The following is a 56688-nucleotide window of genomic DNA, read 5'->3' as shown; positions in this document are numbered from 1 at the left end:
CGGTGATTGAAAGCGGCTCGCCGCGCGCAGCTGCCGCCAGCCGGCCACCGACAATCAATAGCCGATGCTCATTACCGCGAATGAAGCGTTCGACAATCACGCTGCTGCCTTCTTGCAATGCGAGCTCGTAAGCGGTTTCGATTTCGGTGCGTGTATTCAGATCGGTGAATACGCCGCGGCCGTGATTAGCGTCAGAAGGCTTGACGACCACCGGCAAACCGATATCTTCGGCCGCTTCCCAGGCTTCGGCGGCGCTTTCCACGACCTGTCCTTCAGGGACCGGTACACCGCAGGCTTGCAGCAAGGTTTTGGTCAAGTCTTTGTCGCTCGAGATACTTTCGGCGATCGCGCTGGTTTGATCGGTTTCTGCGGTCCAGATACGACGTTGGCGTACGCCATGGCCGAGCTGGACCAGATTGCCTTCAGTCAGGCGGAATGAGGGAATGCGTCGTTCGTCCGCGGCTTCGACGATGCAGGCCGTGCTTGGCCCCAGGCAGCGCGAATCAACCATGCTGCGCAGTTCAGTGATGCTAGCGTGGACGTCGAATGGTTTGTCTTCAATTGCGGCCATCACCAGGTCGCGGGCCGCGTGCAGGGCGGCGCGGGTTACTTGCTCATGGCGCGCGCGGACCGCCACTTTATAGACGCCGCGCACCGAGGTGCTGCGCGCCTTGCCGAAACCGCCCGGCATGCCAGCCAGGTTTTGCAGTTCCAACGTGACGTGTTCCAGGATGTGGCCGGGCCAGGTGCCGTCCTGCAGCCGCTGGACAAAACCACCGCGTTCGCCATAGCTGCAGCGATGCTCGATCAGGGATGGCAGCCAGCTGGTCAGGCGCTGGTTAAAACCGGGCAGGGTATTGGACGGGAAATCTTCCAGTTCGCCAATGTCGATCCACGCCTCTAGGGTTGATCGATACGTCCAGATGTTTGGTCCGCGCAGCGACATGATACGGAGGATTTCAATGTTTTTCATGAGTGAGCAATGAGGCTATGCAATAAGGCTTATGAGGCGTGAGTGCTGAATTTTTGAGTGTGCCAGTTTTAATATTTTTTTGTTTTCAACACCCTGTAGTTCGGAACCTGTCGGACTTAGGTGATCGGCTCCAAAAATAGCTGGACGGTCCATATTTCACCGGCCTCTTGGTCAATAGCCAGGCTATTGACGCTGCGAACCCGGCAAAATCTGTTCTCGCCCAGCTATTTTTTCGCTTCGATCCCCTAAGTCAGACAGGCTCCTTGCTGTAACGCGCTAAACCGTGAATTGGTTTACAGAGAGTTACCAAATATAGAAAAGATATGTTTAATTGGTAACGAAAAGTAACATTTCTGAAAAACACGATAGGATATAATACTTGCGGCAGACGATGTGCGCCAATTAAGGCGATTTCACACAAAATTCCATCCGGTCCGTGTAAAAATATACGGGCCACACCATGCCGTTTAGATGAAAAGCAACCCTTTATCCCCTGTGCCTACCACCGGTATTTATTTGTCCCATATTTTGACCGCTTCCCTGCGTGCCGAAGTGACAACTTTGCTCGCGCCTGCCGAGGAAGTGCTGGCGTCGCTGGAAGTCGACCTCAATGCGTCACTGCATTTTGCACACGGCGTTTTGTTAATCACCAATCGCCGCGTACTGGCAAAAATGGACGGCGACAGCAGCTGGAGCGAATGGGTCTACCGGCGGGGCTTAACGCTGGGGCATCATGACCATGCCGGCGTCGGTAGCCTGGAGTTGCACGATGAACAACAGCAGCTGGCTTGCTGGCGCTACACGCTCGGTCTCAACCTGGAAGCACTGCGCCTGATTAAAGTCTTCGAGCAGCAGCGCGACGATCATCTGGCGGGACGCGCTGCGTTACGCGAGGAGCAGGCTACCTGTCCGCAGTGCAAAGCGCCGTTGCCGCCTGACAGCGATGAATGCCTGATTTGTCCGGAAAAAGGCGAAGCGCCATCGTCGACCTGGGCTTTGTTCCGGCTCGCGCGGTTTGCCAAGCCATACAAAGGCATGCTGGCGCTGGGGTTTATCCTGATGCTGATTTCTACCGCTGCCACGCTGGTGCCGCCTTATCTGATGGGGCCGTTGATGGACAACGTGCTGATTCCTTATCAGAACGGCAAGCCGATCAATCACGACCTGGTCAAGCTTTACCTGTCCGGTTTGCTGGCTTCGGCCCTGGTGGCCTGGAGTCTGGGCTGGGCCCGTACCTATATTTTGGCTTTGGTCAGCGAGCGTATCGGCGCCAATTTGCGCACAACTACATATGAGCATCTGCTGCGTCTGTCGCAAGAATATTTCGGCGGCAAACGTACTGGCGACCTGATGGCCCGAATCGGTTCCGAAAGCGATCGTATTTGCGTCTTCCTGTCCTTGCATCTGCTGGACTTTGCGATTGACGTGCTGATGATCGTCATGACCGCCGTGATCCTGTTCTCGATCAATCCCTGGCTGGCGCTGGTGACCCTGGTGCCGTTGCCGTTCATTGCCTGGATGATCCATCTGGTACGGGACCGGTTGAAGCACGGTTTTGAAAAGATCGACCGCATCTGGGCCGAGGTAACCAATGTCCTGGCCGATACCATTCCGGGGATTCGCGTGGTCAAGGCGTTTGCCCAGGAAAAGCGTGAAGCTACGCGTTTCCGCGACGCCAACCAGCACAACCTGCTGGTCAACGACCGGGTCAATAAAATCTGGTCATTGTTCTCGCCGACGGTGACTTTGCTGACTGAAGTGGGGCTGCTCGTGGTCTGGATCTTCGGTATCTGGCAAGTCTCGAAAAATGAAATCACGGTCGGTGTGCTGGCCTCGTTCCTGGCTTACATCAGCCGTTTCTATACCCGTCTCGATTCGATGAGCCGGATCGTCTCGGTAACGCAAAAAGCTGCAGTCGGCGCCAAGCGCATCTTTGAAATCCTGGATCATGTATCGAGTGTGCCAGAGCCGGCCAACCCGGTTCACCTGGAACATGTGAAGGGCGCCATCGAATTGCGCAACATCGGTTTCCGTTACGGTAACCGGGCTGTGATGCGCGACGTCAACTTGACGATTGCGCCGGGCGAGATGATTGGTCTGGTAGGACATAGCGGTTCTGGCAAGAGCACGCTGGTCAATCTGATTTGCCGTTTTTATGATGTATCGGAAGGATCGATACGGATTGACGGCGTCGATATCCGCTCGATGCCGATCTCGGAATATCGCCGCAATATCGGCCTGGTGCTGCAAGAGCCGTTCCTGTTTTTCGGTACGATCGCGGAAAATATCTGCTACGGCAAGCCGGAAGCCACACGCGAAGAAATCGTTGCCGCAGCACGTGCCGCCCATGCCCACGAATTCATTTTGCGCTTGCCGCAAGGTTACGATTCGCTGGTCGGCGAACGCGGCCAGGCGTTGTCCGGCGGCGAACGCCAGCGTATTTCGATTGCCCGTGCCTTGCTGATCGATCCGCGCATCCTGATCATGGATGAAGCCACCTCATCGGTCGATACCACCACAGAAAAAGAGATCCAGAAAGCGCTCGACAACCTGGTGCAAGGCCGTACCACGATTGCGATCGCCCATCGTTTATCGACCTTGCGCAAGGCCGACCGGCTGGTGGTGCTGGATCGCGGCCAGATTGTCGAAGTCGGCAGCCATGATGAGCTGATGCTGCGCGAAGGTGCCTATTATCGTCTCTATCAGGCGCAGTTGCGCAATGTCGACGCCGAGCCGACCTTGGTCGATGAAGACAGTGCAGACAGTGATGAAAGCGTCGCATGACAACACATGATTTCAAACTAAGCCGCAACACTTTTGGTCGCCTGGTATTCACCAGCGTGGATGGTGACGTGCACGAAGGCGTGGTGCCGGTACGTGCTTTTCCTATCGGCGCGCCGGATGACGGTATTTCCCTGGTGAGTGCCGACGGCCAGGAGCTCGCCTGGATTTCACGCCTGACGGATTTGCCGGATGCAACCCGGGTCATCGTCGAACAGGAATTGGCGAGCCGCGAATTCATGCCCGAAATCCGGCGGATTCAACGGGTCTCGAGTTTTACTACGCCCAGCACCTGGTACGTAGAAACCAATCGCGGCGATGCTTCTTTTACGCTGAAAGGCGAAGAGGATATCCGCCGTATAGTGGCGACCAGTTTATTGATCGCCGATAGCCATGGTGTGCAGTTTTTGATACGCGACACGCAAGCTTTGGACAAAGCCAGTCGCAAAATCCTGGACCGGTTTTTGTAGGGTGGGCACTTATGCCCACGCGGATGGTTGCGCTTCAGCGTGGGCAAAAAACCTTGCCCACCCTACAGTTCAAAACTGCTCGTCCGCACCCAGATAACGCCATTGCCCTTCCGGCAGATTGCCCAATTTCACACCACCAATCCGCACCCGTTTCAACCCCAGCACCTTAAGCCCAACCATATCGCACATGCGGCGAATCTGGCGCTTTTTGCCTTCGCGCAAAGTAAAACTCAGCTGGTCTTCATTTTGCCATTTGACGATGGCCGGCTTGAGTTTCTTGCCGTCCAGCGTCAGGCCGTGATTGAGACGGCGCAACTCAGCGTCGGGCAGTTTATCGCCTTTGGTATAGCGCACCCGCACCAGGTATTCCTTGTCGACGCTGGTTTCTTCACCGATCAGATGCTTGGCGATGCGGCCATCCTGGGTCAGCACCAGCAAACCGACTGAATCGATGTCGAGCCGGCCGGCAGGCACCAGGCTGCGCAGCTGGGTTGGATGGAATAAAGTCGGCGAGCGGTCTTCGCCCCAGCGATTGGCTTCCTTTATCAGCGCTACCGCCGGTTGATAACCGTCTTCAGCCTGGCCGCTGACATAGCCGACAGGTTTGTTGATCAGGATGGTGACACGTTTCGATTGCTCGGCCGCGGCCTGGCGTTCTACGCTGATGCGCTGGCTCGGCAGTACTTTACTGCCGAGTTCCGATACGACGATGCCGTCAACCCGGACCCAGCCGCGAGCTATCCACTCGTCGGCCTCGCGGCGCGAGCATAGCCCGAGTTCAGACATGCGTTTGGAAAGGCGTAATGGTTCGGTCATGGAGTGCAAAAAATAAGAAAAATATAAAAAACAAAACTGCAAGGCAGACTGGATATGTAACTGGATGCGTAGTTAGATGTTATGTAACTTATTATGCAACTAGATATGCAACGCATCCAGCAAATCGGTTTCAAGCTGGATCTGCAAGCGCGCATGATTAAGCGCATTGCCGTCGACCAGGAACACGTCTTCGACCCGCTCGCCAAGCGTCATGATCTTGGCGGTGTGCAAATTGATCTTGTGCCTGGCGAGGACGCTGGCAACCGAAAACAGCAGCCCGGTGCGGTCGTTGGCCGTAATCGACAACAGGTAATACTGGCCGCGCTCGTCCGGGCGCAGATCGACCGTCGGCGTCACCGGGAAGGTACGCGACAGGCGCGACAGGCGGCCTTTGGATGGCGCGGGCAGAGGATTATCGGCTTGCAGCAACAAGGTCAGTTCATGCTCGATCAGATTGATGATGTCGCGATAATGCTTGGCAAACAGCGGTGCGCTGATCAGGAACGAGTCGAGCGCGTAGCCATGTTTGGTAGTCTGGATCTTGGCGTCGAGGATGCTGAAATTCTTGCTGTCGAAATAGCTGCAGATGCGGATGAACAGGTCGCTCCGGTCCTTGGTGTAGACCGCAACCTGCAAACCTTCGCCGATCGGCGCCAGACGGCATTTGACTATCGGTACGGCGCTGTCGGTCTGGTTGTAGAAGGAGCGGGTTTGCCAGGCAATGTCGGAGGCGTCGTGGCGCAGGAAATAGGCAACATCGAGCTGCTGCCACAAATGCTCGTGAGCATCTTGCGGCAAACCGTACAGGCGCAGGGTTTTCAACGCTTCTTCCTGGCGATTCTTCAATTCGCGATCGGCCGACGGCGTTTCGCCGCCGAGTACCCGCAACGTCATGCGGTACAAGTCTTCCAGCAACTTGCCTTTCCAGGCGTTCCACACCTTGGGGCTGGTGCCGCGTATGTCGGCCACGGTCAGCAAATACAGCGCGGTCAGGTGCCGTTCATCCTTGACAGTATTGGCAAAGTTGAGGATTACTTCGGGGTCCGATAAATCCTGCTTCTGCGCCACTTGCGACATGGTCAGGTGATGCTCGACCAGGAATACCACCAGCGCCGTATCCTCCGTCGACAAGCCATGGTGCTGGCAGAAATGCAGGGCGTCGGTCATGCCCAGTTTGGAGTGATCGCCGCCGCGGCCCTTGGCGATGTCGTGGAACAAGGCCGCCACATACAACAACCAGGGGCGCGGGAAATTGGCGATCAGCTGGCTGCAAAACGGGTATTCATGCGCATGTTCGCTCATCGTGAAGCGCCGCACGTTACGCACCACCATCATGATGTGCTGGTCCACCGTGTAGACATGGAACAGGTCGTGCTGCATCTGGCCGACGATGCGCCGGAAATTCGGCAGGTAACGGCCCAGGATACTGGTGTCATTCATGCCGCGCAGTGCGTGGGTAATCCCTTGCGGCGCCTGGATGATCTGGATGAACAGCGAGCGATTCACGGGATCGCGGCGAAAACTGTTGTCGATCTTGACGCGCGCATGCCACAGGGCACGCCGGGTGCGCGCGGTCATGTCTTTCAGCTCGCTATGCTGGGCCAGCAACAGGAACACTTCCAGCATCGCCGACGGGGCGGTTTTAAACACGTTGTCGTGAGCGATGTCGATCAGGCCGTTAAGCTGGTTGAAACGGTCGTTGATGCGTTGCGGCACCATCGGCTGCGGAAACAACTGTACTTCAATGTTCTGCAGCAGGATGGTGTTGAGCTGGGTCACTGCCTTGGCGGCCCAGTAATAGCGTTGCATCAGATATTCGCTGGCGCGGCGGGTTTCCGTGGTCTCGAAACCCAGCGATTCGGCGATCGGGGTCTGGACATCGAACACCAGGCGATCTTCGCGGCGATTGGTGTAGATGTGGAGGCGAATCCGGATATCCTTGAAAGCGCGCTCCTGGCGCGATAGCTGCCGTGCTTCGGCGGCGGTGATCAAGCCGTGCTTGGCCAGCTTCGGCCACGATTCGCCAAGGCCGGCAGCCTTCGCCACCCACAGGATTACTTGCAGGTCGCGCAGGCCGCCCGGGCTTTCCTTGCAGTTCGGTTCCAGGCTGTACGGCGTATCTTCATACTTGACGTGGCGCTGGCGCATTTCCAGGATTTTTTCCTGGAAAAAGGCGCACGGATCCATGGCCGCGCTGCAGCGCTCCTGCAGTTGCGCAAACAGCGGCGGATTACCGCTCACCAGCCGCGCTTCCAGCAAGCTGGTCTGGACTGTGATGTCGATAGCGGCTTCGCTCAGGCATTCGTCTACGGTGCGGATGCTGTGGCCGATTTCGAGGCCGATATCCCAGAACAGCTGTACCAGTTGTTCCAGTCTGGTGCGCAATTCGGCGTCAGGGCTGGCATCCAGCAATATCAGGACGTCAACGTCAGAATGCGGAAACAACTCACCGCGGCCATAACCGCCAACCGCTACCAGAGCCGCGCTAGGCGGCATTTCCAGCATTTTCCAGGCTTGCGTCAGGGCGATGTCGACACTGCGGCGTAACGCCGTTAACAACTCGCCCGGTTTACCGTCTGCCAGGAAGGTAGAGATGATTGTTTGCCGCTCGGTCCTAAGCTGATTTTTGAGAGTCGCGGCAAGGGTCGTCATGTCTTCCTGGGCTTAGGCGGCGGTTGCTTGTTGGATAAAGGCGGGCGGCGGCGGCGTACCTGCGGATTGGGTCAGTATCTCGTAGCCGGTTTCGGTGACCAGCACGGTGTGTTCCCATTGTGCCGACAGGCTGCGATCCTTGGTCCTGATGGTCCAGCCGTCGCCCATTTCGCGAATGTCGCGGCGGCCGGCGTTGATCATCGGTTCGACCGTGAAAATCATGCCGGCCTCGAGTCGTTCCAAGGTGCCGGGGCGGCCATAGTGCAATACCTGCGGCTCTTCGTGGAATACCTTGCCGATGCCGTGGCCGCAGAATTCGCGGACTACGCTGTAGCCGGCTTTTTCAGCGTGTTGCTGGATCACGTAGCCGATATCGCCCAGATGCGCGCCCGGTTTGATCTTGGCAATGCCCAGCCACATGCACTCATAGGTGATGTCGCCCAGGCGTTTGGCCATGATCGACGGTTCGCCGACGTAGAACATGCGGCTGGTGTCGCCGTGATAGCCGTTCTTGATCACAGTGATGTCGAGATTCACGACATCGCCGTTTTTCAGTACCTTGTCGCCCGGGATGCCGTGGCAGATGACGTCATTGACCGACGTGCAGATGGCTTTCGGATAAGGCGTATAGCCAGGCGGACAATAGTTCAGCGGGGCAGGGATGGTGTCTTGCACATTTGTCATGTATTCGTGGCACAGGCGATCCAGCTCGCCGGTGGTGACGCCGACTTTGACAAAGGGCGTGATGTAATCGAGCACTTCCGAAGCAAGCCTGCCGGCAATACGCATGCCGGCAATATCTTCAGCAGTTTTTATGGAGATAGAGGTCATAAGATAGGGAAATCGAGAAAATTCGGTGAATTCTTTAGCAAAAGGCGCCGCAAATGGTACTAAAAGCGCCTGGATTCAGTCAGGAGACGATTATAAACGACGCCAACAAGATGCGCTTAAAGATATGCCTCGCGGCGCTTGAAGAAGTCCTGGGTTTTAGGGTACAATCTTGGGTTAGCTCGAATTGCTATGGGCTATATCGTTGTTTGAGTAGTTAATTTATTGTTCTAAAAGCGCGAATCCGCTCGAAAAGGGTGCTGTTTTTTGCCGGTGTGTAACACGGCAACTACGGTGACTGAGCGGGTTCCAGACCTAACCCTGGAGAAAATTATGTCGTCAGTAACAATGCGTGAAATGCTGGAAGCCGGTGTCCATTTCGGTCACCAAACTCGTTTCTGGAACCCAAAGATGGCGCCGTTCATCTTCGGTCACCGCAACAAAATTCATATCGTCAACCTGGAAAAGACCCTGGGCATGTACCAGGAGGCGATGAAGTACATCCGTCAATTGTCATCCAATCGTGGCAACATCCTGTTTGTCGGCACCAAGCGTCAAGCACGCGAAATCGTTGCTGCTGAAGCAGCACGTTCGGGTTCGCCTTTCGTTGACCAACGCTGGTTGGGCGGCATGCTGACCAACTTCAAGACCATCAAGACATCGATCAAGCGCCTGAAAGAAATGGAAGCTGCGATTGAAGACGGTTCGTTCGAGAAGCTGAGCAAAAAAGAAGGCCTGATGTTCCAGCGTGAGCTGATCAAGCTGCAAAAAGCTATCGGCGGCATCAAGGACATGGGCGGCATTCCTGACGCAATTTTCGTGATCGACGTCGGCTACCACAAGGGCGCAATCACTGAAGCTGCCAAGCTGGGCATCCCGGTTATCGGCGTGGTTGATACCAACCACTCGCCAGACGGCGTGACTTACGTTATCCCTGGTAACGATGACTCGTCCAAGGCAATCGCCCTGTACGCTCGCGGCGTTGCCGATGCGATCCTGGAAGGTCGTGCCAATGCAGTGAACGACGTGGTCGAAGCTATCAAAGGCGCGGCAGGCGACGAATTCGTTGAAGTTAACGATCAGGCTTAAGCCCTGAATCTGAGGTCTTATACTTCAGAATAAAAAGGGGCCCTGGTTGCCCCTTTTTTTGTATCAGCATTATTTGCTTATTTTTTACCCGAATATATTTTGAATGATGATGCTCGGAAGCTGATGATCGGGCGCACTGCACAGCGGTGACAGGTCGGCAGGACAGCAAGAAAAGCATCAACTGAGCTAGGAGAATAGTATGGCGGCAATTACAGCAGCACTGGTAGGCGAACTGCGCGCAAAGACTGATGCGCCTATGATGGAATGCAAAAAAGCGTTGACCGAAGCTGGCGGCGACATGGACAAAGCAGAAGAAATTCTGCGCGTAAAACTGGGTGGCAAGGCTTCCAAGGCCGCTTCCCGTGTTACAGCTGAAGGCGTAGTCGCAGCTTATATCGCCGGCGGCGTTGGCGCCCTGGTGGAAGTTAACTGCGAAACCGACTTCGTCACCAAGAACGACGATTTCCTGGGTCTGGCAAATGCTTGCGCCAAGCTGGTAGCAGAAAACAATCCTGCCGACGTGGCTGCCTTGTCGGCTCTGCCACTCGACGGTAGCACTGTTGAAGCAACCCGTGCTGCCTTGATCGGCCGCATCGGCGAAAACATGTCGATTCGTCGTTTCACACGTTTTGATACAACTGCCAAGCTGGTTTCCTACCTGCACGGCACACGTATCGGCGTGATGGTTGAATTCGACGGCGCTGACGAACAAGTCGGTAAAGACGTAGCCATGCACATCGCTGCGATGAAGCCGGTATCGTTGTCTTCGGACCAGGTGCCTGCAGAGCTGATCGAAAAAGAGCGTTCGGTAGCAACGTTGAAGGCGGCTGAATCCGGCAAGCCGGCTGACATCGCGGCCAAGATGATCGAAGGTTCGGTACAGAAATTCCTGAAGGAAGTTTCCCTGCTGAACCAGACTTTCGTCAAGAACGACAAGCAAACTGTTGAACAAATGCTGAAAGCAACTAATACCAGCGTTAAATCGTTCACCATGTTTGTAGTCGGTGAAGGCATCGAGAAGAAACAAGATGACTTCGCTGCAGAAGTTGCAGCGACAGTTGCTGCGGCCAAGCAGGCGTAAGCAAGAATACGGGCCGAAAGGCCCGTTTTTTTGGTTCTGAGGAATTTTCTCCCCAGACCAAAGACTAAGGAATGCCTTGTTGAATCCTCGCCCCGCATCCAGGAGTGAGGGAAGTCGCAGGAATCGGCGCTGATCGTTCTAAATCGCGCTGATAGTGGATTTTGCTGCGGTTTGGCCTGACAATGGCGCTGCAGTCCAGGCATTGACCAATACAAATGTAAATCAATCGGAAAGCCACAAGGGGCCCAGACCATGACAAAACCAGCTTATAAGCGTGTTCTCCTGAAACTCTCCGGTGAGGCCCTGATGGGCGATGACGCCTATGGCATCAATCGTGTGACGATCGATCGTATGGTTGCCGATGTCGCCGAAGTGGCCGAATTAGGCGTTGAACTGGCGATCGTGATCGGCGGCGGTAATATTTTCCGCGGCGTAGCGCCGGGCGCCCAGGGTATGGATCGCGCCACTGCCGACTATATGGGGATGCTGGCAACGGTGATGAATTCGCTGGCGCTGGCAGATGCCATGCGGCAAAAAGGCCTCACGGCCCGTGTCATGTCGGCAATCAGCATCGAACAGGTAGTTGAGCCGTATGTGCGGCCTAAAGCCCTGCAATATCTGGAAGAAGATAAAATTGTCATCTTTGCAGCAGGTACCGGCAATCCGTTTTTTACCACTGATACCGCAGCGGCATTGCGCGGTTCGGAAATCGGCGCGGAAATCGTACTGAAGGCGACCAAGGTCGACGGCGTGTATAGCGCAGATCCAAACAAGGATCCAACTGCAACGCGTTATTCGCACATCACTTTCGATGAGGCGATCACCAAGCATCTGCAAGTCATGGATGCCACCGCGTTTGCCCTGTGTCGCGACCAGAAACTGCCGATCAAGGTATTCTCCATCGTCAAGCCGGGCGCGCTGAAGCGGGTCATCATGGGTGAAGATGAAGGTACTTTGGTGCACGTTTAAATTGTTTGTGTAATTTGCAATATTCGCGCAGATAAGTTAAGCAAGTAAGTTGCGCAAATGCGTTACACAAATAAGTAATCAATTTTCAAAGTTTCGTTTTAAAGTTTTCGAATAGGAGAGCAGCATGAGTATTGCTGAAGTTAAAAAGAACACCGAATTAAGAATGCAAAAGTCGCTTGAGACTTTGCGTGCCGATCTGGCGAAAGTACGTACCGGCCGCGCCCACACCGGGATTCTCGATCACATCACGGTCGAGTACTACGGTAGTCCGACCAATCTGAGCCAGGTTGCCAATGTGACGCTGATCGATGCGCGTACTATCGGTGTGCAGCCATTTGAAAAGAAAATGATCGCAGTAGTCGAGAAGGCCATCCGTGAAGCCGATCTGGGCCTCAACCCATCGACCCAGGGTGAGATGATCCGGGTACCGACACCGCCGCTGACAGAAGAACGTCGCAAGGAAATGGTTAAGTTGGTCAAGGGTGAAGCGGAAGATGCAAAAATTGCAATTCGCAATATCAGGCGCGATGCCAACGAAGGCTTGAAGAAACTGGTCAAGGACAAGGAATGTTCAGAAGACGACGAGCGTCGTGCACAGGACGAAATCCAGAAGCTGACCGACAAAGCCGTAGCTGAAATTGACAAGCAAGTGATCGATAAAGAAAAAGAGATCTTGACGGTGTAATCGGAGCTGCTCTGCCGCTCTCCACGCCGTTCTCTATTTTCTTACTTCATTATTTATGGTCCATACAAGTTCCACGCAAGCGCTGCCAGCCAGCCCGACGGTGCCACGGCACGTTGCCATTATCATGGACGGCAACGGCCGCTGGGCGACCAGTCGCTTCTTGCCGCGTGTTGCCGGTCACGGCAAGGGCGTCGAGGCAGTGCGCGCGGTGGTCGAAGCTTGTGCCGTGCGCGGCGTCGAATACCTGACGCTGTTCGCTTTCAGTTCTGAAAACTGGCGCCGGCCCGCCGATGAAGTGTCGTTGCTGATGCGTTTGTTCATGGTGGCGCTGGAGCGCGAAGTCGGCAAGATGCACGCCAATAGCATACGCCTGAAAGTAGTCGGCGATTTAAGCCGTTTCGATGCCAAGCTGCAGGCAATGATTGACAACGCCGAACGCAAAACCGCTGGTAACACTGCAATGACTGTCACCGTCTGCGCGAACTACGGCGGCCGTTGGGATGTAATGCAGGCAGTGCAAAAAATGCTGGCTGCCCGTCGTGCAGCAGGCACTACGGCCAATGTCGAACAAGATCCCGATGTGTTTTCCGAAGAGGAACTGGCGCAGCACCTCGCCATGGCCTATGCACCGGAGCCGGATCTGTTTATCCGTACCGGCGGCGAGCAGCGTATTTCCAATTTCCTGCTATGGCAACTGGCGTACAGCGAGCTGTATTTTACCGATACCTATTGGCCGGATTTCGGCGCTGACGAACTGGATAAGGCAATTGCCTCTTATCAGCAACGGGAGCGTCGTTTCGGGCGCACCAGTGCGCAACTGCTGGAACAGGCTTCCTGATGCTCAGGACGCGTGTCATCACGGCCTTACTCTTGTTGGCAGTCTTGCTGCCGATTTTATACTTCAATTATTTCCCGGGATTCGCCGTCGTCTCGACGCTTTTTTTTGCAGCGGCGATCTGGGAAAGCGCCAGGATCTTCGGCGCTTCCGCTAAAGCCGCTCTCGCCTGGGGACTGGCTGGACTGGCCTTGTTCGCGGCTATCATGGCCTACGGCAGCGGCCCCAATATTCGTTTATTGTTTGTACTGTGCGTGGCAATCTGGTGTTTGCGTTTTGTGCCGTCACTAGGCTTGGGCCTGCCGCCTCTGGCCAGTCTTGGCAACCGCCTGGTTGCCGGCAGTTACGCCATCGCGATTTTTGGCTGTTTTCTGGCGATTGTGGTGTTGTTTCATCACTCTCCCATGTATTTGTTGTCGGTCCTGGTGATTGTCTGGGTGGCTGATATCGGTGCCTATTTTTCCGGTAAGGCCTTCGGCCGTCATAAGCTGGCGCCGTCTATTTCTCCCGGCAAGTCCTGGGAAGGGGCACTTGGCGGCTGGATACTGGTATTGCTCATGGCGTTCGGATTCAGCCTGGCGCCTGCGCTGGCGGAGACTTTCCCGATGCGTTTGCTGGCAGCCTGGGGCTGGGCCGGATTGCTGGCGGCGATGACCGTGCTGGTGGCTGCCAGTGTGGCCGGCGATCTGTTCGAATCGATGCTGAAGCGGCGGGCCGGCATCAAGGACAGCAGCAATCTGTTGCCTGGCCACGGCGGCGTGCTGGATCGCGTCGATGCGCTGATCCCGGTGCTGCCGCTGGCCGCGTTATTGAGTTTTTGGTTTTAGGTCAGTATGCAAAATATTACTATTCTCGGCTCCACCGGTTCGATCGGCATGTCGACGCTGGATGTGCTAGCGCGCCATCCTGAACGTTATTCGGTGTATGCCCTGACTGCACACACACGCGTTGAGCAACTGGCGGAGCAATGCCTGCAGTTCAAACCACAGGTGGCCGTGGTCGGCAGCGCCGCGGCGGCCCAGCAACTGAGCGCCTTGCTGCGCGCAAAAGCGCCCGCGATCGAAGTGCTGTATGGCGACGCTGCGCTGTGCCAGGTTGCCAGTGCCGAGGCTTGTCATTCCGTGATGGCCGCCATTGTAGGCGCTGCGGGCCTGGCGCCGACGTTGGCTGCCGCCAGGACCGGGAAAAAAATCCTGTTGGCAAACAAGGAAGCGCTGGTCATGTCCGGCCAGCTGTTCATCGATGCGGTGACACAGAGCGGCGCCATGTTGTTGCCTATCGATAGCGAGCACAATGCGATTTTCCAATGTCTGCCGCATGGCTATCAACGCCAGCCGGCCGCGCTCGGCGTCGAGAAAATCCTGCTGACTGCATCTGGCGGCCCGTTTCTGAACAGGGCAGTGGAAACGCTGGAATCAGTCACGCCGGCAGAAGCGATTGCCCATCCGAACTGGGTCATGGGGCGCAAGATTTCAGTCGATTCGGCCACCATGATGAATAAAGGCCTGGAAGTAATCGAGGCGCATTGGTTGTTCGGCGCCACTGCCAGTCAGATCGAGGTAGTGATCCACCCGCAAAGCGTGATTCACTCCATGGTGTCTTATGTCGACGGCTCGGTCCTGGCGCAATTGGGTAATCCCGACATGCGCACGCCGATTGCCCATGCGCTGGCCTATCCGGAGCGGATGGCGTCCGGCGTCAGTCCGCTCGATCTGACTGTGATCGGACAGTTACAATTTTCCCGTCCCGACTTGCAGCGTTTTCCTTGCCTGAAACTCGCGTATGATGCATTGCAAGCCGGCGGTTCTGCCGCAACTATATTGAACGCGGCGAATGAAATAGCTGTCCAAGCTTTTCTGGATGGAAAAATCGGCTTCCGCATGATCGATCAACTGATAGCGCGCACCATGGATACGGTGCCGCTGTGTACTGTAAGCGATATTGATTTATTGCTTGAGCAGGATCGTCTTGCACGCCAGACGGTACACTCCCTGATTTCCTGATTACAGAGTAACTCTTAGTAACTAATGGCCTTCCTGCAAACAATCCTCGCATTTGTCGTCGCACTTGGCTCTCTGGTCATCATCCATGAGCTGGGCCATTACTGGATCGCGCGTTTGTGCGGGGTCAAGGTGCTGCGTTTTTCGGTGGGCATGGGGAAGATCGTTTTCTCGCGTCGATTCGGTCCGGATCAAACCGAGTGGGCCGTTTCCATCCTGCCTCTGGGTGGTTATGTGAAGATGCTCGACGCGCGTGAGCAAGACGTAACCGGTTTATCGCCGCAGGAACTGAAGCGCGAATTCACCAATCAGTCGGTATGGCGGCGCATGGCGATCGTGGCGGCCGGACCTTTGGCCAACTTTGTCCTTGCCATTTTGTTATTTACTGGCTTGTACATGTATGGCGAGATGGAGCCGACGCCAAGAGTACGCGCCGTTGCGGAGCAGACCGCGGCCTACCAGGCCGGTTTGCGTGGCGGCGAATTGATTACCGCCGTGAACGGCGAAGCGATCCAGACCTGGTCCGATCTGCGCTGGAAGGTACTGCAGGGAGTGATCGACAAGACGCCGGTCAAGCTTGACGTCCGCAGGACAAATCCTGGTCCGACAGGCGGCAGTTTACCGGGCGGCGAACCGCTTGACACGGTCAGTTTGCCGATAGAAGCCCTGGCGGCGAAAGACCTCGAAGGCGATTTTCTCGGCAAGCTAGGCATCAAGCTGGCGCGCGCCAAGCCGATTTTGGGCAAAATCGTGCCGGATGGTCCTGCCATGCAGGCCGGTTTGCATGAAGGCGATCTGATCACCAGCGTCAATGGCGAGCCGGTTGCCGACGGTGTCGCCTTCATCGATAAGGTGAAGGCATCGCCGGGCAAAGCACTGAGCCTGACAGGTATAAGGAACGGCAATAGCTTCACGCTGAGCGTGACGCCGCAAGCGCAAGCAGGTAAAGATGGACAAATCGGCCTGATCAAGGTGGAGATGCCCATGATGCCGGAAATGATCCTGTCCAGCAGCCCGCCGCTACAAGCACTTGTCAAGGGAGCAACGAAGACCTGGGATAGCAGTATCTTGACCCTCAAGATGCTGGGTAAAATGGTGATTGGTGAGGTTTCCTGGAAAAATATCACCGGTCCTATTACTATCGCCGACTATGCAGGCCAGACTGCGCGTATCGGTGCATTCAGCTATCTGAGTTTTATCGCCTTCATCAGCATCAGTCTTGGCGTCATGAATTTGCTGCCCATTCCGGTTCTAGACGGTGGCCATTTGCTGTATTATTCGCTGGAAGTTTTGACTGGACGTCCCATTCCCGAGCGAGTTGGTGCAATTGCACAGCGCGCGGGCATCGGTATTTTGATGACGTTGATGATAGTCGCCATGTTTAACGACATCGTTCGGCTCATATTTTAAGTTCCGCTCTCTTGTCTGACAATCGTGGCAGACAAGGACATTGATAAAAAACGATCGCTAATGAAATTACATTCTGAGCACTTCCCTTTGTCGATTCTTCCCCGTCGTTTGATTGCTGCTGCAGCCTTTGCCGTGTGTTCCGGCCAGGCGCTCGCGGTGCAACCGTTTGTGGTCAAGGATATCCGCATTGAAGGTATTCAACGTACCGAGGCAGGCACTGTTTTCAGCTACCTGCCGGTGCGCGTCGGTGAAACCTTCACCGACGAAAAAGGTACCGCGGCGATCAAGGCGCTGTACGCAACCGGTTTCTTCAAGGATGTCCGGGTCGAGTCTGAAGGCGATGTGCTGGTGGTCATGGTGGAAGAGCGGCCGTCGATTGCGGCCGTCGAGTTTTCCGGCATCAAGGAATTCGATAAAGATCAATTGACCAAGGCCCTGAAAGAAATCGGCGTTGGCGAATCGCGTATTTTCGACAAGGCGCAAGTTGATCGCGCTGAGCAGGAATTGAAGAAACAATATCTGTCACGCGGCCTGTATGGCATGAAAGTGACTACTACCGTCACGCCTATCGAGCGTAACCGGGTCAATGTGACGTTTGCGGTGGATGAAGGCGAAGTATCGCGCATCAAGGAAATCCGTTTCGTCGGCAATAAGGCATTCTCCGATAGCACTCTGCGCGACCAGATTAAATTGCGTTCGCCGGGCTGGTTTACCTGGTACACCAAGGCTGACCAGTACGCGAAAGAAAAACTCTCGGGCGATATCGAAACCCTGCGTTCGTATTACCTGAATCGCGGTTATATCGAGATGCAGGTGGAGTCGACTCAGGTCTCGATTACGCCGGACAAGAAAGATATCTACATCACCGTCAATATCAATGAAGGTGAGAAGTACACAGTTTCCGACATCAAGCTGGAAGGCGAGATGTTTGGCCGTGAGGATGAACTCCGGTCGCTGCTGACCCTGAAAAAGGGCGACGTATTCAACGGCGAAAAACTCAACAACAGCACCAAGAAGATGTCGGAGCGCCTGGGTAACTTCGGTTACGCATTTGCCAACGTCAACGCCAATCCGGAATTGAACCGCGAAAAGAAAGAAGTGGCGTTTACCATTCTGGTCGACCCCGGCAAGCGCGTGTACGTGCGCCATGTCAACGTTGCGGGCAATACCAAGACACGTGACGAAGTGGTGCGCCGCGAATTCCGTCAGTTCGAAGATTCCTGGTACGACGGTTCGAAGATCAAGCTTTCGCGTGACCGGGTTGACCGCCTTGGCTACTTCAAGGACGTGAAGATTGAAACACCGGAAGTGGCAAACACTTCCGACCAGGTTGATATCAACATGGAAGTCACCGAAAAACCGACCGGTAATATCCAGGTCGGCGCCGGCTTTTCGCAGACCGACAAGCTGAGCTTGTCCGGTTCGATCCAGCAACAGAATGCTTTCGGCAGCGGTAACACCATTGGTCTCGATATCAATACCAGCAGTTACTCGCGGGTGATTGCGCTGTCGCAAACCAATCCGTACTTTACCGACGACGGCATCAGCCGTACCTACGATGTCTACTACCGTACCGTGCGGCCGTCGCAGTACACCACCGGTGACTACAAAGTGCGGACCATCGGCAGCGATATCAAGTTCGGTGTGCCATTCTCGGAACTGGACACGGTATTCTTCGGCGTCGGTGTGGAAAACACCAACGTTCAGGCCGACTCGACCAGCCCGCTGCTCTATCAGCAATATGTCACCGACTTCGGTAACGGACAACTGATCAACAGCGGCCTGGGTTATAACGTGCTCGCAAATCCTGCAAGCGCAACCACCAACAGTTTCCCGCTGACGGCAGCCTGGCAGCGCGATAGCCGCGACAGTGCACTGGTGCCGACAACAGGACGTTACCAGCGCGCCACTCTCGAAGTTTCCGCAGTCGGTACCTTGCGCTATTACCGTGCAAGTTATCAGCATCAGTACTTCAAGCCGCTGTTCAGCAATGCTGTGACATTGGCCATGAACGGCGAAATCGATTATGGCCGCGGCATGGGCGGCAAGCCTTATCCTGTGTTCAAGAACTACTATGCCGGCGGTATCGGCACTGTGCGCGGATTTGAAGGCTCGACACTGGGCGTCGGCACTAACGTCGACCAGTACGGCGATTCGATGGGCGGTGCTTCGCGGGTATTCGGTAATCTGGAAACGCAATTCCCGTTCCCTGGTTCAGGCACCGACCGTAGCCTGCGCTGGTTTACCTTCCTCGATGCCGGCCAGGTGTATGCCGACAAGGCGCCGATGCAGTTGAGCGAGTTGCGTTATTCTACTGGTATCGGTTTGAGCTGGGTGTCGCCTATCGGTCCTTTGAAGATCAGTTACGGCAAGGCTTTGAACGCGAAACCGACCGACAAGCTGCAGTCGTTCCAATTCCAGTTAGGCACGGGCTTTTAATTCGTCGGGATGCTGCACAATTGCAGATCCCGGCAAGCGTGGCATAATGCACAAGTTGCATCATTTGAATTGCGGAGAATAGTGTTGAAATCTCTAATAAAATCCTTTACGTTTTTGCCATCAGCCGGTTTGATGGCGGTGTGCTTATTGTCGGCGCTGCCGGCGCACGCGGATGAAGGTTCGAAAATCGCCTTCGTCAGCAGCGAGCGTATTTTGCGCGAGGCGATTCCAGCCAAGACTGCACAAACCAAGATCGAAGCCGAGTTTTCCAAGCGCGATAAAGATCTGCAAGACCAGGCTACCCGTTTGAAATCCATGGCAGACAAGCTGGACAAGGATTCAGCCGTGATTTCGGAATCCGAACGGATCAAGCGTCAACGCGAGTTGAGCGATCTGGACAAGGATTTTCAGCGCAAGCAACGTGAATTCCGCGAAGATCTGAACCAGCGCCGCAACGAAGAGCTGGCGATCGTCCTGGAGCGTTCGACCAAGGCGATCAAGCAGATTGCTGAAGCCGAGAAGTACGATATGGTGTTTCAGGAAGGCGGCGTGTATGTGAGCCCGCGTATCGATATCACCGATAAAGTATTGAAAATCCTCAATAAGTAAAACCATTCTGAATTCAGTTCGTTAGGGCCACTATATGACCATTCGGCTAAAAGAACTGGTCGAAAGCTTGGGTGGCCAATTGATCGGTGATGCGGATACCCAGGTATCCGGCATCGCGCCACTGAGCGACGCCAGCGCATCACAGATTACCTTCCTGTCCAATCCCAAGTTTCGCCCTCAGGCGTCGCAAACGCAGGCGGCAGCTATCATTTTGTCTGCCGCGGATGATGCAGTGGTCGGCGCCGATTTTCACGGCGTACGTATTGTTGCAGCCAATCCCTATGCCTATTTTGCCCGGGCGGCGCAATTCTTTGCCGCAAACAATGCGATTCCTGTCGTTCCTGGCATTCATCCCGCAGCCAATGTCGATCCTGCCGCCCACATTGCGGCGACCGCCTATATCGGCGCGAATGCGGTTATCGGTGCTGGCGCTTCGATCGGCGAGCACGTCCGGATCGGCGCCGGGTGTGTGATCGGGCGGGATGTCAGCATTGGCGCAGAAAGTTGTCTTTATCCCAATGTCACCATTTATGACGCTTGTCAGATTGGCCGGCGCGCCATCATCCATTCCGGCGTAGTGATCGGCGCCGATGGTTTCGGTTTTGCCAATGACGGCGGAACCTGGGTCAAAATTCCTCAGACCGGCCGGGTACTGATCGGCGACGACGTTGAAATCGGCGCCAATACCACCATCGACCGTGGGGCTTTGGCCGATACCGTGATTGAAGAGGGCGTCAAGCTGGACAATCAGATCCAGATTGCCCACAACTGCCATATCGGCGCGCATACTGCGATTGCGGCGTGCGCCGGCATTGCAGGTAGCGCCAGGATCGGCAAATATTGCTCGATAGGCGGGGCTGCCATGATCCATGGCCACATTACCATCGTCGATCATGTGCATGTGTCAGCAGGTACGCTGGCGTTGCGCTCGATCTCCGAGCCGGGCCAATATACCGGCTTTTATCCGATTGCCAAACATGGCGATTGGGAAAAATCTGCCGCTTTGGTACGCAATCTGAATACAATGCGTGAGAAAATCCGGTCTCTGGAAAAATCCGTCAAACAATTGTCGCAACAGTCTACCCAAGAAGATAATGAATAGTCCAAACCAAACGCTAGATATCAATCAGATCAAAACCTACCTGCCGCATCGTTATCCGCTGTTGCTGGTTGATCGCGTATTGAATTGGGAAAGTGGCAAGTCGATCACCGCGATCAAGAATGTCACTATCAACGAAGAATTTTTCAACGGCCATTTCCCCAACAAGCCGGTAATGCCAGGCGTCCTGACCATCGAGGCGTTGGCGCAAACCGCCGCTTTGCTGTCGTTCCTGACCGAAGGCCGCAAGCCGGATGAAAATACCGTGGTGTATTTCCTTGGCATCGATAAAGCTCGTTTCCGCCGTCCGGTTGAACCTGGCGACCAGATCAAGCTGCAGGTCGAGATCGTGCGCGTAGTGCGCGGCATCTGGAAATACAAGGCAGTCGCCAGCGTCGACGGCGAAATGGCCGTGGAAGCCGAATTCATGTGCACCATGCGTAGTGCTGTCAGCCCTGGCGCAGCACCGTCTGTCGTGGATGCCACCCCGTCAGAGTGATCCGATGACGCGCATTCACCCTACCGCAGTCATCGATCCTAAGGCAGCCCTCGATAGTACCGTGGAAGTCGGCGCCTATGCGGTGATCGGCCCGCACGTCGCCATCGGCGCCGGCAGCAAGATCGGTCCGCACGCCGTGATCGAAGGCCACACCACGATCGGCCGCGACAATGCGATTTTCCAGTTCGGTTCGATTGGCGCTGCGCCGCAAGACAAGAAATATGCGGGCGAACCAACCCGGCTGGAGATTGGCGACCGCAACACCATCCGCGAGTTTGTCACTCTCAATCTTGGCACCGTGCAGGATGGCGGCGTCACCCGTATCGGCGACGATAATTGGGTGATGGCCTACGTCCACGTGGCGCACGATTGTCAAATTGGCAGCAACACCACCATCGCCAACAACGCAACGCTGGCCGGACATGTACATATTGGCGATTGGGTGCTGCTCGGCGGCTTTACCACCGTGCACCAGTTTTGCCGTATCGGCGCCCATGCGATGACAGCATTCACAGCTGCGGTCAGCCAGGATGTGCCACCGTTCGTGACTGCCGCCGGCAATCGTGCCGAACCGGCAGGGATCAATAGCGAAGGCCTGCGGCGTCGTGGTTTCAGCAGCGAACAGATCATGACGATCAAGCGCGCTTACCGGATCATTTATCGTTCCGGCCTGGCGCTGGAAGATGCCATGGCCGCGTTGGCGCAGGAAGAACTGAAAGTGCCTGACTCCGCTGCCTATCTGAAGTTGATGCGCGATTTCGTCGCGACCTCTTCGCGTGGCATCATCCGCTAACGTGGCTAACGTAGCAGCCGTGGCGGACAACAATTCCAATATAGCAATCGCAATGGTCGCCGGAGAAAGCTCCGGCGACCTGCTTGCCAGCCGCCTGTTATCCGGCCTGCGGCCGCACCTGCCTGATGCGCCCATGTACGGCATCGGCGGCGCCAAGATGGCTGAGTATGGTTTTGTCAGCGGCTGGCCGATGGAAAAACTGTCGGTCCACGGTTTCTTCGAAGCGCTAGCCAATTATCGCGAGATCAAAGGCATCCAGATTGCACTGCGCGATCGGCTGCTGGCTGAAAAACCGAGCGTGTTTATCGGTGTCGATGCTCCTGATTTCAATTTCGGCCTGGAAGCGCAGTTGCGCGAGGCCGGCATTCCGACCGTGCATTTTATCGGTCCTTCAATCTGGGCCTGGCGCGGCGGCCGTATCAAGAAGATCAAACGGGCGGCATCGCATATGCTGGTCATCTTCCCGTTTGAAGAAGAAATCTATCGCAAAGCCGGGATTCCGGTAACTTACGTCGGCCATCCGCTGGCGCAAGTGATCCCGATGGTGCCGGATGTGGCTGCGGCGCGTAGCGCGCTTGGATTGCCTGCGACCGGCAGGGTGGTGGCGATCTTGCCCGGCAGCCGCATGGGCGAACTGAAGCACAACACGATCGCCTTTGTACAAGCCGCAAAGATACTGGCGCAGCGCGATCCCGGCATGCGCTTCGTGGCCCCGATGGCGGGAGAGAAACAGCGCAAATTCTTTAGCGAATTGGTGGCCGAGGCCGGTTTGCAGGATCTGCCGATCCAGCTGCTGGACGGCCAGTCGCATACTGCAATGGCGGCCGCCGACGGGGTGCTGGTTGCCTCCGGAACCGCATCGCTGGAAGTCGCGTTGTACAAGAAGCCGATGGTGATCGCCTACAAGATGATGCGCGCCAGCTGGGAAATCATGCGCCACATGAGTTACCAGCCGTGGATCGGCTTGCCGAATATCCTGGCGCGTGAATTCCTGGTGCCTGAGCTTCTGCAGCACAATGCAACGCCGCAGGCGCTGGCGGATGCGCTCTGGACGCAACTGGAAGATCCGGCTCGCCAGGCCATGCTGCGGCAACGCTTTACCGACATGCACCACACTCTGCTGCGCGATACCGCCGGCGAAAGTGCGCAGGCGGTATTGCAAGTTATCGAACAACATCGACACTGATTTTTAGTTGATTGTCCGCTGATTTTGCTTCATTTTTTGCTCCATTTTTTTAGCAGCCGTGACCATGTCCGATTCCAATTTTTCTCTTTTTAACTACGACGGCGAAATTATCTGTGGCGTCGATGAAGCCGGCCGTGGTCCGTTGGCCGGCCCGGTGTTTGCGGCGGCCGTGATACTCGATCCGGAAAAACCGATCAGCGGCTTGCGCGACTCCAAGAAACTGACTGCTGAACGGCGCGAAGCGCTGGCTGAGCAAATTAAAGCCAACGCGCTGGCGTGGGCCATCGCCGAATGCTCCGAAGCCGAAATCGACACCTTGAATATTTTGCAGGCAACCATGCTGGCAATGCGGCGTGCGGTGGAAGGGTTGCCCATGGCGCCGACGCTGGCACTGATTGACGGCAACCGTTGTCCGCAACTCAGCATCCGTTCCGAAGCGATCATCAAGGGCGACGACAAGGTGCAAGCCATTTCGGCGGCGTCGATTCTGGCCAAGACGGCGCGTGACGCCGCGCTACAAGTATTGCACGCAGAATATCCGCATTACGCATTCGATCAGCACAAAGGCTATCCGACCGCATTGCACATGGAGCGCCTGCGCCTGCATGGCGTGTCGCCGGTGCATCGCAAATCTTATGCACCGGTGCGGGCTTTGCTGGCAGCGAATACCGACGGAGCAATAAAATGAAAAGCATCACCTCGTCAGCCAATCCTTTATACAAGGAATTGAAGCATCTTGCGACCAACGCCCATGCGCGACGCAAGGCGGGCCGCACCTTGCTGGACGGGATTCACCTGACCGAATCGTATTTGCAGCATGGCGGCAAGCCGGTATTGTGCGTCGCCAGCGAAACTGCGCTGACCCATGCCGAGGCTGCCGTAGTGATCCGCCAATGCCAGGCCGACGCAGTGCAATGCATCGTGCTGCCGGATGGCCAATATCACGCGCTGAGCCAGGTTGAGCATGGTGTCGGTCTGATGTTCGTGATTGAAACACCGAAAACGGCCGCGCCGTCAGTGTTGACGCAATCCGCCGTGCTGCTCGATAACTTGCAGGATCCAGGCAATCTCGGCTCGATCTTGCGCAGCGCCGCCGCTGCCGGCATCAAGCAGATATATTGTTCGGAAGGTAGCGCATCAGCGTGGTCGCCCAAAGTCCTGCGGGCAGGGATGGGCGCCCATTTCATACTGGACATTTTCGAAGGCGTCGATCTGGCCGCGTTGATGGCGACGACACAGATACCGGTGCTTGCCACCAGCTCGTATGCAACGCAAAGCATCTATCAGGCTGATTTGAGCGGACCGCTGGCGTGGCTGTTCGGCCATGAAGGCCAGGGCGTCGCGGAAGACTTGCTACGGCTGGCCAGCCAGCAAGTCGTGATTCCGCATCGCGGACAAATGGAATCATTGAATGCTGCCGCCGCTGCGGCAGTATGTATTTTTGAGCAGCTGCGCCAGTCGCAAGCCAAATGACAATGGTTTTTTACGATCTACGCGACGAGAGCACGAACTAACTGGGGTCAGAGTGAACTTTCGGTATGCTATACCGCCGAAACTTCACTCTGACCCCACTTAGTGGGCCACGGAGCGAGAGCAGTAAAACAAAAAAGAACCAAACCTGCGATAAGTGAACTACCTTTCTCCGTAGCCGTGATGTGGGGTCCGAGTCAAGTTTCGCGATAAACCCTGCGAAAGTTGACTCCGACCCCAGATCACCAGGTCGTCGATTCGCAACTGAATGACGATTCCTTCTGCCTAGAAAGTCCGTATCTCCGGCTTGATATCCTGCAAAATCGTCGCCGCGATTTCCTCAATCGACTTGGTAGTAGACGACATCCAGCGAATCCCTTCGCGCCGCATGATCTTTTCCGCTTCATTCACCTCATAACGACAATTTGCCAGCGCCGCATATTTGCTGCCCGGCCGACGCTCATTGCGGATTTCCGACAAACGGTCGGCCGCAATCGTCAGCCCGAAAATCTTTTGCTTGAACGGCAACAGGCCGCTAGGCAATTTGTCGCGCTCGAAATCTTCCGGAATCAATGGATAGTTGGCCGCTTTGACGCCGAACTGCATCGCCAGGTAAAGACTGGTAGGGGTTTTGCCCGAACGCGATACGCCAACCAGGATGACGTCGGCATCGGCCAGGTTCTTGTGCGACTGGCCATCATCATGCGCCAGTGAAAAGTTGATCGCTTCGATCCGGTTCTTATATTCGTCGGTGTTGGCAGTGTTATGGCTGCGGCCGATAGTGTGGGTGGATTTGACCCCCAGTTCATTTTCCAGCGGTTCGACAAACGTCTGGATCAAATCCATGTGCATCGCCTTGGCGTGCTGGATGACTTTTGACAAGTCGGCTTTAACCAGTGTCGAAAAAACAATTGGCAATTTGCCGTCTGCTGCAAAAGCTTCGTTGATCTTGCGGGTTGCGTCGTATGCCTTGTCCAGGGTATCGACAAAGGGCAGGCGTACTTGTTTGAAACGCAACTCGAACTGCGTCAACACCGAGTGGCCGAAAGTCTCGGCGGTTATGCCGGTGCCGTCGGAAACAAAGAATACCGTGCGATTGGCAGGGACCAGTTGAACAGGAGCAGCATCTAGCATGGTATTGTCAAAAAATTAAATAAATTAAAATAAAAAAGCGAAACAAGGTGGCGTACCAAGGCCGGGCACCAAGGTGGAATACAAGAACCACGCGGGCGGCCACACCGATGCCCATGGCGGCGCAGAAACTTTTAACAGAGTGCCGACTGTAGCAAAGTGTATCGCTTGCTGCCCGCTTGTTTTCGAATGTGCCTTTTGCCGCTAAATTGGCATAAAATGGCTGCCAACTGAATATTTAAAGCTACCTGACGAAGAATAACAAAAAGCAAAGGGCGGCGAAGGCAATTGTGAAGATTTCTTATCATCAAACTAGAGGTTGTTATGTCCAATGCAATACAGATGGGTGCTACCCAGGGGGCGGCTTACGTCATCTCCTTTGAAAATCTGCGAATGACGGATGTCGATTCCGTCGGCGGCAAAAATGCATCACTGGGTGAAATGATCAGCCAGCTGGCCGGCGCCGGAGTACGCGTGCCGGGCGGCTTTGCTACTACTGCGCAGGCGTTTCGCGATTTCCTGTCGCACAGCGCCGATGGCGGCCCGGCCCTGGCCGACCGGATTGCCGATCGTCTGGCAACCCTGAACGTTGAAGATGTACGGGCACTGGCGCAAGCCGGCGCCGAGATCCGTCAATGGATAGTGGAAACACCGTTCCAGCCGCGTCTGGAACAGGAAATCCACGCCTTCTACAAACGCCTGGTTGAAGATTCTTCCAGCGAGATGTCGTTTGCCGTGCGTTCTTCGGCAACGGCAGAAGATTTGCCGGATGCGTCATTCGCCGGCCAACAGGAAACCTTCCTCAACGTGGTCGGCATCGACAACGTGCTGGAAGCCATGAAGCATGTGTTCGCATCGCTGTATAACGATCGCGCTATCTCTTATCGCGTGCACAAGGGCTTTACGCACGCCGAAGTGGCATTGTCGGCCGGCGTCCAGCGCATGGTCCGTTCCGATCTCGGCGCTGCCGGCGTCATGTTCACCCTGGATACCGAGTCCGGCTTCAAGGATGTGGTCTTCATCACGTCTAGCTACGGCCTGGGCGAAACAGTGGTGCAGGGCGCGGTCAATCCGGACGAATTCTATGTTCACAAGCCGATGCTGGAACAAGGCAAGCTGCCGATCATCCGCCGCAATATCGGCTCCAAGCTGATCAAGATGGAATTCACCGGCGAAGCCAAGGCTGGCCGTTCGGTCAAGACTGTCGACGTCCCTATCGAGCTGCGCAATCGCTATTCGCTGAACGATACCGAAATCGTCGAGCTGGCCAAGTACGCCACCATCATCGAGAAGCACTACGAGCGCCCGATGGATATCGAGTGGGGCAAAGACGGCCGCGACGGCAAGCTGTACATTTTGCAAGCGCGTCCGGAAACTGTTAAGTCGCAAGAAAAATCCACCGACGCCCAGCAACGTTTCAAACTCAAGGGCATCGGCAATGTGTTGACCCATGGCCGCGCCATCGGTCAGAAAATCGGCGCCGGCCGGGTTCGCGTGATTCATGACGCGTCCGAAATGGAAAGAGTGCAGCCGGGCGACGTGCTGGTAGCCGACATGACCGATCCTAACTGGGAACCGGTGATGAAGCGCGCTTCGGCGATCGTCACCAACCGTGGCGGCCGTACCTGCCACGCCGCGATCATTGCGCGTGAACTGGGCGTGCCGGCGGTAGTCGGCTGCGGCGATGCTACCGATGTGCTGAAAGACGGCACGCTGGTGACTGTCTCCTGCGCCGAAGGCGACGAAGGCAAGATTTACGACGGCCTGCTGGAAACCGAAGTCACCGAAGTGGCGCGTGGCGAATTGCCTGCGCTGCCGTTGAAGATCATGATGAACGTCGGTAACCCGCAACTGGCATTCGATTTCCAGTCGATTCCAAATGGCGGCGTCGGTCTGGCGCGTCTGGAATTCATCATCAACAACAACATCGGCGTGCACCCGCGTGCGATTCTGGAATACCCGAACATCGATGCTGACTTGAAGAAGGCAGTGGAGTCGGTGGCCCGTGGCCATGCGTCGCCAAAGGCTTTTTATGTCGACAAACTGGCTGAGGGTATCGCCACCATCGCCGCCGCGTTCTGGCCGAAAAAAGTGATCGTGCGCTTGTCCGACTTCAAGTCGAACGAGTACAAGAAGCTGATCGGCGGTTCGCGTTACGAGCCGGATGAAGAAAATCCGATGCTGGGCTTCCGTGGCGCTGCCCGTTATCTGGCGAGCGACTTTGCCGAAGCATTCGAAATGGAATGCCAGGCAATGAAGCGCGTGCGTAACGACATGGGCTTGACCAACGTCGAGATCATGGTGCCTTTCGTGCGGACCCTGGGTCAGGCAGAGAAGGTCATCGGCCTGCTCGGCAAGAACGGCCTGGTACGCGGCGAAAACGATTTGCGCGTCATCATGATGTGCGAAGTGCCTTCGAACGCCATCCTGGCTGAGCAATTCCTGGAATTTTTCGATGGCTTCTCGATCGGTTCCAACGATCTGACCCAGCTGACCCTGGGTCTGGATCGCGACTCCGGCATGGAGTTGCTGGCTGCCGATTTCGACGAACGCGATCCAGCGATCCTGGCATTGCTGGAGAAAGTCATTGCGACTTGTATCGCCAAGGGCAAGTACGTCGGCATTTGCGGCCAGGGCCCATCGGACCATCCGGATTTTGCCGAATGGCTGATGAAGCAGGGTATCGAATCGATTTCACTGAATCCCGATTCGGTGATCGATACCTGGCAGAAGCTGGCGGCTGCACAGTAATCTGCCTATAATCAGGCGATTCTGCGGTACTCTAAAATCCTCCCCCGTTTGTAACCAGGGGAGGATTTTTTTATTCGAGAGGTTGGATCAACACTATGCGAAACGTACTCGTTGTACTCGTTCGCGCGACGTTCGGACTTGCTATTGCAAGCATGACCCCGCTTGGCCACGCGCATGCGATCGCAGGCAACCGTATCTTTCCGGCCACCATGGCGGTCGACGATCCCGGCGTCGGCGACGAACTGGATTTTCAGTTCGGCCACATCCGGACACCTAATGACGACAGCGGCACCGCCAGTGTGAATACCTGGTCGGCCAACTATTCCAAAACCATCACACCGAACCTGGGGTTCAGCGTCGGCGACAATTACGCCACCCAGCGCGTCAGCGGCAGTCCCGCTGCCAAAGGCTTTGATAACCTCGGACTCGGCATCAAGTATCTGGTGTACGTTAATCCTGTACACGAATTCATGCTATCGGTCGGCGTTAATGGCGCCATCGGCGGCAGCGGCAGCAAGGCCATCGGCAGCAGCTATTCGACCTATACACCGACGATCTATGCAGGCAAAGGCTTTGGCGATCTGCCGGATGCGTTGGGCTGGCTCAAGCCATTCGCAATTACCGGCACGGTTGGCCAGCAATACGCAAGCGACAGCAGTGTTTCGAATGCCCTGAACTGGGGCATGACGCTACAATACAGCTTGCCGTACCTGCAATCGTTCGTCAAAAACGTCGGGTTGTCTAAGCCATTCTCAAACCTGATTCCGGTAGTGGAGCTGGCCATGAGCACCTGCACCAGCGGCAGTTGCTCAGGCCGCACCACGGGTACTATCAACCCTGGGATCATTTGGGAGTCGCGTACAGGTCAGATCGGACTGGAAATGCAAATCCCCGCCAATCGCGCCAGTGGGCGCGGCATAGGCGTGTTGCTGCAAACTCACTTCTTCTTCGACGATATTTTCCCGAAATCCATCGGGAAACCAATTTTTTAAAAAGTACTTATCATGCATAAATCATTTTTTCACGGATCTGCGATTCACTCCTTTTTACGCTTGTCCGCCATCGCCGGCGTACTGAGCTTAAGCAGCATCGGTCAGGCATGGGCACACGCCCGGCCTGAAACCCAGGCTCCCCTCGCCGGTGCGGTCGTGAGTGCGCCGCAGGAAGTCAGCATCACTTACAACGAAGGACTGGAACCGGCATTTAGCAGCCTGGTTGTCAGCAATGCGCAGGGCAAGCAAGTCAACAGCGCCAAAGCCGAGGTTGATACCACCACGCAGAAGACCATGCGCGTAGCGCTACCGAGCCTGCCAAGCGGCGTATATCAAGTGAAATGGGTCGCTGTTGCCGGCGATGGTCACCGTACTCAAGGAAACTATAAATTCACGGTGAAGTGATGAGTCTGGCCGCGAACTTGATGCAACCGCTATTTGCGGGATTGCTGGATATCACGCTGGCAGCCGCCGTCGGCGTCGCCGTGCTGCAAGGGGGCGTGTCGTCGACCGTTACCTCGGCACGACTCGCCGACATTGCTCGCCAGGTTTGCGTACTTCTCGGAGTCGTACTAGCGGCCTACTTGTACGCCGGCACCGTCGCCATGACGGAAGCCAGTATCGCCGGCTTGCCTGCCGCACTCTGGCTGGTACTCACGCAGTCACATTTTGGCGGCATGATCTGGCTCGCGTTGACTGGCTGGATCATATTGATGGTGTCGACCGCCAGTTTTGCATTGCCGCTTCGAAATACCCTGTTCGTGACTGGCCTGGTTGGATTCGCGCTGGCGCGAGCGGCGACCGGGCACGCGGCAGATCAAGGCCTCGCCAGCTTTTCCGTATTGATCCACACTGTACATGTACTGGCAGCGACAGCCTGGGCTGGATCAGTAGGGATCTGCGTGCTGCTGACATCCGACTGGTCCAGCTGGCCGTTGCAGCAGCGCAGTGCATTGGCGCATCGCGTATCGAAAATTGCTACGCTGGCGCTGCTGTTGGTGGTCGGCAGCGGTCTGTTTAATGTGGCACGGACGCTTGGGCATGCCGACAATCCTTGGAGCTCTGCCTACGCCTGGATATTGCTGGCGAAACTTTGTGCAGTCGGGATTGCCGCCGGCCTGGGAGCGCGAAATCGCTGGCATTGGTTGGCACTTCTGGATCGTGATCAGGCCGTCGGCGCCACGGGCTTCAGGCAGGTGCTGCTGGTTGAAGCGGGGGTGCTGCTGGTTGTGCTGGCATTGGCCGCCAAGTTGGGGACTACCATGCCAGCATAGGATGGATAGAGCGTACGGTTTCCCGGCGCTCAAGCGGCCAGTCCTCGGCAATGCATGTCCCCACGGCGGTTACTGCGCTGCACGGGCCAGGAAACTGGCGGACCGGGAAGTACGCAGCAAGATCGCGAATACCAACACATGGGACCAAAGCAAGAGAGGAACGCAGACGGTCGGGATAAACCAGGCGGCGCCGAGCGAAGCCGGGTCGATGCCTACGCCGATCACGCCTTGGTAGAAGGCAAACAAAAGGTCGGCAAAACCCCACAAGTTGAAGGTCCAGATCGCGATGCGCGAATAGCGACCTGATCCCATCATCAAAGCCACCCACGCCAAAGTCATTGCAACGAGATCGCCGTACGCCGCGGGTGCGCTGAACCCCGCTGCAAGACTTGGACCGACGACGCCCGGCACAGTGAGCGCCAAGCCTATAAACCGGAACAAATTCAGATGAAGGATGGGACGTACCGCCGCGTGCAGGGGAAGCTCGCGCAAGCGCGGCCAGACATAGTTAAGGAAAACTGCTCCCCACGCGAGCATGCCGAAGGTAACGCTCGCCGCAAAGGGGAGTAACGTTTCAAGATTTCTGACGGGTTCCATACAAGCCTCCAATATCTGGCTGTAACTTGCAAAATGCAAGTTTACACTTGCATTTTGCAAGTATTTTGAATAAAGTCAAGGTGCGAACAGTAAAAATCCGATTTGATCCCGACCACCGTTACGCAGGAGCTTCTTTGCCACGTGCTAAACAGGGCACTGCCCATCCCATAAACAACGCGAGTTCGGTTCAAAACGAGAACCGTCGCTCGGTATGCCCGGTCGCGTGCACCTTGGACCTTTTAGGCGACAAGTGGACGCTGCTTGTAGTTCGAGATTTGATGCACGGCAAGTCGCATTTCAAGGAGTTCCTCGCGTCACCGGAGAGAATCGCGACCAATATCCTTGCAGAGCGACTCGCCCGACTTTCCGCCAACGGTCTTGTCGAACGCTATCCATCCAGCGATATTACCGGCAGGGAGGCGTATCGATTGACTGAGAAAGGACGTTCGCTTCAAGGGGTGATGGCCCAGATCAAGACCTGGGGACTGGATCACATTGAAGGAACCGATGCGCGACTTTGAACGGCTGCCTTCACGTTCTATCTATTTCCGCTTGGGGTCGAATTCGGGTGCTCGCGACCGATCGGGACGAATCACGATTTGTATATTTTATAGCCGCGTTTACAGATGAGGTTACAGCTGCGTCGTCGCCTCTAAATGGGCGCCAGGCACGATGGCGATCTTGACGCCGAGAGAGTTGATCAGTTTGGCGATGGTTTCAAAACGTGGTTTGGCGCCCGGCGCGAGTGCCTTATACAAGCTCTCGCGGCCAAGCTTGGCATCCTTCGCTATCTGCGATATCCCGCGCGCTTTTGCGACATCGCCCAGCGCGGCAATAAATACATCAGGATTGTCGTCTGCCAGCGCTTCGGTAAGATAGGCGGCGATGATTTCATCGCTGTCTAGAAAGTCTGCAGCGTCAAATGGCGAAAATGTCTGTTTCATGCTTCACTCCTTTAGTGATTTCGCCATTTGCCTGGCTAGCTTGATATCGTTCTTTTGCGAAGACTTGTCGCCACCCACAAACAGCAATACCATTGCTTTTCCGCGCCTGGTGAAATAAATGCGGTAACCAGGGCCGTAGTGAATGCGTAGTTCGCTAACGCCTTCCCCGACCGGTTCAACATCGCCAAGATTACCGAGACTGACTGAGCGGATGCGGGTCAGGATTTTGGCTTTGCCTTGAACATCACGTAAATCAAGAAGCCAGTCTTTAAAGACGTTCGAGAGCGAAATCTCAAGCATATCTGCATTGTATCCGATTGGATACTTAAATCAATGGCATTTCACTTTCTCGCGATCGTTGGTTGTTTTCAAAAAATTACTTTGTCCGAGCTCTATTTTGAGGCGATACTTAGATACTCGTGCAGTGCGCTGGATACTCGTTCAATCACACTCTGCCAGTCGCCAGCCTGGTCTTGCCTGAACAATCTCGCGCTCGGATACCAGGGACTATCATCGCGATCTAGCAACCAGCGCCAGTCAGGTGCCCAAGGCAGCAGAATCCAGACCGGCGTGCCGAGGGCGCCGCTGAGGTGGGCGACGGAAGTGTCGACGCTGATCACCAGGTCGAGATTGGCGATGATCGCTGCGGTGTCGTCGAAATCTGCAATGTCATTTGCCACTAGCCTGAGCTTTGAGGCTTGCAGCAAATATGTCTGATCCGCCTCCCTGATATCCTTTTGCACCAGGAAGAATTCCGCGCCATCCAGCTGCAGCGGCGGCGCAAATTCCTGCAGCGGCATGGAGCGCCGATGATCGTTGGTATTGCCCGCATTACCGGAACAGACCAAGCCGATTTTCAGTTTTCCATTGGCGAAGCTCTGGCGGTTTTTCCAGCTTTCCTTTTTTTCGTCATCGGCTTTGAAGTAAAAGGGCGAGGCCGGGATGGTTTCCAGGTCGGTCTTGAATACCAGCGGCAGGCTCATCAACGGCGTTTGATAATCGACCTGTGGAAATTTTTCCCCGATGGCGATAACCTTGAAATCCCCCATGGTCTGGGCGATTGTTTTCAGTGCGGGATCGACTTCCAGCACCACCTCCGCCCCTGACGCCGCGACCAGTGCAGCATAGCGGCAAAACTGGATAGTGTCGCCCAAGCCTTGTTCCGACCAGAGCAGAATCCGCTTGCCGCTGATGGCTTGCTGGCCCAGCCACAAAGGGATTTCGGTATGGCGCGGAAAGTCCGCATTACCTTTCTTCCACCGGTACTCATAACTTTGCCAACCCGCCTCAAATTGACCCAGCACCAGTTGCGACAGCGATTGATTCGACAGCGCATCCGCGTAATCCGCGCGCAAGCCAAGCGCCCGCTGATAGCTGCCGAGCGCTTGCTGGTGGCGTTTCATGCGGCTCAGGGTCAGGCCATGATCGCCCCACGCTTCGGCATTCCCGGGAACCAGCGCCAGGGCTGTTTCATTGTCGCTCAGGGATTCGGCGTAGCGCTCCAGTTGATGCAAGATGACGGCGCGGTCCAGCAAGTATGCAGCGTTTTTTGGCGCGATCGCCAAGGCGCGGTCAACGCTGGTGAGCGCATCCGCATGGCGTTTCAGCTTGTCCAGCGCCATGCTCTTTTTATACCAGCTGTCGGCCGTTGCCGGTTGCAGAGACAGCGCCTGGTCAAAGCAGGCCAATGCTTCTTCAAAATGCCCCAGCTGGTACAAAATGCTGCCTTTGTGCGACCAGCCATCTGCGTAATCGGGCCATTCGGCGAGTGCCTGTTCGATGCAATCCAGCGCCTCCCGGTGGCGCTGCAGATTGATCAGGGCGACAGTCTTGGCCAGCAGGATTTCGGGTTTGATATAACCCAAGGCAATAATTTTTTCGTAGGCAAGCAGAGCGGCCTCGAGCTGACCCGATTCAAACTGCACCCGCGCCAGTTTGTAATACAGCGATACGTTCTTGCCATCCAAGGCCAGGGCCTGCCGGAACAACTGAGCCGCTTCGTCCTTTTGCCCGGTGGCGGCACAGATCACGCCGAGAATATGCAAGGCATCGAAATTGTTTGGCTGGCTCTTTAAAATATCCTTGAGCGACCGTTCGGCGTGGCCAACATTTCCTTCCTGGAAATTCTTGTATGCTTGCTTGATAAGATTGATCGTGTTCATGTTTAGCTGGCCGGAGTGTTTGGAATAACCACCCGCAGCCTATGGAGAAGTGGGGAGGATAGCACTGGATTGAGCTGGCTTCAGCAGTTGCCGCTTTAGAAATGAGTGAAATGAGAAGCAAGTTATTGCAACTTCAGTTGTCAAATAGATTACACTGGGTGTTCTACATAACGGAGAATGGCATATGGCCGGATGGGTGATGTGGATGTTGGCGGCTGGCGTACTGGTGATGGCGGAGCTAGTCACTACTACCTTGTATTTATTGATGGTGGCGATTGGCCTCGCCGTCGGCAGTGTCGTCGCGCTGCTGGGATTTGGCGTGGAATGGCAACTACTGGCTGCTGCCGTGGTAGCTTTGGCCGCTACTTATGTGTTGCGACGGAGTAAATTCGGCCGCCGCACGAGAGTCAAGGCTGAGCGCGACCCTAATGTCAATCTGGATATCGGCCAGTCGATCACGGTCGAACAGTGGCAGCATGATGCCGGCACCAATGGCGAGGGGACATATACAGCGCGCGTCAAGTATCGCGGCGCGCTGTGGGATGTCGAGCTGGCGCCGGCGGCAAATGCCGATGCCGGTCTGTTTTTTATTCACGAAATACGCGGCAGCCGGCTGATAGTAGGTAACAGCCCGGATCAGCACTAGCACGTATCTTGTCTTTCGCCCTGGAGTAACGAGGCGATCGATCCCGCTCTCTCCTATTTTCAATTCATAAGGAAAAAAATCATGTTCGGAAGCGTCTCGTTAATTTTGCTGGTGATTGTTGTCATATTTATCGCCAAGACGATCAAAGTGGTACCGCAGCAGCATGCGTGGGTAGTTGAGCGTCTCGGTAAATATCACGCCACCCTAGGACCGGGGCTGAGCATTGTGGTGCCGTTCATCGACCGCGTCGCCTACAAGCACATCTTGAAAGAAATTCCGCTGGATGTGCCGCCGCAGGTTTGTATTACCCGCGATAACACGCAGTTGCAGGTAGACGGCATCTTGTATTTCCAGATTACCGATCCGATGCGCGCTTCCTACGGCTCCTCCAACTATATCGCCGCTATCACGCAACTGGCGCAAACCACCTTGCGTTCCGTGATCGGTAAAATGGAACTGGACAAGACATTTGAAGAGCGCGATCACATCAACACCACGATTGTTAACGCGATTGATGAGTCCGCCGCGAATTGGGGCGTCAAGGTGCTGCGTTATGAAATCAAGGATCTGACGCCGCCTAAGGAAATCTTGCACGCGATGCAGGCGCAGATTACCGCCGAGCGTGAGAAGCGGGCGCTGATTGCTGCATCTGAAGGCCGCAAGCAGGAACAGATCAATATTGCAACCGGTGAGCGTGAAGCATCGATTGCCAAGTCGGAAGGCGAGAAGCAGGCTTCCATCAACCGCGCCCAGGGTCAGGCTGCAGCGATCCTGTCGATCGCCGAAGCCAGCGCCGAAGCGATCCGCAAGACCGCGGCTGCGATCCAGTCGCCAGGCGGCTCGGATGCGGTCAATCTGAAAGTGGCAGAGCAGTATGTGGCTGCTTTCGGCCAGTTGGCAAAGACGAATAATTCGATTATCGTACCGGCCAACATGGGCGATATCAGCGGCCTGATTGCCACTGCTTTGCAAGTGGTCAAGTCTCAGACCAAATCGTAATCCAGGTATAAAAAAGCGGCCCCGGCGAAAATCAAATTTCGCCGGGGCCGTTTTTTATTGTGTCTGGCTTAATGACTTAATGGCTTTCTGGGTTAGCGCCGGTGCTGCTTCATCGCAGCCTGCACTTCACGCTCACCGTCGCGCTGGCGCTCGGTATCGCGCTTGTCGTGCTGTTTCTTACCCTTGGCCAGGCCGATTTCGCATTTGATGCGGCCACGCAGATAATGCAGGTTGATTGGCACCAGCGTGTAGCCGGAACGCTCGACCTTCATGATCAGCTTCTTGATTTCCTCCGCGTGCAGCAGTAGCTTGCGGGTGCGCACTGCTTCCGGATGGACATGGCTGGACGCGCTGAGGAGGGCGCTGATGTGGGCGCCAAACAGGTAGATTTCGCCGTTGCGGACAATGACATAGGATTCTTTCAGATTGGCGCGGCCGGCGCGGATGGACTTCACTTCCCAGCCGTGCAACTCCATGCCTGCCTCGTAACGCTCTTCGATGAAGTAGTCGTGGAAGACTTTTTTGTTGTCAATAATGCTCATGTATTAGGAAAATCGCGCAGGTCGGTTAAAATTTCAAGTTGTGATTCTATCAAATGGTTGATATTCAATGGCAGTAGTGCATAAAACGGTTCTTTTGGGATATAGCGCTGAACAGATGTTTGCGCTGGTCGATCGGGTCGAAGACTACCCGCAATTCCTGCCGTGGTGCGGCGGGGTGGACGTACGTGAGCGGGGTGCCGGCAAGCTGGTTGCGACGCTGAACATACATTACCACGGTATCAAGCAATCGTTTACTACTGAAAATAGCAACACGCCGCCCAGCGCGATGCAGATGCGCCTGGTCGAAGGGCCGTTCAAGCACCTCGACGGCAACTGGAGTTTCAAGGCATTGCGGGCCGATGCCTGCAAGATCGAATTCGATTTGCACTACGAATTCTCCAGCAAGATCCTGGAAAAACTGATCGGACCGGTATTCAGCATGATCGCCAACAGTTTCGTCGATTCCTTCTGCAAGCGCGCCGACGTGGTATATGGCCATCATGACTGACAAGGCCGCTAACGAAACACTGATACAGATCCAGGTCTGTTACGCCAGCCCTGGTGTTCAGGCCCTGAAGCAGCTGTCGGTACCGGCTGGCACGCTGCTGCACGACGGTATCAAACGCAGCGGCTTGCTGGAGGAAATACGCGAAATCGACCTTAGCTGCTGGCGGGTCGGCATCTATGGCAAGCTGAAGACGCTGGATACCGTATTGCGCGATCAGGACCGGATTGAAATCTATCGTCCGCTGATTGCCGATCCGATGGAGTCGCGCCGCAAACGCGCCGATAAAAAAGCCCGCTGACCGGCGGGCTTTTACGGTTTTCTATTTCACTTCCTAATTCACTGGCTTACTGACAGTCGTTCAGAGCCTCTTGGTTCTGCGCGCTTTGCTGCGCTCGCTGCTGATCGGTCATGTATGAGCGCTCGCCGTTGGCGTCGGTCTGGGCAATCCGTGCGCCGGTATCCAAGGCGCGCTGGTTGGCGCGGGCACGGTTGCAATTTTCTGCCTTGTTAGAGGCCAGTTTGGCGTCCTGCTCGGCTTTCTTGCTCTTTTCAGCCTGCTCAGCCTTACGTTTTTGAAATGCGGCATTCTGCTCGGCGACAGTCGGCGCCGCTTTTGCATCTGGCTTGCTGTCGCCGGCAGCGTCCGCAGTCGTTGCGTTAGCCGCGGCATCTTCTGAACCGGCATAGCCGGCATTGCGCGGCAGGTGCTGGCCCGGTGCTTTCAGGATGCGCTTGTTCGGGACCGAAGGCGGGGGCGGTTGGTCTGAATATTGTTTGACGCCTTTTTCATCCAGCCACACGAACTGCGCCAGGGCGGAAGTCGCCAGGCTGAGCAAAACCAGTGCCGCGGTGGCGGAGAAAACCTGTTTCAGGCGAGGTGCATTCATTGCTTGTCCTTGGTGGCGCATTAAAAGTGAAAAAAAACGGAAAAGTCGAACTAAAAACAGTGCGCAGATTTCGCCATGTTTTACCAGTCGTGTCAATTGAAGGATAGTGCTTTGTGGAAATATTTTATCTGTTGCTGCGTAAAATCGCGCAGCGTTAGGCGACTTGCCTGGATTTCTGTATAATTCGCTTTTGCGCCTATAGGAAAAACTATGCGTCTACTTCAAAAAGCACTCACGTTCGATGACGTGCTGTTAGTCCCCGCTTATTCGGACGTCCTCCCCAAAGACACTACTCTCAAGACACGCCTGAGCCGTAATATCGACCTCAACATTCCGTTGTTGTCGGCGGCGATGGATACCGTGACTGAAGCCCGGCTGGCGATCGCCATGGCGCAAGAGGGCGGCATCGGCATTATTCACAAGAACCTGACAGCGCAAGAGCAGGCGCGCGAAGTATCCAAGGTCAAGCGTTTTGAATCCGGCGTGGTGCGTGATCCGATCACGATTCCGCCGAACATGCGCATCCGTGAAGTGATGGCGTTGTCGGAAATGCATGGCATCAGCGGTTTCCCGGTGGTCGACGGCAATCGCCTGGTCGGCATCATCACCAATCGCGATCTGCGTTTTGAAGAAGAGCTGGATGCGGAAGTCAGCGCCAAGATGACCCCGCGCGAGAAGCTGGTGTACGTCAAAGACGGCGCCGACCTGTCGGAAGCCAAGCGCCTGATGAACAAGCACCGCCTGGAACGCGTGATGGTAGTCAACGACGCATTCGAGCTGCGCGGTCTGATCACGGTCAAGGATATCCAGAAATCCACCTCGCACCCATTGGCGTCCAAAGATAGCCAGGGCAAGCTGCGGGTTGGCGCTGCAGTCGGCGTCGGCGCCGATAACGAAGAACGGATCGAGTTGCTGGTGAAAGCCGGCGTCGACGTCATCGTGGTCGATACCGCGCACGGCCACTCCAAAGGCGTGCTGGATCGCGTCAAGTGGGTCAAGCAGAATTTCCCGCAGGTTGAAGTCATCGGCGGCAATATCGCTACCGCTGCCGCCGCCAAGGCGCTGGCAGATCATGGCGCTGACGGCGTCAAGGTCGGTATCGGCCCAGGCTCCATCTGTACTACACGGATCGTGGCTGGTGTCGGCGTACCGCAGATTTCCGCCATCTCCAACGTCGCGCAAGCGCTCAAGGGCACAGGCATTCCATGTATCGCCGACGGCGGCATCCGTTTTTCGGGTGACATCGCCAAGGCACTGGCAGCCGGCGCCTCCACCGTGATGATGGGCAGCATGTTCGCCGGTACTGAAGAAGCGCCGGGCGAAGTGATCCTGTTCCAGGGCCGCAGCTACAAGTCGTATCGCGGCATGGGTAGCCTGGGCGCGATGTCGGACGGTTCTGCCGATCGCTACTTCCAGGATTCCGCCAACAAGGCTGACAAGTTCGTACCGGAAGGCATTGAAGGCCGGGTTCCTTACAAGGGCAGCGTGTTGACCATCTTGTACCAACTGGTCGGCGGCGTGCGTTCCTCCATGGGCTATTGCGGTTGTGCGACGATCGATGAACTGCGCGAAAAAGCCGAGTTTGTCGAAATCACTTCAGCCGGCATGCGCGAGTCGCATGTCCATGATGTGCAGATTACCAAGGAAGCGCCAAACTATCGTACCGATTGATTTGGTTCAGTCTTGACTCTGTCTCATGAACGCGCCACCTGCGGCATAGTCGCAGGTGGCGCGTGCAGTTTAAAGATTCTCATTTTTTGCTAAATCAGCTACCAGGCCTCCACCATGCACTCAAAAATCCTCATCCTCGATTTCGGCTCCCAGGTAACCCAACTGATCGCACGGCGCGTGCGCGAAGCCGGCGTGTTTTCTGAAGTTTATCCTTACGATGTGTCCGACGAATTCATCCGTAACTACGGCGCTGCCGGCGTGATCTTGTCAGGCGGCCCGAATAGCGTCACCGACGGCGATACCCCACGCGCGCCGCAAGCGGTATTCGAGCTTGGTGTGCCGGTGTTCGGCATCTGCTACGGCATGCAAACCATGGCCGAGCAACTGGGCGGCAAGGTCGAGATGGGCAAGGTCCGTGAATTCGGTTACGCCGAAGTCCGCGCGCGCGGTCATACAGCGCTGCTGAAAGATATCAGCGATTTCGTTACACCCGATTCGCATGCCATGCTGAAGGTCTGGATGAGCCACGGCGACAAGGTCAATGAAATGCCGCCCGGCTTCAAGCTGATGGCATCGACCCCGAACTGCCCGGTCGCCGGCATGGCCGACGAAGAGCGTAAATTTTATGCTGTGCAGTTCCATCCGGAAGTCACACACACCGTGCAAGGCGAAGCGATCCTGACGCGTTTTGTCATCGATATCTGCGGCTGCACACCAGACTGGAACATGCCGGACTACATCGCCGAGGCGGTTGAGTCGATCCGTAAGCAAGTTGGTAGCGACGAGGTAATCCTGGGCTTGTCCGGCGGCGTCGACAGCAGTGTCGCCGCAGCCCTGATCCATCGAGCCATCGGCGATCAGCTGACATGCGTATTCGTCGACCACGGCCTGTTGCGCCTCGACGAAGGCAAGATGGTAATGGAGATGTTTGCCCAGAATCTCGGCGTCAAGGTGATCCATGTCGACGCCACCGCACAGTTCATGGGCCACCTGACCGGCGTCACCGATCCGGAAGCCAAGCGCAAGATCATCGGCCGTGAATTCGTCGAAGTGTTCCAGGTCGAATCTGCCAAGCTGAAGAATGCAAAGTGGCTGGCACAAGGGACCATTTACCCGGATGTGATCGAAAGTGCAGGCAAGGGCAAGAACGCCGCGCACACCATCAAGAGCCACCACAATGTCGGCGGTTTGCCGGAAACGCTGAACCTGCAATTGCTGGAACCGCTGCGCGAACTGTTCAAGGATGAAGTGCGCAAGCTGGGCGTTGCGCTCGGTTTGCCGCATTCAATGGTGTATCGCCATCCGTTCCCTGGCCCGGGTTTGGGTGTACGGATCCTTGGTGAAGTCAAAAAGGAATTCGCCGACCTGCTGCGTCGCGCCGACGCCATCTTCATTGAAGAACTGCGCAATACCAAAGACGACGAGGATGAGTCCTGGTACGACAAGACCAGCCAGGCGTTTGCTGTGTTCTTGCCAGTCAAGTCGGTTGGCGTGATGGGCGATGGCCGTACTTATGAATACGTGGTTGCCTTGCGTGCAGTGCAAACGCAGGACTTCATGACTGCGCATTGGGCGCACCTGCCGCATGAGTTGCTGGGGCGGGTGTCTAACCGCATCATCAATGAAGTACGTGGGATCAATCGCGTGGTGTATGACATTTCGGGTAAACCGCCAGCTACGATTGAGTGGGAATGATCTGAGTCTGGTACTCGCCAGTTAGAAGTAGATACTGCTCCAAAGCCCGCGTGAATGCGGGCTTTTTGTTTTCTTGTTAGTCGTAGGATGGACACCTGTGCTCATCCTGCCGGCTGAGACACTGAGACCTACGAAGAGGGCTGTTTGTCAACATCAACTGCGCCTGCTGTGGCCTCGAGCGCTGTGGCCAGAATGAGTGCTGGCCCCAGCATTGTTCGAAGGGTCGTCACCACTTCGAGCAGTGGCGTAACGGCGAGTTGGTTCTTCTTGAGGAATGCAAGCCACATGGTCTGCCGTGATGGATCGGTAGCAAACTCATCAGTCAGGCCAATGGGCAGAGCGACCGGAACCGACATCCCCCGCCGAACGAAGGTTGCAGCGATCGCTCTGGCCAAAGTGTGGGCGTTGAGCGCTTCGCGATCCAGCAGCACCCAGATGTCTAGGTAATCCTTCAAGCGACTATTGGTCATGCCGAGCAAGACAATAGCGTGAAGCTTTTCCGAGACGACGGTGTAGGCAGGGTATGTGCGCAGCCGAGGAGCCGGGAGGTCTTCGATCAGCACCGGATAGATGGCGTGAACCGGGCCAGGCGTGACCGCGTCACCGAACCCGATGTCGATCTGCGTCCTGCACCGTGCCTTGGCAATTTCGCCCGTAATCAACACCCTAGCGCCGGGGTACCCCGCATCTTTACGGATCTCTTCAACGCTCACCGTTGCAGGATCGAAGATGATGCCATCCTCAACATCGACGCCTGCGATGTCACGGAACGTCTGGGTGATCGATGCAAGGTCGCTCGGCCCGAAGCCGAGCAGATCTGCATCACGCGTTGGCCGGTGGGGCATGTCATACCAGAGCGTAAACAGTAATGCCCCCTTGAGAAGGAATTGATCGGCATGCTTGGATTGGCTCAGGCGGTACAGCATGCGCTCCAGCGCAAAGCGCACCAGAACCTGGTTGAAGTCCGTGCCCTGCGCCTTGGCGACATTCAGAAGGCGTGCCCGCACCGACGCGGCGAGATCTTTGGTCATTCAATCACCTCGAGGTAGGGGCGCATCACATTAGCGACGCGGCAAATCTTGGCGAAGCGCCAGAGGTCGTCAGCGCTGGCCTTCTTTTGCGATCGTGCATCCTTGAGTGCCTCCAGCGCCACGTCCAGTCCGATCTTGTTGCGGTGCTTGAAGCAGTCGGCGATGGTCTTGGCCACACAGTAGACCCGCAGCGCGACTTGATCACGTTCAACAACCTCAATCCCTTCGGAATACGCTTCGCCGGAGTACTGGACCATCTTGATCGGCGGATAGTCGACCTTGGGCACATGACTGCCGCGCGGCATGGCGATCCAGACCTGGCGTGGCAGTTGCGTGGTCAGTTCGTGGAACTGCAGGGCGGTGAGCAGGCAAAATACCGCCTGTGGCACCTTGGTTGCGATGGCGGCCAGGCTCTCATGTTCGGAGCCTTGGCTGTCGGGCAGCCGATATAGGCCGCGACCTGCTTTCTCCAGTTGCCCGTTAGCCGTCATGCGCGTCAGGACCACCCGGGGAGCGCCGATGCCATCAAGATCGCTGGGACGCAGCATCCCCTTCTGACGAAGCAGGTCAAGGACGCGTTGGGTGTGGGTTTCATGGCGCATGGTCCGTTCAGTATGTTCCATTTATTCGTCGAATGCAAATAAGTGACGAATAAATGGAACGGCCGAGTTCCTGATAGTCCACCACCGCCGTGGCGCAGAGCTTCATTTGCGGATGCAGATTCCGAATTGTCAGCAGTTATCGCTTGACCGCTTGCAAGTCGATGTCTTCTGAAAACCGGTCGATGAACTGAGGAAATTTTCAGGCACGGGTGGTTTTCTTGCCGATGGTGCGCTGCCATCCCGGACTGGACTAATTAATATAGTGATCTGGCACAATTGAGGGAGATTGACTGGCCTCTCCTGCAGCGGCGAGACTTCAAGCGCGATGCTGACGATCCACGGAAGATGGAGCGCTATCAGGCCGAGGCGTTGCTGTATCGACATTTGCCAATTCAAGGCGTGCTCGGTACGTTTGCTATACTGAAACGCTGAAACAAAGCATTGATCAGCAGGTCCAGGCGCGCACCCTTGCCCTGTCGATTCGCCCGGACATGGCGGTAATTCTGATGATGATATTTGCGCAAGGCAATTTACTAGCCGCTTGTTCGATGAGCGAGCGATTGGCATTGCGTTGGAACGCGTGAGCGCGCGGGACAGTCAAACCACTATAGCTTGAAGGCAGGTATGTCGGAATACAGCGAGATTGAACAATCCGTCTTGACGCAGTTTGCCTGACTGGAATATGAGTTATGAAGAAAGCTGCACAATCTTTCATCGGCACCTGGCGCGTCGTCGGCCACATTTTCTTTCACCTCGGCGATGACTCCGCGCCGAATGCGGAGCGCCCGCAATGAGCAGTATGACAGGCGATTCAGGGGCCGAGCTGGAGCGCCTGCGCGCCGAGAACGCCCGCTTGATCGACCTGCTAGATTCCCATAAAATCCGCTGGCAATTATCCCAGCGGCCAGCAAGTATTGAAGTGCTCGCGCCGGAACTATGCGTCGAACCACCATCACTGAGTACGAAGGAAAAGCTTGACCTGTTCCGCCGTTTGTTTCATGGCCGCACTGACGTCTATCCGATCCGCTGGGAAAGCAAGGCCGGCAAAGCCGGGTACTCACCCGCCTGCGCCAACGAGTGGCGCGCGGGTGTCTGCAACAAGCCACGCATAAAATGCTCCGATTGTGGCAACCGGCTATTGATTCCGCTATCGGACTCGATCATCTACGATCACCTCGCTGGCGAACACACGGTCGGCGTCTATGCGTTGTTGACGGATGACAGCTGTCACTTCCTGGCAGTTGACTTTGACGAGGCCGAGTGGCGCGCCGACGCACGGGCCTTTGTGCAATCGTGTCGTGAACTGGGCGTGCCGGTAGCGCTGGAAATTTCACGCTCAGGCAACGGTGCCCACGCATGGATATTCTTTGCCTCCAGCGTTCCGGCGCGGGACGCCCGGCGGCTCGGCACTGCCATCATTAGCCACACTTGCGCTCGCACCAGGCAATTGAAGCTCAGTTCTTACGATCGGCTGTTTCCGAATCAGGACACCGTGCCAAAAGGCGGCTTCGGCAACCTGATCGCGTTGCCCTTGCAGAAAAAGCCACGCGAGAACGGTTGCAGCGTGTTCGTGGACGATGAATTTCATCCTTATCCCGACCAATGGGCTTTTCTTGCGTCCATCCGGCCGATGTCACCGAGCTACATTGAATCCACCATCCTGCAAGCCACGGGTGGCACGCATCCACTGGACGTTACCTTCATCGCCGATGAGGATCAACAGGAGCCGTGGAAGCGCGCGGCGGCTGCATCGACGAAATTGGCTGGGGAGATGCCTCAGACAGTCAAGCTGACGCTGGCGAATTTACTCTATTTCGAGAAAGCGCAACTACCCCAGCCGTTGGCCAACAGGCTGATCCGTCTGGCGGCATTCCAGAACCCGGAGTTTTACAAAGCACAAGCAATGCGCTTGAGCACTTGGGATAAGGCGCGCGTGATCGGCTGCGCTGAGAACTATTCGAAACACATCGCATTGCCGCGTGGCTGCCTGGATGAAGCCATCGAATTGCTGCGCAATAACGGTATTCGCGGTGACATCAACGATGAGCGCTTTTCAGGTGAGCCGCTAGACGTAGGCTTCGCCGGGACGCTACGTACCGATCAAGAGGCTGCGGTAGCCGCGATGCTGCGTTTCGATACCGGCGTGCTGTGTGCGCCAACCGCCTTCGGGAAAACTGTGACTGCTGCAGCGCTGATCGCGAGGCGCGGTGTGAACACCTTGGTGCTGGTGCATCGAACTGAATTGCTCAAGCAGTGGCAGGAGCGGTTGCAAACCTTTCTCGGTATAGGCAAAGGCGTGGTCGGCACTATTGGCGGAGGCAAGGTCAAGTCCACCGGTAAGATCGACATCGCAGTGATGCAGTCCTTGTCACGACAAGGAGAGACCAGCGATCTGATCGAAAACTACGGCCACATCGTGGTTGATGAATGTCACCATCTGTCTGCGTTTTCGTTTGAGGCGATTCTGAAGCGTGCCAAGGCTAAGTACGTGCTTGGGCTGACTGCCACCCCGATTCGCCGCGATGGGCAGCAGCCGGTCATCTTCATGCAGTGCGGGCCAATTCGGCACACTGCAGCCAAGCCCGCCAACGCGCCACATGATTTGGTGGTATTGCCGCGCATGATAGATAACCGGATTGAGTTGCCTCCAGACGCTGCTATTCAGGACATTTTTCGGCATGTAGCGAACGATGCAGGTCGAACGCAAGCCATCGCTGATGAAATCGTTGAATCTTTTCGTCAGGGGCGCAAAGTGCTGGTCTTGACTGAGCGAACCGAGCATTTGGAGGCGATCAACACTGCGTTGGGTGGACGCGTAGAACACTTCTTTACGCTACACGGCCGACTATCGAAAAAGCAGAGAGCCACGATACTCAAGTCACTTGAAATTCTGTCGTCAGACGCACCCCGCGTTCTTCTCGCCACCGGCAAACTCGTCGGCGAAGGTTTCGACCATCCTCCGCTCGATACGCTCGTGCTAGCGATGCCGATATCGTGGAAGGGCACGTTACAGCAGTATGCCGGTCGTCTGCATCGGGAGCACGCTAGCAAGACCGACGTGCGCATTATCGACTACGTTGATGCCGGTCATCCAGCGTTGCTGCGCATGTGGGACAAACGCCAGAAAGGATACCGTGCCATGGGATATCGGATCGGCATTGATGGGGAGACCGCGCCTCGCCTGATTTGAACTACGATTTGCGCGACTGGGAGGTAATATTGAAAATGCATCTTTTGCTTCAGCCGATAGCAACTGTCAGTTGTTGCATGACTGAGGGTCATATTTTGACGGTAAAAATGACGGTAAACAGCATGTCTCTTTCTCGCTGGACCTAATATCCATGCGGGTTCGCAAAAGCAAGAAACAATTGAGTGGGAATGATCTGATGCCTGGCACTCGCTAGTACTCAAAAGTGGAAAATGACTGAAAGCCCGCGTAAATGCGGGATTTTTTACTTTTTTACCTTTTGGTTCGGCATTGCGTTTTTTTCATACTAGTGCGTGATAGCGGCAACTAACGCAACTATGCTGGCATTGAGCGTGACCATTTCCTCTTGCCGCCCACTATTTATCCATATCGGCCAATATGCTCGCCAGTCTCCTATGCAACTGGCTCGGTGCTACGGGTTTATGCAACAGCGGTATGCCACTGGCACGTGCATCGCGCAACCGCTCTGGCGCCGTGTCGCCAGTAATGAGAAGTGCCGGCAAATCTTTGCCGAACTCTTCGCGCAACGCGGCAATAGCCTGTGCCCCCGTGTGCTGCTTGCGCAATCGGAAATCGCTGATGACGATATCCGGTCGATGGGTGCGTGCCGAGATTAGTGCTTCCTCGATCGATTCAACCGCCTCGCACTTGCAGCCCCAATCGTGTAGCAGTTGCAGCATGCCTGCGCGCACGGCTTCATCATCATCAATGACAAGTACGCGTATGTCGAGCCTTTGCACAAACGTATGCGTCGTTTCAAGCTCATCGCTTATCACCGGAACGCGCGCATTAGGCAAGGTCAGCCTGAATACGCTGCCACGTCCCGGTATGGACGACAACGATAATTCATGTCCCAGCTTGCGCGCCAGGCCATCCGCAATAGCCAAGCCCAAACCAAGCCCTTTACTGCGGTCCCGCTCGACATTGCCAAGCTGATGGAATTCGCGAAATATCTCCTGGTGCTGAAGCGCGTCGATACCGATACCCGTATCCCACACTTCCAGTCGCGTTTGATTGCCGCGGGTACGACAAGCTACCAGCACGCCACCCCGCTCGGAGTAGCGGATTGCATTGGATACCAGGTTGCGCAGAATCAGTTCCACCAGCGCCGGATCAGACTGCAAGGCCACATGGGTCTCGCGCGTGCGGTAAATGAGCCCCTTAGCGTTGGCTTGCGGCGCCAGTTCATTTTCAATCTTGTGTAGCAATGGCTGCAGGTGAAATGGTAATACTTGTGCATCGACGACACCCGCTTCGATTCGTGAAAAATCCAGCAGTGTGTTGAGCATCCCGGCGGATGCCTCGGACACCGAGCGGGCGCTGCCAAGCACAGTGCGCTGGGTCGCGGTAAGTTCGCTGCGCGCCAGCACTTCCAGAAACAGCCCCAGCGCGTGAATCGGCTGGCGCAAATCATGGCTGGCCGCCGCGAGGAATTTGGATTTAGCCAGATTGGCCAGAACCGCCTCCCGATGCGCGTCCTGTACCTTCATGGTTTCATCGCGTAAGCGCGCCAGCAGTTCGACATTCTCGAAGCGCAGGTTGATTGCGGCGCGCACGGCAATAGCGCTGTTACGTGCCTGCAGGACGAGCGTGATAAGAAACAATGTGAGCGCCAGCGCCAGCGCGCTATAGGCTGGATCTCCCATCTGCCAGAACTTGGTTGCCGTGACGATACACTCGAGCGCGATAAACACAAGGAAGACCGGCAGCACCGGTGCAAGCAGCGACATTGAGCTGCCTGCAATGCCCGCCAAGACAGAGATTACCAATATGCTCCCGGTGACCGAGGCCGTATCGAGCGTAACCCAAGCCAATGCGCCCCAAGCCGCGCCATCCACCATGTTCAGCGCCAGCAACATCAAGACCAGGCGGTGAGCATGTTCAATTGTAATGCCTGAGGCAAGAATGCGGCGCGCGTGATGCGCAGAGTAAAGCTTGGACAAGACCACTGCTGCGCACCACACCCTCAGTCCCAAGGCGTTGCTGTCGTTGGATAACGCCCAGACCAGGACCACGGCCAACAGCAGCGCAGGAATGACCGAGCTGCCGACATTACCTAGCAGCAGCCGCAACTGTTCCGCCAGTATGCGACCTTCGCTAAGGCGCAGTAAGCGGCGCATCACCTCAACTAACCAAGCCGCTACGACGCGCTGCAAAGGCCGCTTCGGAACGGCTGGACACTTGTAAGAAACTCAGCAACGCCTGCACATGTCCGCGCACTGTATTTTCCGAAAGACCCAGCCGTTTTCCGATCGTCTTGTTCGGCAATCCCTGACATAGCAGATCGAGTACCTCGCACTGACGCGGCGTCAGGTGTGGCTCGGAAGAAGTGTTGCCGCTGATTCCTCCGGGCGTGCCTGCGGCAGGTTCCTTGCGCAGCAACTGTTCGATGACAGCAAGAATATTCGTCGCGGTATCTGCTTTGGAGACGAATGCCGCCGCGCCGCGCTCCATCGCCAGTCGCATGGTGGCAGGCGTGGCATCGGCAGACAACATGATGATTGATACCTGCGGCCATTTTCGTTGCAGTATGGCAATGCATTCCAGCCCGTTCAAGCCTTGAAGCTGAATATCAAGCAGCAAAATGGTAGGTGCTTCGATCGGACTGCGCATGGCCTCTTCTAGTGAGCCGGCCTCGAACACGTCGATGTTCGAAATACCCGCTCGCAGCACCATAGCCATACCGCTGCGGAACATCGCGTGATCGTCAATGAGAAGAATGCTAAGTGGAAACATGACGCCGATTAAACCTTTTCAGAGCGGGCAGCGCAAGCGTTTTTAACACCGCCAGTCCAAACAGACTATTGGCAACGTGTAACTACGACTTTATTATCGAAGATATAACGACTATAAAAAGAACAAGAATATTTTCAATACATCCCGGTGCCGTAGGCGTTGGGCATGGCGCTTACCGGTTGTGGAGGCGAATACCCCGGCGGTGTAGGGATTTTCTCCTCGGCAAGTCATGGTTTCATCGGTGTTCGTCCAAAAGGGCATACAAAAATGAAAAACCAAAAGACCCCGTTTGCAGTTCGTTTCCTCGGGTTTTCTGCGCGTGAAATTAATATTTTCGACGCCACTTTTTCGGTTCAGCAGAACCGCCAGAAACAATATTGCCGCTTGTCCGTCGAGAGCCTGCAGGAGCCGGACCTGTATCTGGTGAACGCCGACGACCTGAAAGCCCTGGCGATCCTGGCTGACATGGAACCCAATAATCTGCGGCCAGCGTTGCTGGTCGGCGCACCCCATGTGGAATTGCCGTTTGCCACTGTCGAGCGGCCGATACGCTGGTTGAAACTGTTCAGCGCGCTGGATACCTTGATTGAGCGGCGTTTGATCATGCTGGCAAAGCAAGATTCCGCTGACGGCGCATTGCACAACAGCGTGTCGGAACGTCGCCGGCGTGAGCGTCTCGACCTGGATTTGACCGATCCGCTTGAATACGAGCGGATGCGGACCAAACCTCCGCCGACCGATCGTATCTTGGTAATTGATGAAGAATCGACGTTTCGCGATAGTCTGTCAGTCGCCATGGCGCACTATGTGGTGCCAGTCGAATGGGTCGGAAATCCTGACGCCGCCGCCGAAGTGTATACCGGGCTAACCATTTCGATGGTACTGATCAATCCGGAGTTATCTGATTTTGATCCCTATGATTTGTGCACAACGATCAAGCATCAGTATCGAAACACAAGAGTCGCAGTCATTTTTCTGGTTGATAGAAATTTTGTGTACGATCACGCGCGGGCGCGGCAGGTTGAATGTGACGGCTTCCTGAGCAGGCATTTAGAGCAGCCGCAGATATTGGCGGCGCTGGGAAAATTTCTATCGTGGCGACGATCCGAGCAGTGATGAAATGCCGGATCCATTTAGGTTATCGGGGACGCGACGACAATATTTTTCGGCGCGCACAACCGGATTTGTCGCTGATATACGCGGCATATTAACCGTAGTTTCGTTATGTAATTCGATCAACTAATGTGTTAAATCCGAGTTAAATGCAGTGTTGCAATGTATTGAGGGAAAACCATGCTTTTGAAAAAAACGGAGAATCAGTTTGTACTGTCCCAGGCAACGGAGACGGCTGATAAAGAGATACCCGTTACTGCTGAAAGCATCCTCGCCAGCTCACTCTTTTACCGTCTCAAGCGCGATGTTCTGGAACTCGTCGCCAACATGAATCATGGCGTCAGCCACAACGATTGTGAAATCATCAAACGGCAAACCATGTTCGTGCAATCGCAGCTATTGCATAGCCTCTACAACGATCCGTCCTTGCAGTCGGACCTCAAAATTCTCCTGATGGACTACCACGCGAAAAGCATCCGGGCGACAGTGGGTGATCGGCGTGGCGAGAATTTGCGAGATAAGTCTTAGTTGACGTGAAGTCGCGATTCACGCTGCCAGACCGCCTCGATGGCATTCGGTCGACTTCACCCACCCTACGCCACGGCCGGTAATTTTGAATGCATCGTGTCTGCAGCACGAGTAATAAATCCATGCCTCAATGCTTCAGGACCCTGTCGAAAAAATCGACTACCGATGCATTGAGTCTGGTGTGGAATGCCGTGCGATCAAAGCCCGGTGCGCTGGTACATATAAACGGCGCTACAGAGGCGAGGGCCGTGCCGCAAGGCGCCAGGAAATCGAAATGTCCGGCATTTTCCACTACGTGGTATTCCGGCGCCCGCGGCAGCGCCAGGTGTACAGCTTCGGCATACCAGGGATGCGGCAAGACAGCGTCATTTTCCGCCCGCCAAAGCGCGACGGGAATAGTCACGTTCTTGAGCCCATCCGGCGCAAACGTGAAGCCCAGCGCCGGTGCTGCAACGACAGCCGCTTTGATCCGCAGGTCTTGTGAACCGTCGTGGCTGACAGAAGGAGCAACGCTAGCCTCGGGATGTTTGGCGACCAGCTGGCAGGCGAAATCAGTGGTGTGCTCTCGGCAGAAAGGGCTAACCTTGGTGAGGTCGGGGACACCGCCAATGCTCACCAGGGTGGTGAAGCCGCCGGCAGAAAATCCAAACATGCCGATACGCGCCGGGTTGATTTGATTACGACCCGCCCAATCGGACAGCATGTAATCGATCAGGCGGCTGATATGCCTCGGCCGCTCCATGATGGAGACGCTGCGGCTCTGGTCTGCGTTGTTGTCACCGGTATGCGTAACTGCAGCAACCACATATCCGGCCTCGGCAAAAGCAATAGCGGTGTCATAGTGTCCAAGGAAAGAACCGCCGGTTCCATGGGAAATCACAATCAGGGGTAATCCTTTGCCCTCAATCGCGCCGTTGACAGCAACGGTCTGGGTAATTCGCCCCATCGGTACCGGTGCAGGCAATGCGTTGCTGGGATACCAGATGCCCACCTCCAGCGGCGCGCCGTCCGGGTCTGGAGCGGTAACGTGCTGGAATCCGACTGCCTGGGCGCCGGTGCTGAACAGGGCGAGCAATAGCGTGATTAGGGCGACGGGTATATTTAGTTTCATCTTTTTCCCCGAATGTTTGTAGAGGAATAATTGTCTATGGCATCGGGAGAGGCAATCAATACAATTGCGACGAAGTGCGTCAATTCAGCCGTGAAATGAAGATAGGGTGCGGAAGAAGTGAGCGCAGGGCACAAATTTAGCTTTGGATGCACATGGCTAGGGCAGGATGGTATTTGTTTTAAAATGCCGCATGAAAAAAAACATCAAGAGAATCGTTCTTTCCTTAACCTGCATGTCATCAGCGCTATCGCATGCGGCTGAGCTCGAACAACAGCTGGCGCGCTGTTCCGTATTGGGTGACGCCAGCGCACGCCTGGGTTGCTTTGATGCTTTAGCCAAGGCCGCGGCGGATGTGCCTGCTCCCGTTGCCGTTGCAGAGCCCCAGGTTACGCCAACGATGCCGCAGCCCTCAGTCAGTGCAGAGAATATTGCCCCACCGGGCGAGTCGCCGATCTCGCGTACCGTGCAGAGCTGGGAGCTCGATCCCAATGCCAAGCGTGGCGTGTTTACCCTTAAGCCTTACATGAATAATTATGTATTGCTGGCCAACTACAGCACGTCCACCAACGATGCACCGTTCTCCAAATATATTTCGGAGGGAATCAAACCGAAGCACGTGGAATTGACTTATCAGCTCAGTTTTAAGATGAAGATGGCGGAAAACGTCGCCGGCAGCCCGGTCGACCTGTGGCTGGCCTACACGCAGCAAAGTTTTTGGCAAGCCTATAGCCGAGCCGCTTCCAGCCCGTTTCGCGAGACAAATTACCAGCCTGAGTTGATGGCGGTGGTACCGTTGAATATGAAGATCGGTGACTTCAACTTCCGCTATCTCAATTTTGGACTGGTGCATCAATCGAATGGGCAGTCCGCTAATTTGTCTCGTAGCTGGAATCGTTTCTACACTGAATTGGGAGCCGAATATGGCAAACTGGCTCTGTCAGCAAGGATTTGGAAACGTCTTGACAATGCTGCAGCCAACAACGACAACATCGATATCGTCGACTACATGGGGCATGGCGACGTGCGCGCCACGTACCGCCAGAATGGTTACGAATATTCGATGACGGCACGGCACAACTTCCAGACCGGGCACGGTGCGATCGAGGCTGGCTGGGCGTTTCCGGTTACGACTAATTTGAAGGGCTATGTGCAGTTATTTTCGGGCTACGGCGAAAGCCTGATCGATTACAACTATTCGCAGAAATCGATCGGTGCGGGATTCTTGATCGACTTCTAAATTAACCGGGATCACACGGCGCGGCCATGTACGTCCCGGGCTTGCGCCAGCCTTGCCAGAAAGGCGTAAACTGGTTTTCCCTTTTTCATTTGCAGCCATCCGCCTCCCGGATGCATTCACCCTATGCCTGAACAGTTTTTTCTACCGGGCTTCGACGCACCGCACCCCACCGACCGCCTGTTCTTTGCGCTTACCCCGACTCCGGATGCTGCCGCAGGTATCGCGCGGCAGAGGGGGCTGCTGCGCGATATGTATGAGTTGAAAGGGCGCTCGATCGGGGTCGGCCGTTTGCATGTCACCTTGAATTTTCTGGGGGATTATCTGGGCCTGCCGGAAGGCATCGTTGCTGCAGCGATAAAGGCCGCCGCAAGTGTCAAGGCGGCGCCGTTCGACGTCGAGTTCGACCGCGCGATGAGCTTTCACGGCAGGCCGCGCAACCGACCGTTGGTCTTGCTGGGCGACGATGGCGTCGCCGCTGTGACAGCGTTTCAGCAGACTCTTGGCAGGGCGCTGCAAAAGGTAGGAATCGCGGCTGCAAGTGTGCATTACACGCCCCACGTCACTTTGTTGTACGACAATCGCCTCGTTCCCGCAGGGACGATTGAGCCCATCCGTTGGAGGGTGAGCGAGTTTGTCTTGATGCACAGCCTGCTTGGCCGGACTCGTCATGTGCCGCTGGCGCGGTGGTCACTTTTATCATGATATGGGCCGGCAAATCACCTTCGATGGCAATTGACGAGAGCAGTGTGTGCGCTGAATTGTTGTCAAAAAGTACTTTTATTTGCCTCTCGGGCACAACCCTCGTTTCGCAGAAACAGTCTTTTTACGTTAAAATACAGGGTTGGGTCGGCATCTGCTCATAAATAATTGCGGCAGAAATGTGGCTTTCCCGCAAATCGACCTATCTCCCACACCAGTAACAGTCTTTGTTTTATTCCCAACTGACGAGAATTTGCGAGAAGTATCGTGACCTATAGCATTAAAGAAATTTTCTACACACTGCAAGGCGAAGGCACCCATGCCGGCCGCCCTGCGGTGTTTTGTCGCTTCAGCGGCTGCAATTTGTGGACCGGCCGCGAAGAAGACCGCAGCACGGCGGTCTGCCAATTCTGCGATACCGATTTTGTCGGTACCGACGGCGAGGGCGGCGGCAAGTTCAAGGATAGCGAATCGCTCGCCAGCACCATCAATGCGCTCTGGCCGGAGACTTACGCCGCCAGCAAGTTCGTGGTGTTCACCGGTGGCGAGCCGCTGCTGCAACTGGATGCCGCGTTGATCGACAGCATGCACGCTACCGGTTTTGAAATCGCTATCGAAACCAACGGCACGCTGCTACCGCCGCCGGGTATAGACTGGATTTGTGTCAGCCCGAAGATGGGTTCGGTATTGAAGCTGCGCAAGGGTAATGAGTTGAAAGTGGTGATTCCGCAAATCGGCCAATCGCTGGCGGCATACGAATCGCTTGATTTCGAACATTTCTATGTGCAGGCCATGGATGGCCCGCAACTGGCGCACAATCTGGAGTTGGCGATTGAGACTTGCAAGCGCAACCCGAAATGGAAGCTGAGCTTGCAGACCCACAAGCTGCTGCAGATTCCCTGAACAGATTTTATAAAGAACCGATTACCTATGCTTACCATCACCCGCAAACTGGAATTCGACGCCGGACACCGGATTCCCGATCACAAGAGCCAGTGCCGCAACCTGCACGGCCATCGCTACACGCTGGAAATTACCCTGGTCGGCGCGGTGATTGAAGTCGAAGGCAGCTCCGACAACGGCATGATCATGGATTTCTCCGATATCAAGACGCTGGCGAAACAGCATCTGGTGGACGTGTGGGATCACGCTTTCCTGGTCTACGAAAAAGACACGGCAGTGCGTGATTTCCTGGCGACCCTGCCGGATCACAAGACCGTCATCATCGATCGCATCCCGACCGTCGAGAACCTGGCGCGCACCGCCTACGATATTCTCAAGGCGGCTTACAAGGATCACTACGGCACGGGTTTGCATCTGCAAAAACTGGTGCTGCATGAAACGCCCAATTGCTGGGCCGAGATTTCCGAAGACCGCTAATAGCGTTGCTTAACTTGTTATCTGCCTCTGCTGCCTATGCGTGACGCCATTTACATGCAACAAGCCATTTCCCAGGCCCGCAATGCCTGGGCTTTGGGAGAAGTGCCGGTAGGTGCGCTGGTCGTCAAAGACGGACAGATCATCGCTACCGGTTTCAATCAGCCGATCGGCAATCACGATCCCACTGCACATGCGGAAATCATGGCGCTGCGTGCAGCCGCCACCATCCTCGGAAATTATCGTTTGCCCGGTTGTGAAATGTACGTCACCCTGGAACCATGCGCGATGTGCGCCGGCGCCATGATGCACGCCCGCCTGGCGCGCGTGGTGTACGGCGCCAGCGACCCCAAGACCGGCGCCTGCGGCTCCGTGCTCAATCTGTTCGAGCAGGAAAAATTGAATCACCACACCGAGTTGACCGCTGGCGTGTTGGCTGAGGAATGTGGCACACTACTCAAAGAATTTTTCGCCGAACGTCGGCAAGCTCAACAAAAACAATCGTGACTGAAACTACCCAAGCTCCGCAAGCGCACTCCAAACAAACCATCGGTGTGGCACTGATCGCACCTGGCGGCTACGCCCCGGACGAAGCAGCGCTGGCGCGTGGCATCCTGGCGCTGCAGAGCCAGGGTTGCGTGGTCTATGACTATTACGATCCAGTCGCAAAACATCAGCGCTTCGGCGGCACCGACGTCGCACGGGTAGGGCAGATCTACGAAGCGATCGATAATCCGCAAGTACAGATCGTGCTGGCGATACGCGGCAGCTACGGCATGTCGCGTTTATTGCCGCTGCTGGACCTGCGCCGCTTGGCCGCCAGCAAGAAGATATTTGTCGGCCATAGCGATGTCACTGCGCTGCAGCTGGCTTTGCTAGCCCAGACCGGAGCCCCAAGTCTTGCCGGCCCCATGCTGTGCAGCGATTTCGGCAGCGCCGAGCTAAGCGAATTTACGATGTCGCACTTTTGGCAATGCCTGCGGCAGCCCGAGCAGGTGCTGCAAATCAGTGGCGCCAATAATCCCGTCGTCAAAGTCAGCGGCACGCTATGGGGCGGCAACCTGGCAATGCTGAACCATCTGATCGGCACTCCCTACTTGCCGCAAATTGAAGACGGCATCCTGTTCCTGGAAGACATCGGTGAGCATCCGTACCGCATCGAGCGCATGCTGCTGCAACTGCAATACGCCGGCATCCTCGGAAGGCAGCAGGCGATCGTGCTAGGCGATTTTTCCGAGTACCGCCTGGGCGAGCACGACAACGGCTACGACTTCAACGCCATGCTAGCCTACCTACGCGCCCATATCCCGGTACCAATCCTGACCGGCCTGCCATTCGGCCACATCCGCGATAAAGTAACGCTGCAGGTCGGCGCCCAAGCGCAATTGCAATCAGACGCAAACGGCTACCGGCTAACCATCCACAACCCGCTAACACTGTCATCCTGACGCCAGATCGTCCAATCAATTCGACTCTGACCCGAATGGCACTTACTTAGCCTTTTTCGGATGGTCGTATTTTCGCAGCATCTCTCTTGCTGGGGTCCGTGCTTGCATCAGTAGA

General features: G+C 55.7%; 55 protein-coding genes (1 of these 55 only partly in view). 39 read left to right on the top strand and 16 right to left on the bottom strand.

Annotation, left to right across the window (positions count from 1 at the left end; all coding sequences use genetic code 11):
• Positions 1-973, bottom strand: the 5' end (the start) of a protein-coding gene (gene cphA / locus BM029_RS16925) for a cyanophycin synthetase (protein WP_092437967.1). Its footprint begins 1184 nt before the window's first position; only the first 973 of its 2157 coding nucleotides appear in the window; the start codon lies at positions 971-973; its stop codon lies beyond the left edge, outside the window.
• Positions 974-1444: 471 nt separating this feature from the next.
• On the opposite strand from cphA, the gene BM029_RS16920 reads away from it, so the two are divergent.
• Positions 1445-3757 carry a cyanophycin metabolism-associated ABC transporter gene (locus BM029_RS16920; protein WP_092437965.1) on the top strand — a complete coding sequence of 771 codons (2313 nt, stop codon included), beginning with the start codon at positions 1445-1447 and terminating at the stop codon, positions 3755-3757.
• A complete protein-coding gene (locus BM029_RS16915) occupies positions 3754-4224 on the top strand; it encodes a cyanophycin metabolism-associated DUF1854 family protein (RefSeq protein ID WP_092437963.1) in 471 nt (156 codons plus the stop codon). Before BM029_RS16920 ends, BM029_RS16915 begins: the two co-directional genes overlap by 4 nt.
• Before the next feature lie 69 nt (positions 4225-4293).
• Here the strand turns inward: BM029_RS16915 and BM029_RS16910 are convergent, their stop codons facing one another.
• The 3 genes from BM029_RS16910 to map all read right to left on the bottom strand — a co-directional run bounded on the left by BM029_RS16910 (position 4294) and on the right by map (position 8523).
• Positions 4294-5040 carry a pseudouridine synthase gene (locus tag BM029_RS16910; protein WP_092437961.1) on the bottom strand — a complete coding sequence of 249 codons (747 nt, stop codon included), beginning with the start codon at positions 5038-5040 and terminating at the stop codon, positions 4294-4296.
• Positions 5041-5139: 99 nt separating this feature from the next.
• Positions 5140-7692: a [protein-PII] uridylyltransferase gene (locus BM029_RS16905; RefSeq protein ID WP_092437959.1), complete on the bottom strand. Its 2553-nt coding sequence runs from the start codon at positions 7690-7692 to the stop codon at positions 5140-5142.
• A gap of 12 nt (positions 7693-7704) precedes the next feature.
• Positions 7705-8523: a type I methionyl aminopeptidase gene (gene map / locus BM029_RS16900; RefSeq protein WP_092437958.1), complete on the bottom strand. Its 819-nt coding sequence runs from the start codon at positions 8521-8523 to the stop codon at positions 7705-7707.
• A gap of 330 nt (positions 8524-8853) precedes the next feature.
• Between map and rpsB the strand changes: the two genes are divergently transcribed.
• The 16 genes from rpsB to BM029_RS16820 all read left to right on the top strand — a co-directional run bounded on the left by rpsB (position 8854) and on the right by BM029_RS16820 (position 24687).
• Positions 8854-9609, top strand: a complete 756-nt coding sequence (rpsB, locus tag BM029_RS16895) for a 30S ribosomal protein S2 (RefSeq protein WP_092416865.1) — start codon at positions 8854-8856, stop codon at positions 9607-9609.
• A 199-nt stretch (positions 9610-9808) separates the two neighbouring features.
• Positions 9809-10690 carry a translation elongation factor Ts gene (tsf, locus tag BM029_RS16890; protein ID WP_092416866.1) on the top strand — a complete coding sequence of 294 codons (882 nt, stop codon included), beginning with the start codon at positions 9809-9811 and terminating at the stop codon, positions 10688-10690.
• A 252-nt stretch (positions 10691-10942) separates the two neighbouring features.
• The gene (gene pyrH, locus BM029_RS16885) at positions 10943-11659 is read left to right on the top strand and encodes a UMP kinase (RefSeq protein ID WP_092416867.1); all 717 of its coding nucleotides are present in this window, start codon (positions 10943-10945) and stop codon (positions 11657-11659) included.
• A gap of 124 nt (positions 11660-11783) precedes the next feature.
• Entirely contained in the window at positions 11784-12344 is a 561-nt protein-coding gene (frr, locus tag BM029_RS16880) for a ribosome recycling factor (RefSeq protein ID WP_092437956.1), read from the top strand.
• A 55-nt stretch (positions 12345-12399) separates the two neighbouring features.
• Positions 12400-13182 carry a polyprenyl diphosphate synthase gene (gene uppS, locus BM029_RS16875; protein WP_092437954.1) on the top strand — a complete coding sequence of 261 codons (783 nt, stop codon included), beginning with the start codon at positions 12400-12402 and terminating at the stop codon, positions 13180-13182.
• On the top strand, positions 13182-14006 hold the full coding sequence (locus BM029_RS16870) for a phosphatidate cytidylyltransferase (RefSeq protein ID WP_092437952.1): 825 nt from the start codon (positions 13182-13184) through the stop codon (positions 14004-14006). The genes uppS and BM029_RS16870 overlap by 1 nt, the downstream gene beginning before the upstream one ends.
• A 6-nt stretch (positions 14007-14012) precedes the next feature.
• Positions 14013-15182: a 1-deoxy-D-xylulose-5-phosphate reductoisomerase gene (ispC, locus tag BM029_RS16865; protein WP_092437950.1), complete on the top strand. Its 1170-nt coding sequence runs from the start codon at positions 14013-14015 to the stop codon at positions 15180-15182.
• A gap of 24 nt (positions 15183-15206) precedes the next feature.
• On the top strand, positions 15207-16589 hold the full coding sequence (rseP, locus tag BM029_RS16860) for an RIP metalloprotease RseP (RefSeq protein ID WP_092437948.1): 1383 nt from the start codon (positions 15207-15209) through the stop codon (positions 16587-16589).
• 60 nt (positions 16590-16649) lie between these two features.
• Positions 16650-19028, top strand: coding sequence for an outer membrane protein assembly factor BamA (bamA, locus tag BM029_RS16855; RefSeq protein ID WP_092437946.1), 2379 nt, complete (start codon positions 16650-16652; stop codon positions 19026-19028).
• Positions 19029-19160: 132 nt separating this feature from the next.
• Entirely contained in the window at positions 19161-19637 is a 477-nt protein-coding gene (locus BM029_RS16850; protein WP_244545101.1) for an OmpH/Skp family outer membrane protein, read from the top strand.
• A 34-nt stretch (positions 19638-19671) separates the two neighbouring features.
• Positions 19672-20739: a UDP-3-O-(3-hydroxymyristoyl)glucosamine N-acyltransferase gene (gene lpxD, locus BM029_RS16845; protein WP_092437944.1), complete on the top strand. Its 1068-nt coding sequence runs from the start codon at positions 19672-19674 to the stop codon at positions 20737-20739.
• Positions 20732-21235, top strand: coding sequence for a 3-hydroxyacyl-ACP dehydratase FabZ (gene fabZ, locus BM029_RS16840; protein ID WP_092416876.1), 504 nt, complete (start codon positions 20732-20734; stop codon positions 21233-21235). The genes lpxD and fabZ overlap by 8 nt, the downstream gene beginning before the upstream one ends.
• A gap of 4 nt (positions 21236-21239) precedes the next feature.
• Complete coding sequence (lpxA, locus tag BM029_RS16835; protein WP_092437942.1) at positions 21240-22028, top strand: acyl-ACP--UDP-N-acetylglucosamine O-acyltransferase; 789 nt, start codon at positions 21240-21242, stop codon at positions 22026-22028.
• Between the two features lie 19 nt (positions 22029-22047).
• Positions 22048-23214: a lipid-A-disaccharide synthase gene (gene lpxB, locus BM029_RS16830; RefSeq protein ID WP_256381613.1), complete on the top strand. Its 1167-nt coding sequence runs from the start codon at positions 22048-22050 to the stop codon at positions 23212-23214.
• A 64-nt stretch (positions 23215-23278) separates the two neighbouring features.
• A complete protein-coding gene (gene rnhB, locus BM029_RS16825; RefSeq protein WP_092437938.1) occupies positions 23279-23902 on the top strand; it encodes a ribonuclease HII in 624 nt (207 codons plus the stop codon).
• Positions 23899-24687, top strand: a complete 789-nt coding sequence (locus BM029_RS16820; RefSeq protein WP_092437936.1) for a TrmH family RNA methyltransferase — start codon at positions 23899-23901, stop codon at positions 24685-24687. The genes rnhB and BM029_RS16820 overlap by 4 nt, the downstream gene beginning before the upstream one ends.
• 282 nt (positions 24688-24969) lie before the next feature.
• Here the strand turns inward: BM029_RS16820 and BM029_RS16815 are convergent, their stop codons facing one another.
• Positions 24970-25818, bottom strand: coding sequence for a posphoenolpyruvate synthetase regulatory kinase/phosphorylase PpsR (locus BM029_RS16815; protein ID WP_092437935.1), 849 nt, complete (start codon positions 25816-25818; stop codon positions 24970-24972).
• 390 nt (positions 25819-26208) lie between these two features.
• On the opposite strand from BM029_RS16815, the gene ppsA reads away from it, so the two are divergent.
• The 4 genes from ppsA (at position 26209) to BM029_RS16795 (ending at position 30832) form a co-directional block, all read left to right on the top strand.
• The gene (gene ppsA, locus BM029_RS16810; RefSeq protein WP_244545100.1) at positions 26209-28566 is read left to right on the top strand and encodes a phosphoenolpyruvate synthase; all 2358 of its coding nucleotides are present in this window, start codon (positions 26209-26211) and stop codon (positions 28564-28566) included.
• Between the two features lie 95 nt (positions 28567-28661).
• Complete coding sequence (locus BM029_RS16805; RefSeq protein ID WP_244545097.1) at positions 28662-29558, top strand: hypothetical protein; 897 nt, start codon at positions 28662-28664, stop codon at positions 29556-29558.
• A 12-nt stretch (positions 29559-29570) separates the two neighbouring features.
• Positions 29571-29963, top strand: coding sequence for a copper resistance protein CopC (locus tag BM029_RS16800; protein ID WP_092437933.1), 393 nt, complete (start codon positions 29571-29573; stop codon positions 29961-29963).
• The gene (locus BM029_RS16795; RefSeq protein WP_092437931.1) at positions 29963-30832 is read left to right on the top strand and encodes a CopD family protein; all 870 of its coding nucleotides are present in this window, start codon (positions 29963-29965) and stop codon (positions 30830-30832) included. Before BM029_RS16800 ends, BM029_RS16795 begins: the two co-directional genes overlap by 1 nt.
• Before the next feature lie 69 nt (positions 30833-30901).
• On the opposite strand, the gene BM029_RS16790 is transcribed toward BM029_RS16795, so the two are convergent.
• Positions 30902-31429, bottom strand: coding sequence for a hypothetical protein (locus tag BM029_RS16790; RefSeq protein WP_211482494.1), 528 nt, complete (start codon positions 31427-31429; stop codon positions 30902-30904).
• Between the two features lie 26 nt (positions 31430-31455).
• Between BM029_RS16790 and BM029_RS26320 the strand changes: the two genes are divergently transcribed.
• Positions 31456-31950 (top strand): winged helix-turn-helix transcriptional regulator, encoded by a 495-nt coding sequence (locus BM029_RS26320; RefSeq protein ID WP_244545096.1) that lies wholly within the window; start codon positions 31456-31458, stop codon positions 31948-31950.
• A gap of 111 nt (positions 31951-32061) precedes the next feature.
• Here BM029_RS26320 and BM029_RS16780 read toward each other — a convergent pair whose 3' ends face one another.
• The 3 genes from BM029_RS16780 to BM029_RS16770 all read right to left on the bottom strand — a co-directional run bounded on the left by BM029_RS16780 (position 32062) and on the right by BM029_RS16770 (position 34535).
• On the bottom strand, positions 32062-32373 hold the full coding sequence (locus tag BM029_RS16780) for an addiction module antidote protein (RefSeq protein ID WP_092437929.1): 312 nt from the start codon (positions 32371-32373) through the stop codon (positions 32062-32064).
• 3 nt (positions 32374-32376) lie between these two features.
• Positions 32377-32673 (bottom strand): type II toxin-antitoxin system RelE/ParE family toxin, encoded by a 297-nt coding sequence (locus BM029_RS16775; RefSeq protein ID WP_092437927.1) that lies wholly within the window; start codon positions 32671-32673, stop codon positions 32377-32379.
• 92 nt (positions 32674-32765) lie between these two features.
• Positions 32766-34535 (bottom strand): tetratricopeptide repeat protein, encoded by a 1770-nt coding sequence (locus BM029_RS16770; RefSeq protein WP_092437925.1) that lies wholly within the window; start codon positions 34533-34535, stop codon positions 32766-32768.
• A 184-nt stretch (positions 34536-34719) separates the two neighbouring features.
• On the opposite strand from BM029_RS16770, the gene BM029_RS16765 reads away from it, so the two are divergent.
• Together BM029_RS16765 and BM029_RS16760 are read left to right on the top strand one after the other, a co-directional pair.
• The gene (locus BM029_RS16765) at positions 34720-35181 is read left to right on the top strand and encodes an NfeD family protein (protein WP_092437923.1); all 462 of its coding nucleotides are present in this window, start codon (positions 34720-34722) and stop codon (positions 35179-35181) included.
• A gap of 81 nt (positions 35182-35262) precedes the next feature.
• Positions 35263-36180 (top strand): SPFH domain-containing protein, encoded by a 918-nt coding sequence (locus BM029_RS16760; RefSeq protein WP_092416891.1) that lies wholly within the window; start codon positions 35263-35265, stop codon positions 36178-36180.
• Between the two features lie 92 nt (positions 36181-36272).
• Here BM029_RS16760 and smpB read toward each other — a convergent pair whose 3' ends face one another.
• The gene (gene smpB / locus BM029_RS16755) at positions 36273-36722 is read right to left on the bottom strand and encodes an SsrA-binding protein SmpB (protein ID WP_092416892.1); all 450 of its coding nucleotides are present in this window, start codon (positions 36720-36722) and stop codon (positions 36273-36275) included.
• Positions 36723-36789: 67 nt separating this feature from the next.
• Between smpB and BM029_RS16750 the strand changes: the two genes are divergently transcribed.
• Both BM029_RS16750 and BM029_RS16745 read left to right on the top strand, forming a co-directional pair.
• Entirely contained in the window at positions 36790-37230 is a 441-nt protein-coding gene (locus tag BM029_RS16750) for a type II toxin-antitoxin system RatA family toxin (protein WP_092437921.1), read from the top strand.
• Entirely contained in the window at positions 37214-37528 is a 315-nt protein-coding gene (locus BM029_RS16745) for an RnfH family protein (protein ID WP_244545095.1), read from the top strand. Before BM029_RS16750 ends, BM029_RS16745 begins: the two co-directional genes overlap by 17 nt.
• A gap of 46 nt (positions 37529-37574) precedes the next feature.
• On the opposite strand, the gene BM029_RS16740 is transcribed toward BM029_RS16745, so the two are convergent.
• Complete coding sequence (locus BM029_RS16740; RefSeq protein ID WP_170851113.1) at positions 37575-38117, bottom strand: DUF4124 domain-containing protein; 543 nt, start codon at positions 38115-38117, stop codon at positions 37575-37577.
• A 210-nt stretch (positions 38118-38327) separates the two neighbouring features.
• On the opposite strand from BM029_RS16740, the gene guaB reads away from it, so the two are divergent.
• Together guaB and guaA are read left to right on the top strand one after the other, a co-directional pair.
• Positions 38328-39788, top strand: coding sequence for an IMP dehydrogenase (gene guaB / locus BM029_RS16735; RefSeq protein WP_092416896.1), 1461 nt, complete (start codon positions 38328-38330; stop codon positions 39786-39788).
• 114 nt (positions 39789-39902) lie between these two features.
• The gene (gene guaA / locus BM029_RS16730) at positions 39903-41483 is read left to right on the top strand and encodes a glutamine-hydrolyzing GMP synthase (RefSeq protein ID WP_092437917.1); all 1581 of its coding nucleotides are present in this window, start codon (positions 39903-39905) and stop codon (positions 41481-41483) included.
• Positions 41484-41611: 128 nt separating this feature from the next.
• On the opposite strand, the gene BM029_RS16725 is transcribed toward guaA, so the two are convergent.
• Complete coding sequence (locus BM029_RS16725; protein WP_092437915.1) at positions 41612-42514, bottom strand: nucleotidyl transferase AbiEii/AbiGii toxin family protein; 903 nt, start codon at positions 42512-42514, stop codon at positions 41612-41614.
• Positions 42511-43116, bottom strand: coding sequence for a type IV toxin-antitoxin system AbiEi family antitoxin domain-containing protein (locus BM029_RS16720; protein WP_092437913.1), 606 nt, complete (start codon positions 43114-43116; stop codon positions 42511-42513). The genes BM029_RS16725 and BM029_RS16720 overlap by 4 nt, the downstream gene beginning before the upstream one ends.
• 267 nt (positions 43117-43383) lie before the next feature.
• On the opposite strand from BM029_RS16720, the gene BM029_RS26630 reads away from it, so the two are divergent.
• Together BM029_RS26630 and BM029_RS16710 are read left to right on the top strand one after the other, a co-directional pair.
• Positions 43384-43548 (top strand): DarT ssDNA thymidine ADP-ribosyltransferase family protein, encoded by a 165-nt coding sequence (locus BM029_RS26630; protein ID WP_371329131.1) that lies wholly within the window; start codon positions 43384-43386, stop codon positions 43546-43548.
• Between the two features lie 358 nt (positions 43549-43906).
• The gene (locus BM029_RS16710) at positions 43907-46306 is read left to right on the top strand and encodes a TOTE conflict system archaeo-eukaryotic primase domain-containing protein (protein WP_092437911.1); all 2400 of its coding nucleotides are present in this window, start codon (positions 43907-43909) and stop codon (positions 46304-46306) included.
• Between the two features lie 374 nt (positions 46307-46680).
• Here the strand turns inward: BM029_RS16710 and BM029_RS16705 are convergent, their stop codons facing one another.
• Both BM029_RS16705 and BM029_RS16700 read right to left on the bottom strand, forming a co-directional pair.
• Positions 46681-48444: an ATP-binding response regulator gene (locus BM029_RS16705; RefSeq protein ID WP_092437909.1), complete on the bottom strand. Its 1764-nt coding sequence runs from the start codon at positions 48442-48444 to the stop codon at positions 46681-46683.
• Between the two features lie 4 nt (positions 48445-48448).
• Positions 48449-49060 carry a response regulator gene (locus tag BM029_RS16700; protein ID WP_092437907.1) on the bottom strand — a complete coding sequence of 204 codons (612 nt, stop codon included), beginning with the start codon at positions 49058-49060 and terminating at the stop codon, positions 48449-48451.
• Positions 49061-49327: 267 nt separating this feature from the next.
• On the opposite strand from BM029_RS16700, the gene BM029_RS16695 reads away from it, so the two are divergent.
• Complete coding sequence (locus tag BM029_RS16695) at positions 49328-50176, top strand: response regulator (RefSeq protein WP_170851112.1); 849 nt, start codon at positions 49328-49330, stop codon at positions 50174-50176.
• Between the two features lie 177 nt (positions 50177-50353).
• Positions 50354-50701 (top strand): hypothetical protein, encoded by a 348-nt coding sequence (locus BM029_RS26105; RefSeq protein ID WP_211482492.1) that lies wholly within the window; start codon positions 50354-50356, stop codon positions 50699-50701.
• Between the two features lie 127 nt (positions 50702-50828).
• On the opposite strand, the gene BM029_RS16685 is transcribed toward BM029_RS26105, so the two are convergent.
• Positions 50829-51812: an alpha/beta hydrolase family protein gene (locus tag BM029_RS16685; protein ID WP_139217269.1), complete on the bottom strand. Its 984-nt coding sequence runs from the start codon at positions 51810-51812 to the stop codon at positions 50829-50831.
• A gap of 232 nt (positions 51813-52044) precedes the next feature.
• Here BM029_RS16685 and BM029_RS16680 point away from each other — a divergent pair, with 232 nt between their 5' ends.
• The 6 genes from BM029_RS16680 (at position 52045) to ldcA (ending at position 56573) form a co-directional block, all read left to right on the top strand.
• Entirely contained in the window at positions 52045-53049 is a 1005-nt protein-coding gene (locus BM029_RS16680; RefSeq protein ID WP_244545094.1) for a phospholipase A, read from the top strand.
• A gap of 123 nt (positions 53050-53172) precedes the next feature.
• Positions 53173-53751, top strand: coding sequence for a 2'-5' RNA ligase family protein (locus BM029_RS16675; protein WP_092437901.1), 579 nt, complete (start codon positions 53173-53175; stop codon positions 53749-53751).
• A gap of 264 nt (positions 53752-54015) precedes the next feature.
• On the top strand, positions 54016-54651 hold the full coding sequence (gene queE, locus BM029_RS16670; protein ID WP_092437900.1) for a 7-carboxy-7-deazaguanine synthase: 636 nt from the start codon (positions 54016-54018) through the stop codon (positions 54649-54651).
• Positions 54652-54678: 27 nt separating this feature from the next.
• The gene (gene queD / locus BM029_RS16665) at positions 54679-55128 is read left to right on the top strand and encodes a 6-carboxytetrahydropterin synthase QueD (protein WP_014005360.1); all 450 of its coding nucleotides are present in this window, start codon (positions 54679-54681) and stop codon (positions 55126-55128) included.
• Between the two features lie 36 nt (positions 55129-55164).
• A complete protein-coding gene (gene tadA, locus BM029_RS16660; RefSeq protein WP_092437898.1) occupies positions 55165-55632 on the top strand; it encodes a tRNA adenosine(34) deaminase TadA in 468 nt (155 codons plus the stop codon).
• A complete protein-coding gene (ldcA, locus tag BM029_RS16655; RefSeq protein WP_371329130.1) occupies positions 55626-56573 on the top strand; it encodes a muramoyltetrapeptide carboxypeptidase in 948 nt (315 codons plus the stop codon). Before tadA ends, ldcA begins: the two co-directional genes overlap by 7 nt.
• Positions 56574-56688 lie beyond the last annotated feature (115 nt).

Origin of the sequence: Collimonas sp. OK607 (assembly GCF_900111995.1) — a bacterium.
Classification (GTDB): Bacteria; Pseudomonadota; Gammaproteobacteria; order Burkholderiales; family Burkholderiaceae_D; genus Collimonas.
The sequence above is the reverse complement of the archived record's forward strand: the minus strand, read 5'-3'. Positions and strand labels throughout refer to the sequence as shown.

What these genes read in the sequence shown, in the direction of transcription:
- BM029_RS16815 (WP_092437935.1), bottom strand. Translation starts at nt 25,818, where the DNA reads ATGCTAGATGCTGCTCCTGTTCAACTGGTCCCTGCCAATCGCACGGTA.
- BM029_RS26105 (WP_211482492.1), top strand. Translation starts at nt 50,354, where the DNA reads ATGCTTTTGAAAAAAACGGAGAATCAGTTTGTACTGTCCCAGGCAACG.
- BM029_RS16700 (WP_092437907.1), bottom strand. Translation starts at nt 49,060, where the DNA reads ATGTTTCCACTTAGCATTCTTCTCATTGACGATCACGCGATGTTCCGC.
- fabZ (WP_092416876.1), top strand. Translation starts at nt 20,732, where the DNA reads ATGAATAGTCCAAACCAAACGCTAGATATCAATCAGATCAAAACCTAC.
- BM029_RS16850 (WP_244545101.1), top strand. Translation starts at nt 19,161, where the DNA reads ATGGCGGTGTGCTTATTGTCGGCGCTGCCGGCGCACGCGGATGAAGGT.
- BM029_RS16795 (WP_092437931.1), top strand. Translation starts at nt 29,963, where the DNA reads ATGAGTCTGGCCGCGAACTTGATGCAACCGCTATTTGCGGGATTGCTG.
- BM029_RS16705 (WP_092437909.1), bottom strand. Translation starts at nt 48,444, where the DNA reads ATGCGCCGCTTACTGCGCCTTAGCGAAGGTCGCATACTGGCGGAACAG.
- BM029_RS16680 (WP_244545094.1), top strand. Translation starts at nt 52,045, where the DNA reads ATGTCATCAGCGCTATCGCATGCGGCTGAGCTCGAACAACAGCTGGCG.
- ispC (WP_092437950.1), top strand. Translation starts at nt 14,013, where the DNA reads ATGCAAAATATTACTATTCTCGGCTCCACCGGTTCGATCGGCATGTCG.
- BM029_RS16720 (WP_092437913.1), bottom strand. Translation starts at nt 43,116, where the DNA reads ATGCGCCATGAAACCCACACCCAACGCGTCCTTGACCTGCTTCGTCAG.
- lpxD (WP_092437944.1), top strand. Translation starts at nt 19,672, where the DNA reads ATGACCATTCGGCTAAAAGAACTGGTCGAAAGCTTGGGTGGCCAATTG.
- BM029_RS16775 (WP_092437927.1), bottom strand. Translation starts at nt 32,673, where the DNA reads ATGCTTGAGATTTCGCTCTCGAACGTCTTTAAAGACTGGCTTCTTGAT.
- BM029_RS16905 (WP_092437959.1), bottom strand. Translation starts at nt 7,692, where the DNA reads ATGACGACCCTTGCCGCGACTCTCAAAAATCAGCTTAGGACCGAGCGG.
- BM029_RS16685 (WP_139217269.1), bottom strand. Translation starts at nt 51,812, where the DNA reads ATGAAACTAAATATACCCGTCGCCCTAATCACGCTATTGCTCGCCCTG.
- BM029_RS16820 (WP_092437936.1), top strand. Translation starts at nt 23,899, where the DNA reads ATGAAAAGCATCACCTCGTCAGCCAATCCTTTATACAAGGAATTGAAG.
- BM029_RS16740 (WP_170851113.1), bottom strand. Translation starts at nt 38,117, where the DNA reads ATGAATGCACCTCGCCTGAAACAGGTTTTCTCCGCCACCGCGGCACTG.
- uppS (WP_092437954.1), top strand. Translation starts at nt 12,400, where the DNA reads ATGGTCCATACAAGTTCCACGCAAGCGCTGCCAGCCAGCCCGACGGTG.
- queD (WP_014005360.1), top strand. Translation starts at nt 54,679, where the DNA reads ATGCTTACCATCACCCGCAAACTGGAATTCGACGCCGGACACCGGATT.
- BM029_RS16790 (WP_211482494.1), bottom strand. Translation starts at nt 31,429, where the DNA reads ATGGAACCCGTCAGAAATCTTGAAACGTTACTCCCCTTTGCGGCGAGC.
- rnhB (WP_092437938.1), top strand. Translation starts at nt 23,279, where the DNA reads ATGTCCGATTCCAATTTTTCTCTTTTTAACTACGACGGCGAAATTATC.
- BM029_RS16750 (WP_092437921.1), top strand. Translation starts at nt 36,790, where the DNA reads ATGGCAGTAGTGCATAAAACGGTTCTTTTGGGATATAGCGCTGAACAG.
- BM029_RS16745 (WP_244545095.1), top strand. Translation starts at nt 37,214, where the DNA reads ATGGCCATCATGACTGACAAGGCCGCTAACGAAACACTGATACAGATC.
- BM029_RS16870 (WP_092437952.1), top strand. Translation starts at nt 13,182, where the DNA reads ATGCTCAGGACGCGTGTCATCACGGCCTTACTCTTGTTGGCAGTCTTG.
- tsf (WP_092416866.1), top strand. Translation starts at nt 9,809, where the DNA reads ATGGCGGCAATTACAGCAGCACTGGTAGGCGAACTGCGCGCAAAGACT.
- BM029_RS16915 (WP_092437963.1), top strand. Translation starts at nt 3,754, where the DNA reads ATGACAACACATGATTTCAAACTAAGCCGCAACACTTTTGGTCGCCTG.
- map (WP_092437958.1), bottom strand. Translation starts at nt 8,523, where the DNA reads ATGACCTCTATCTCCATAAAAACTGCTGAAGATATTGCCGGCATGCGT.
- BM029_RS16910 (WP_092437961.1), bottom strand. Translation starts at nt 5,040, where the DNA reads ATGACCGAACCATTACGCCTTTCCAAACGCATGTCTGAACTCGGGCTA.
- BM029_RS16800 (WP_092437933.1), top strand. Translation starts at nt 29,571, where the DNA reads ATGCATAAATCATTTTTTCACGGATCTGCGATTCACTCCTTTTTACGC.
- BM029_RS16765 (WP_092437923.1), top strand. Translation starts at nt 34,720, where the DNA reads ATGGCCGGATGGGTGATGTGGATGTTGGCGGCTGGCGTACTGGTGATG.
- guaA (WP_092437917.1), top strand. Translation starts at nt 39,903, where the DNA reads ATGCACTCAAAAATCCTCATCCTCGATTTCGGCTCCCAGGTAACCCAA.
- frr (WP_092437956.1), top strand. Translation starts at nt 11,784, where the DNA reads ATGAGTATTGCTGAAGTTAAAAAGAACACCGAATTAAGAATGCAAAAG.
- bamA (WP_092437946.1), top strand. Translation starts at nt 16,650, where the DNA reads ATGAAATTACATTCTGAGCACTTCCCTTTGTCGATTCTTCCCCGTCGT.
- pyrH (WP_092416867.1), top strand. Translation starts at nt 10,943, where the DNA reads ATGACAAAACCAGCTTATAAGCGTGTTCTCCTGAAACTCTCCGGTGAG.
- BM029_RS16725 (WP_092437915.1), bottom strand. Translation starts at nt 42,514, where the DNA reads ATGACCAAAGATCTCGCCGCGTCGGTGCGGGCACGCCTTCTGAATGTC.
- BM029_RS16710 (WP_092437911.1), top strand. Translation starts at nt 43,907, where the DNA reads ATGAGCAGTATGACAGGCGATTCAGGGGCCGAGCTGGAGCGCCTGCGC.
- BM029_RS16770 (WP_092437925.1), bottom strand. Translation starts at nt 34,535, where the DNA reads ATGAACACGATCAATCTTATCAAGCAAGCATACAAGAATTTCCAGGAA.
- tadA (WP_092437898.1), top strand. Translation starts at nt 55,165, where the DNA reads ATGCGTGACGCCATTTACATGCAACAAGCCATTTCCCAGGCCCGCAAT.
- BM029_RS16695 (WP_170851112.1), top strand. Translation starts at nt 49,328, where the DNA reads ATGAAAAACCAAAAGACCCCGTTTGCAGTTCGTTTCCTCGGGTTTTCT.
- ppsA (WP_244545100.1), top strand. Translation starts at nt 26,209, where the DNA reads ATGACGGATGTCGATTCCGTCGGCGGCAAAAATGCATCACTGGGTGAA.
- BM029_RS16805 (WP_244545097.1), top strand. Translation starts at nt 28,662, where the DNA reads ATGCGAAACGTACTCGTTGTACTCGTTCGCGCGACGTTCGGACTTGCT.
- BM029_RS16920 (WP_092437965.1), top strand. Translation starts at nt 1,445, where the DNA reads ATGAAAAGCAACCCTTTATCCCCTGTGCCTACCACCGGTATTTATTTG.
- BM029_RS16675 (WP_092437901.1), top strand. Translation starts at nt 53,173, where the DNA reads ATGCCTGAACAGTTTTTTCTACCGGGCTTCGACGCACCGCACCCCACC.
- rpsB (WP_092416865.1), top strand. Translation starts at nt 8,854, where the DNA reads ATGTCGTCAGTAACAATGCGTGAAATGCTGGAAGCCGGTGTCCATTTC.
- smpB (WP_092416892.1), bottom strand. Translation starts at nt 36,722, where the DNA reads ATGAGCATTATTGACAACAAAAAAGTCTTCCACGACTACTTCATCGAA.
- BM029_RS16760 (WP_092416891.1), top strand. Translation starts at nt 35,263, where the DNA reads ATGTTCGGAAGCGTCTCGTTAATTTTGCTGGTGATTGTTGTCATATTT.
- lpxA (WP_092437942.1), top strand. Translation starts at nt 21,240, where the DNA reads ATGACGCGCATTCACCCTACCGCAGTCATCGATCCTAAGGCAGCCCTC.
- guaB (WP_092416896.1), top strand. Translation starts at nt 38,328, where the DNA reads ATGCGTCTACTTCAAAAAGCACTCACGTTCGATGACGTGCTGTTAGTC.
- BM029_RS16780 (WP_092437929.1), bottom strand. Translation starts at nt 32,373, where the DNA reads ATGAAACAGACATTTTCGCCATTTGACGCTGCAGACTTTCTAGACAGC.
- rseP (WP_092437948.1), top strand. Translation starts at nt 15,207, where the DNA reads ATGGCCTTCCTGCAAACAATCCTCGCATTTGTCGTCGCACTTGGCTCT.